This is a genomic window from Pontibacter mangrovi (assembly GCF_006385705.1).
In the GTDB taxonomy this organism is placed as follows: Bacteria; Bacteroidota; Bacteroidia; order Cytophagales; family Hymenobacteraceae; genus Pontibacter; species Pontibacter mangrovi.
Window position 1 is genome coordinate 230,687 of the sequence record NZ_VFRQ01000007.1, and the last position, 57,671, is coordinate 288,357.

Consider the following 57,671-nt stretch of genomic DNA (forward strand, 5'->3'; position numbering starts at 1 on the left):
GTGAACCCGGTAGAGCCGGAGCGCCGCTCAGTGCTGGATTTTTGCAATGTGGCGCAGGGCCAGGGATCAGTGCCGGTAAAAGAGTTTCTCGCGCAGCAGGGCCTCAGGCAGGAGGATTGTGGGCTGACCAACATTCCGCACATGCCCGACCTGTACGCGCTCTTCCACTCCCCCGGCACCAAACCCAAAGGCATTGTGCAGAGCGAGAAGGCTAACGACGTATCCCTGAGCTCTATTCCCAAAGGACTGCAGCCGCTGGCGGTGATGAGCTTTAACAAGAACGCCTACTCCACCTACTGCAAAGAATACAAGGAGTACTGGGAGTGGGTGGAAACGCGTAACGAGGCCCGCTATGAGAACACGCGCTCGCACGGCAAGAACTACGACGCCAAGAACCTGATGCACACCTTCCGCCTGCTTGACATGGCCGAGGAGATCGCCACGAAAAAGCAGGTCATCGTGCGCCGCCCTAACCGGGAGTTTCTGCTGCAGATAAAAGCAGGTGCTTTTGAGTATGCCGAGCTGCTGGCGATGGCCGAGGAACGCATCGCCGGAATGGATGAACTCTATGCGGCCTCAGACCTGCCGGAAGAGCCTGATTTGGAGCGGTTAAATGAGCTGCTGGTACAGGTTCGAAAAAGTTTTTACAAGAAAGTTTAACTGCGCAAAAAGGCTGCGCAATAGACCTATTCCTTTGTATCATCACAAAGAAACAAGACGATGAACACATGTACGCTTACAGGTAAAGACCTGCTTAAAATTGGGTTTAAGCCCGGAAAAGCCATCGGCACGGCCTTGTCCCTTATGGAAACAGCCTATCCGGAAATATCAAAAGAAGCGCAGCTTGCTCTACTTTCAAAGGTGCTTGCCTCGCCCTCCGATCACCTCGAGGATGAGCTGCTGGCACCACTCGCAGAAGCCTTACTACCACCCAGGCAGGAGGAGCTGATTCCGCTGCTCCCCCATGCAAAGGAGTATGTGATTTATGGGGCAGAAGGCATTGAAGCGGGTGCGCTCCGCCAGATGGATACGGCTATGCGCCTGCCTGTAGCGGTTGGTGGGGCCTTGATGCCGGATGCACACCAAGGGTATGGACTTCCGATCGGGGGCGTGCTGGCCACAAAAGATGCCGTGATTCCCTATGCCGTAGGGGTGGATATTGGCTGCCGCATGAGCATGAGCCTGTACGCCATTGATTCAGCTATTCTGACCAACCAGTCGGATCATATGAAGCGTATTTTGCTTGACAACACGCGCTTCGGTACGGCTACCTTCAAAAACCCAAAGGACCACGCCATCATGGACCGCCCTGAGTTTGCGGATATCCCTGTCGTGAAGAGCCTGAAAGACCGGGCGTATAGCCAGCTCGGGTCCTCGGGTGGCGGCAACCACTTTGTGGAGTTCGGCGTGGTGGAGCTGCATGATGCGAAAAACGAGTTCGGGCTACCGACCGGACATTACCTGGCGGCCCTCTCCCACTCCGGCTCCCGTGGTTTGGGTGCCAGCATTGCCGGCCATTATACCAAGCTTGCCATGCAGAATTGCCGCCTGCCACAGGAGGCACGGCACCTGGCCTGGCTGGATCTTAACACAGCGGAAGGACAAGAGTACTGGCTGGCGATGAACCTGGCTGGAGACTACGCATCGGCCTGTCATCACCAGATACATGAGCGGTTGGCACTGGCCTTAGGGGAACAGCCGCTGGCAGTAGTGGAGAACCACCACAACTTTGCCTGGAAAGAGAAAGACGCGGCCGGTAACGAGGTGATCGTACACCGCAAGGGCGCAACGCCGGCAGGTCAGGGCATGTTGGGTATTATACCTGGCTCTATGGCTACGCCGGGCTTTATTGTACGTGGTAAAGGCGAGGCAAACTCCCTGAACTCTGCCTCGCACGGAGCAGGCCGAGTAATGTCCCGGACCAAAGCCAAACAGACACTTTCGCTGCCACAGGTACAACAGTACCTGCAAGAGGCGGGTGTGGAAGTGATTGGATCGGGCATGGACGAAGCGCCTATGGTGTACAAGGACATCCGCCAGGTGATGCAATCACAGCAGGACTTGGTGGATGTGGTGGGAACCTTCACGCCGAAGATCGTCCGCATGTGCGGGGATGAGAAGTATATGGAGAGGGATTAGTGTAGGGAATAGGCTATAAAGTAATAAGCCCTTGCTTAAGGCAGGGGCTTATTACTTTAGAAAATATTGATAATCTCGATGAAATTGATCTATAAAATTGATGAACTCAATAAGACATTGCCTCTGCCTGAGGAGCAGGATATTGAGCACCAAATAAGTAGCTGATAGAGGCGAGAATTTTAGCAGCACTATATATAATAAGTTTTCCAATAGTTTTTTAGATACAAACAACAAATATTATCTTTAATATATATTGTTCCCAACATTTAGGGCGCTTAATAAAGGACATCCAATTATTAAATAAATATGACTGATATACCTGCAGAAAATATACCTATTGAAATCAGAAGTTATCTACTAGAAATAGCTCAAAGGTTATGGTCAGGTCATGCCGCTGTGATGGTAGGAGCGGGATTTAGCAAAAATGGATTGAAGAGCGACCCTACTAAACGAGATATTCCGAATTGGAACCAATTAGGTGATATCTTTTATGAGAAGATATATGGTTGTAAACCAAATATAGATCAACATTACTTAAATGTGATGAAATTGGCTAATGAAGTACAGGCTGCCTTTGGGCGACCTGTTCTAGATCAGATCATGAGAGAGTATATTCCTGACAAAGAGTATGAACCCTCATCTTTACATAGTCAATTACTAGAGTTACCTTGGACAGACATTTTCACAACTAACTATGATACTCTCTTAGAACGAGCTAGTGTAAATGTAATTAATCAGCGCTTTGATGTAGTTGTCAGCAAACAAGATCTCATTTATTCGAAAAAGCCAAGGATTATAAAATTACATGGAAGTTTTCCCTATGAGCGCCCCTTGATTGTCACAGAAGAAGATTATCGTACCTACCCCAATTTTTTTGCTCCCTTTGTCAATACAGTACAACAGTCATTATTAGAAAACACACTTTGCCTACTTGGGTTCTCAGGGGATGATCCTAATTTTTTACAATGGATAGGCTGGATCAATGATAATTTAGGCAGAGAAAACTCTCCTAAAATCTATTTAGTAGGTTTATTAGGATTATCTGATGCCCAGAAAAAACTTTTGGAGTCTAAAAATATTGTACTGGTTGATTTAGCTCTTTGTAAAGAGACAGAAGGTAGCCATAGCAAAGCGCTATCTATATTTTTGAATTTTCTTAAATCTGAGAAAAAAAAGGGTAATAATCTGGAATGGCCGGGTAATATAAAGTTCACGCCAAACCTTAATGATAACTTTGATTTCTTAACAATTATTGAAGAATGGAAGAGCGATAGGCTAAAATACCCTAATTGGTTAATTCTACCTGAAGAACAAAGGGAGGTGTTGTGGAAATCTACAGAGGGCTACATTAAAAAATTGTTCGAATTAGAGAAGGTAGATAATCTTACTGATCTAAACTTTTGTTATGAACTAAATTGGCGCCTTGAAAGATGTTTATGCCCACTCTTTAATGATTTAGTCCCTGTAATCGAGAGGGTTATCAATAAGTATGATCCAAAAATAGGCGAGAATACTACAAATCAAAATACATCTAGAAAAGAAGATTTAGTTTGGGATAATATAAAAAGTAAGTGGCTGGATTTACAGCTTTCATTACTTCGGTTCTACCGTGAAGAAAATATCAAGGAAAAGTGGGACAATACAACTCAATTACTAAATGGGTATTTTCAACATTTTTCTCCGGAACAAATAGCAAGATTTTATTATGAGCAATCGCTGTTTGAAATATTCCAATTAAATATTTATGAATTGCAACAAAAATTAGCCGAGTGGCCTCAAAATGTATCCTTACCCTATTGGGAGGCAAAACGTGCAGCGCTATTTGGTGAAATAGGTAAAGGAGAAGAAGCAGAAAAGGTTTTAGAAACCTCTCTCACTTTTATTCGAGCTCGTTTGAATCTTTCACCAGTTTTGAATGATTACACTTGGGTTTCTCAAGAAGCATATGTAATTGTATTATTAAAATACATTAGATCCTGCCTGAGATTTGCATCCACTGAATATAAATCTGAAAATGAAGAAGTTAAAAAATTAAACCAAGAACGTTTAAGTGATCTCGTTCAGTATAAATGTGATCCGTGGAATGAATTCAAGCTTTTTCGGATAAAGCTTGAGCAGGAACCTGTAAATAGACGCGAACAGAATAAAAAAAGGACTTTCGATATTGGCAGAACAACCACTACTTATAATCTTACTTACAATGAAAACGATACTTTTACAGCTTACTCTTTCTTACGCTTTGTAGAAGAGGCAGGTATTCCTTTTAGAGTGTCAAATGTTACCTATGAAAAGAAAACAGTAGAGGCTGCAGCTAGGAGAATATCTTTACATTCCCCAAACTGGGCATTAGCTGTCTTATTAAGGTTAGGAGACACCAAGGTTGTGGACAATATTTTCACAAGGCTATTTGTCTTCAAGATGAAGCCAGGAGAAGCTGACGAACTAATAGATCATTACATTTTGGCTTTTCATCAAATACAACAAAAGAAACTTTTCAACTTATCTTCTTCAATACCAGAGATACTATCTCGTCTTACTGTGAGATGCTCTGATCAGAGTAAGATCAAAATTCTTGAGTTCTTAAAGCAACTTTATCTATCGGACCAGAAAAGAAACTTTACAGGTATATCTAACTTGCTGAAAAGGGTACTAGCCTCAAGCTCTTCTGAATTACAGTCTAGCATACTTGTTTCTTTATTAGATTTTCCACTTCTGGACCAAGATCATATTGGATTCCCTGAACCCTTCTACTTTATAAATTTTGGTAGTGGAGAAATCGACTCAAGTAAAGTCAGAATAAAAAAAGATATTATAATTTCCCTATTAATAGAAACTTCCGAAGAGGGTTTTAAAAGGAAAATGGCGCTTCTCAGACTAGGCAAACTATATGAGTTAAAATTGCTTGATAAAAATCAGTCAAAATCTTTTGGTAAGGCTTTATGGATGTTTAAAGATGCAGAGTCTGAACTTCCAAGTGATTCACCTTTTTACTTAACTGCCTACCTGCATTTCCCCCATCCTAAAAACAACAATATAATAAACATCATTAAAAATTACATTCTACATCATCCATTCCCTTTAGAAAACACAGAGTCTAAAAAAGGTAAAGGTATTGCCATTACTAATGGTAATATTCAAATCTTAGAGGAAGTTAACAGAGGCTTATCAACGACCGAATTACAATGGTCTGATGAAGAGGTCTTAAGTCTATTTCATAAAATAGTGGAATGGTGGGAGTGCGACAAGAGCTATCTCAAAAAAGAAGACACTAACCCTTTATTCTCAATATCTGATGAATTCGTCGATAGGTTTGAACATATCAATACCATCATTGCGACTATAATTAAACTACACCACAAATCAATTATCAATAGTGGGAATCAAATTAACTTGGTCCAGCTTATTGATGACTTACAACGTCATCAAGTTTCCTACTTACTAGCAAAAACAGCATATACAGCCTTCTTCGGTAAAGACAAGAAAAGATTAATTAATGACATTGAGAGATCATTTGCATCCAAACAAGATCGTCTCCTCAATGATGCTGCAAAAGCTACTCTAAGCGTAGTTGAGTTTTATAAACTTGATTACATTTCTGATGCTGAAACGATAGATGTTCTGAGCATAATAAGCCATCAAATTAAGTGGCGTATATCAAGAACTTTGACTGTTTCACTAGAGATAATGAGCAATATATTAGATAAGTATCCTCAAATAATAAACGAAGGAATTCTGTCTGATTTGCTTGTAGGTCTTGAACATTTATTAAATGAAACTGACCTAAGAAATACCGCTGTAGATGAAAGCTCAGAAGAAAAATTGATCTTTAGGAAATATGGAACCCGTTTAGCTGCAAAGCTACAGAAGCATTATAATAAAGAAAATTTACCGCTCCCTCAAGTAGTTACTGATTGGCAGACAACTTGCCGCAATACTCAGGAGTTTGAGGACATAAAAAGAGAATGGGTACTTCTTTAGATTTTTAACAACATTAAATATACAATTAGCATTCGATAATTTCAGTACATATATAAACTGAAAAACTTTTTTCTCCTGCGCAAAAAGACTGCGCACTAGCCCTTGAACTTTGGTCTATCATTAAAGAAAAAGGCCATGAAGTTCAACTTTCTCACAAGCAAAAAGCACCAGACCACCAACCACGAAGGAGCGATGGCTTGGAAAATAGGACCAGCCGCCGAGCTGTATGCAGCCGTTGTTACGGCTTCGCTGAGCGACAACTTCTACGAGAGCGGCCAGCAGCGCCTGGAGCGCATCCGGGAACTGATCGTGCAGAACGATCCGGTGTTTGTGGCGAAGCTGGCTGTGTACGCCCGCACCCACATGCACCTGCGTAGCGTGCCGCTCGTGCTGGTGGTGGAGTTGGCCAAGGTGCACGCTGGCGACGACTTGGTGAGCCGCACCGTGGCCCGCGTGGTGCAGCGTGCCGATGAGATAACCGAGCTCCTGGCCTACTACAGCCTGAGCAACGGGCGCACCGGCACCAAAATGCTGGGCCGCCTCTCCAAGCAGCTGCAGAAAGGGCTGGCCGTGGCCTTTAACCGCTTCGATGAATACCAGTTTGCCAAGTATAACCGTGCCACCGAGGTGAAGCTGCGCGACGCGCTGTTCCTGGTACACCCCAGGTCCAAAGACGACACGCAGCGGGTGCTCTTCGACAGGATTGCCGCCGACACGCTGGCTATACCTTATACCTGGGAGACTGAGCTGTCGGAGCTGGGGCAGCAGGCTTTTGCAGATGCAGAAGCCAAAGCTACAGCAGTACGAGTTAAGTGGGAAGAGCTGATCGACAGCGGCCGGCTGGGCTACATGGCCCTACTGCGCAACTTGCGCAACATACTGCAGGCAGAAGTGTCGGCTTCTCACATGCAGCAGGTATGCGCTACCCTCTCCGATGCCCGCGCCGTGCAGCAGGCCAAACAGCTGCCCTTCCGCTTCCTGGCCGCTTACCGCGAGCTGCTGCAACTCAAGTCTGGCTATACCGCCATGGTGCTGGAGGCGCTCGAGCAGGCCGTGCAGGTGAGCGTGCAGAACATGCGAGGCTTCGATGAGACGGTGCGCGTAGTGGTTGCCTGCGATGTATCGGGCTCTATGCAACGCCCGATCTCCGCCAGAAGTAAAGTGCTCAACTACGACATCGGATTGATGCTGGGCATGCTGTTGCAGCACCGTTGCCGCAACGTGGTAACAGGAATGTTCGGTAATAGCTGGAAAGTAATAAACCTGCCGCAGCGCCAGGTACTGGCTAACGTGCTGGAGTTCCACCGCCGCGAGGGGGAGGTGGGCTACTCCACAAATGGTTACCTGGTGATCCGCGACCTGATCAATCGCCGGGTGCAGGCCGATAAGGTGATGCTCTTTACCGACTGTCAATTGTGGGACAATACCGGCTATCAACAAAGTCTTAGCGGGGAGTGGAAGAAGTATAAAGCCGTTGCGCCCAATGCCAGGCTATACCTCTTCGACCTGGCCGGCTATGGTAGTTCTCCTATCAACCTGGTGCGGGACGACGTGTTTCTCATCGCCGGCTGGAGCGACAAGGTGTTCGATGTGCTGGAGGCGATCGAGAACGGAGGAACGGCCCTGGAAGCCATCGAGGCAGTAGAACTTTAACATAAGTAAACAGGAGGTGCCGTAGGTGCGTGGTACTTCGGTGAAGTCTTAATCAGACGAGCAGGTTCAAATCCTGCAGGCTGCCAGCAGCCTTGTCACGGGCCGAATTTCGCCCTCCTGTTTTTAAATCAATAACGAGCAGTGCCGTAGGCAGGAATTACTTCGTCAGGGTGCTGGAGTTGCAGGTTCGAGTCCTGCTTCCTTGAAGCCGGCAAAGGCCTTGGAATGGTGAAAGGGTAACACGCCAGCGAGTACAATTAATAAGTCTCCGGCCGCCTGTCGCCCGCTTGTTTTAGCTATGGGAGTGGTGCCGTAGACAAGGGTTACTTCGTGTGTCGCAGGTTCGATTCCTGCCAGAGCCATTGGCTCTGTAGCTCAGCTGGTAGAGCAACGCCCTGCAAAGGGTTTATGTCGCCTGTCGCCCGCTTTTAAACAAATAGAGTGCCGTTAAATGGAGTTACTTCGCCTGTCCCGCAAAACAAAACTCTATTTGCCCATCGCCTCTATACTTACTGGAACAGGTGCCGTAGGCCAGCGTTACTTCGATTGCAATTCGGCAGGTCGTGGGTTCGAATCCCACCACCCGCAAGGGTGTAGCTCAGCTGGTAGAGCAGCATGTCGCTGGCCGCCTGCCGCCCTGTTCCTTTCTTATTACCTGAAGGTGCCCCTGGCCCGTAAGCCAGGGGTATTTCAGGAAAAGTTTTATATTGAGTGTAATCCATATCTCTAAAGAAGAGAAATCACATGATCTTAGAAATCACCACCACCCATACCCCGGCCACAGATTTGGGCTACCTGTTGCACAAGCACCCGGACAAGGTACAGTCCGTGGAACTGGCGGCGGGAAAGGCGCATATATTTTACCCCGAGGCCACAGCCGCGCGCTGCACCGCCTGTTTGATGCTTGACATCAACCCGGTCGACCTGGTGCGGGTGCGTAAAGGCACCTATGCCCTGCAGGACCAGTACGTGAACGACCGGCCCTATACCAGTAACTCTTTTCTGAGCTCGGCCATCTCCAAGGCCTTTGGCTCCGCGCTCAATGGCAGGTGCAACCACAGGCCGGGACTCCCCCAGACACCCATGCCCTTTACGTTGCGGCTCAGTTCGCTGCGCGTGGATGCAGAGCTGGAGGCCGTGGAGCGGCTCTTTGTGCCGCTGGATTATGAGCTGGAGGTAGAGACCATTCCGCTGGACACGGCATTTCCCACCTGGGGCCTGAGCAAGTACATCAACCTGACGCTGCACAAGACCTGCACGCTGCAGGAGCTGCTTTCGCATGTGTATGTGCTTATCCCGGTGCTCGACAACAGCCGGCACAGCTACGTCTCACAGTACGACATCGAGATACTCATGCAGAAAGGGCAGGGCTGGCTGGAGCAGCACCCGGAGCGGGACTGGATCACCCGCCGCTTCCTGCGTAACCTCCGCACCTATGCCAATGAGGCCATCCTACGGCTGGCGGGTGAAGAGGCCCTACCAAAGGATGAAAGCATGTCACCGTTCCAGGAGAGCCTGCACCAGCAGCGCCTGCGCCGTGCCTTTGAGCGCCTGAAAGAGAGCGGGACTGCAAGCGTACTAGACCTGGGCTGTGGTTCCGGTAAACTGCTCAAGCTATTACTCAAAGAAGGGCAGTTCCGCAGGATCGCCGGTATGGACGTTTCCTTCTCCGAGCTGCAGCTGGCTAAGGAACACCTGCACCTGGACGAGGCCTCCCCTGCCCTGCGCGAGCGGCTCTCGCTTTTCCAGGGAACGGTGACTTACCTGGACGAGCGACTGAAAGGCTACGATGCCGTGGCCATGGTTGAAGTGATCGAGCACCTGGATGAGGAGAGACTGCCGGCGATGGAGCGGGTCGTGTTCGGCTATGCTGCCCCCGATACGGTGGTGCTGTCTACGCCGAATGCCGAGTACAACGTGATCTATGAGAAGCTGGACCCGGAGGGCTTCCGCCACGAGGACCACCGCTTTGAGTGGACGCGTCAGGAATTCAATGCCTGGTGCCAGCATGTATGCCGCAGCTTTGGCTATGAGGTCACTACTGAATTGGTCGGCCCGGAAGAATCAGCCGTAGGCGCTCCCTCCCAACTAGCGGTATTTAAAAAGATGAAATTAGCATGAAAGAAATAAAATTACCTGAAATAGCCCTGGTCCTGCTGGTGGGGCCAAGCAGCTCTGGCAAGAGTACCTTTGCCCGAAAGCATTTCCTGGGTACGGAGGTCATTTCCTCCGACTATTGCCGCGCTTTGGTCTCAGACGATGAGAACGACCTGAGTGCCACCAGCGATGCCTTTGAGGTGCTGAACTTCCTGGCCGCCAAACGCCTGAAACTGGGCAAGCTGACGGTGATCGATGCGCTGAACCTGCATAAGGAAGACCGTGCCAAGCTCGTCAGGCTGGCCAAAGACAATTATGCCCTAGCTGCCGCAATCGTGCTGGAGACACCTATCAAGCAATTGTTTGAGCGGCACGAGGGGCGCATCGATCGCAACTTCAGTCGCCAGGTGATCGAGAAGCATTACGACATGTACCGCCGCACGCTCAAATCCATCAAGCGCGAAGGCTTCGGCTATACCTATATCGTGAACCCGGAAGAGGCATTACAAATCGTGCGCCAGCCGCTCTGGAATAATAAAAGGGAAGAAACAGGCCCATTTGACATCATTGGTGACGTGCACGGCTGTTTCGATGAGTTGCAGGAGCTTCTGACAAAGCTCGGCTATACTTTGAGCAACAGTGCTGACGGCCGTTATCATGTACAAGCACCTGCTGGCCGCAAGGCTATCTTCCTGGGCGACTTGACCGATCGCGGGCCCAAATCCCCCGATGTGCTGCGCCTGGTGATGGACATGGTCAGCAGCGGTACTGCCCTTTGTATCCGCGGCAACCACGACGATAAGCTGCTGCGTTACCTGCAGGGCAAGAATGTGAGCCTGGAGCACGGACTGGAGAAAACAGTGCAGCAACTGACTGCCACTTCTGATAATTTCAAAAGTGAAGTCCGGACATTCCTGGACGGCCTGATCGCGCACTATGTGCTGGATGAAGGGAAGCTGGTCGTGGCGCATGCCGGCCTGCCCGAGCAAATGCACGGAAGGGCCTCTTCTGCTGTAAGGGCCTTCTGCCTTTACGGGGAGACAACCGGAGAGGTGGATGAATTCGGATTGCCCGTTCGCCACGACTGGGCTAAGGGCTACCGCGGCAAGGCCAGCGTGGTCTACGGCCATACGCCGGTGCCGGGCATCGACTGGCTCAACAACACGCTCAACATCGACAATGGCTGCGTGTTCGGCGGCAGGCTCACTGCCTTGCGCTATCCGGAGCGGGAAACTTTATCGGTGGAAAGCCAGGCCGTATACGCTGAACCGGTAAGGCCTGTAATACCAGATACTGCAGAAGCAGGCACCACTCAGCAACTGGAGGACGACATGCTCGACATTAGCCTGGTACGGGAGAAGTACATCGTGGAGACAGGCGTGGGCAAGCGGATAATCGTGCGGGAGGAGAACGCCATCGCAGCCCTGGAGGTAATGAGCCGGTTTTCTATCGATCCGAAGTGGCTGGTATATCTCCCTCCCACCATGTCGCCTCCGGAAACCAGTGCATTACCCGAGTACCTGGAGCACCCGCTGGAAGTATTTGCCTATTACCGCAAACACGGCGTAAGGCAGCTCATTTGTGAAGAGAAGCACATGGGTTCCCGCGCAGTAGCCATCGTCTGCAAAGACCCGGAAGTGGCCGTTAGTCGCTTCGGCATGCAGCACCCAGCGCCTGGTATTATCTATACCCGCACGGGCCGTCGGTTCTTTACCGACATGGCCACAGGGGCTGCCTTCATGGAAGTGCTACAAAAAGCATTGACTGCAGCGGATTTCTGGGATGGCTTCGGCACCGACTGGGTGTGCCTGGACGGGGAGTTGTTACCCTGGTCGTCCAAGGCAAAGGACCTGATCGTGAATCAGTATGCGGCAGTTGGTTCCTCAGCCTTCAATAGCCTGGCACGGGCAGGCGAAGTACTGCAAAAGGCATTAGAACGCGGGCTGGAGGTAGACGATATACTGGAAAGTGTCAAGGAGCGGACCGAGGCCATTGACAAGTACATCACCTCCTACCATCACTATACCAGTGAAACAGAAGGGATTGAAGGAATGTCATTTGCTCCCTTCCACATTTTGGCCACAGAGGGAAAGGTGCATACAAACCAGCCGCATACCTGGCACATGGAGCAGATTAGCAACATTTGCGGTCAGGATGAGCGCTTCCTGCTAATGACCAGCCACCGCTTGGTGGACCTGGAGGATGAAGCCAGTGTCAGCGCCACTCTCAAGTGGTGGACGGAGCTCACAGCTGCCGGCGGGGAGGGCATGGTAGTCAAGCCGCTGGACTTTGTGCCTACCTTCCGGGACAGGCTGATTCAGCCGGCGATGAAGTGCCGCGGCAGCGAGTATCTGCGCATCATATACGGGCCGGAGTACGATCTAGGCGGCAACCTGGAGCGGCTCAAGCAGCGCCATGTAAAGGCCAAGCGGGAACTGGCCCTGCAGGAGTTTGCACTGGGACTCGAGTCGCTGGAACGCTTTGTGAAGCGGGAGCCGCTCAGGCGCGTACACGAGTGCGTGTTCGGTGTATTGGCACTAGAGAGCGAAGCAGTGGATCCGAGGCTGTAATTAAAACTCATGGGCTGAGGTATGTCAATGGGTAATTACCCATTGACATACCTCAGCCCATGTTAGACTTTCCTGCTCAAGGGCTATGGCCGACATGCTAAATCTTATTTAAATTTAGAAACAAAGGATTATATACCTGGCCTATGAATAGAAAAGTGATTACCCGGCAGGAACTGTACCAGCAGGTATGGTCCGAGCCGATTTCCTCTCTTTCAAAGAAGTACAACGTTTCAGACTATGAACTGCGGAAGCAATGTCTGGTTTAAGCCAAATTAAGCTTAGAGCAAGCTTATACCTACTACAATTAGTATATACTTATCTTTTAATTCTCGTATAACCCGGTATTGCCCCTAAGGGGACAGCTTTAGCTTTCCCCGGCACAGGTGAAAACTTATGCCTACATACCAGGCGTGACAGACAGTCCTGCCGAAGGAAGATTTGCAAAGGGAAACCAAAACGCCAAACGCGCTATGAAGCACCTAAAGAGGTTCCTGACCCGCCTGCAGACTTTTGCCCCCCGAATCACCCACAGGAAAGTGCGTCAAGGACACCCTGCGGGGACCAGGGAAGTGCAGGCTTACGACATCCGCCATGAGGCAAATTATGACGAGGCTTCCGCCTTCGAGAGCGAGCTCCGGCTGCTCTCCGAGCTGGCTGTCCTGGACCTCATTCCCCTGGACTCCCTCCAGCTGCGCCTGGCCCATGAGCTGCTCCAAACAGTTGAGGAGCGTTTTAAGATCTTCTGGGTAAACTACCACAACTACTCTTATGACCATCACTGGCAGGATCCCCCTTCAGGCTATCTTTTTATGGTCAGTCTGGATAAGCTGTTCGTTGTTCAGAACCTTAGGCCGCTACACGAGCATGTCCTGATCGAGGAGACCTTTGTCGAAGACCTGAGCGAGTCCGTGAGGCTCCGGGAGTCTTTGCTCGCTACCCTGCTGCAGCGCGTCAAAGGTCTGGTGTCCCCTGTGCAGGCCCAAGCTACAAATACGGTGGCTCCGCTGTCGGGAGAGCCGGTGCACAGCGTCCCGCGTTTTGTGGAGGGGATGGCCGAGGAGTTCTTCTACATACTCAAAGGCTACTTCTCCCCGCTGGATCAGGAGCAGCTGCTGCCCCTCCTGCGGGAGAACGCCCCTCCCGCCAGTACGCTTGTTTTCCACGGGAAAAGCAACCAGCTGGCCGACGCCTTCAAGCAGCTTTACGAAGCCAACCTCATCGTGGGCTGCCTCAAGGCGGACCTGGAGGCATGGATCTCCAGGCACTTCGCCTACGTGTTCCGCAAGCAGCAGCGCACACTGCCCCCCAGTTACCTGGCCGCCATCATCTCCTCCAATGCGAAGCCCTGCCAGTCCCCCATTTTAGACGTACGCAAACAACCAGGCGGCACCTACGCCGTTTTCCCGGTGCTCCGCACGCAGAAAAACTATAACTGCCAGTAGGAAAAAGCAAGGTTACAGGTTCTCCTTCTTGTAACCTTGTAAATAAAGCCGCTACCATTGCAGTGTAAACCAAAACAAACGCTGCCATGGAAAACATCACCTTCGACCAACTGCCCCAGGCCATGCGCCTGCTGCACGAGAAAATGGACCGCCTGGAGCTACTGCTCTCTGAGAACCAATCCCCACAGGACAAAGACAGCATCTTCAACGTCACCCAGGCGGCTGCCTTTCTCCACCTTTCCGTCTCGTCCCTCTATGTAAAGGTTTGCAAACGGGAGGTCCCTTTCAACAAGCGGGGCAAGCGCCTCTACTTCTACAAGGCAGAGCTGGATGAGTGGGTGCGCAAAGGCCGCAAGAAGACCCTCGCCGAGATACAGGAGGAGGCGGGGCAACAACTGCTGGGCGTAAAGAGAAAAGCCTAACGCCGCTTTCCCCCACAACCGGTTCTGCAGGCTGCTGCGGGCGGAGAGCGGTCTTCCCAACAGCAAGCCGCTCCGCCCGCCCCACAGGGCCTGCCGCCTCTGATACCGGGCAAGGCATGGTCCCCCTGCTGCATGACGCTACCTGCCGCACCCCACAGCTCCCGCTTAGCTCTTTCTTCCGGATAGAGCTGCCTTCTTAACGATATGTTCCCACGCTTGCAAACGATAAGACAAGATGAACATCCGGCAAATCAACGATGCCTTGGCGATCACCGACCTGCTGGCCAGCCAGGGATTCCAGCCCGCCAGGAAAAGGGGCTCGGACTGGTGGTACATCTCCCCGATCCGCGCCGCCGAGCGTACGCCCTCCTTCAAGGTCAACACGCGGCTCAACCGCTGGTACGACCACGGCACCGGCGAAGGCGGCAAGGCTTTCGACCTGGCCCTGCGTCTGCACCGCACCGCCTCCATCCGGGAGGTGATCGAGCTGCTTGCATCATTTTCTCTCGCTTTACCGGCAATGGCCCTCCAACCTGTGCGGTCATTAGAAAAAACTTCCAGGAGAGAAAGCTCTGCTCCCAGACCCGATCCTCCCACCGGCATCCGGGTGTTGGAGACAAAGCCCCTGGAGGCAGGGAGCCTGCTGGCTGTTTACCTGGAGCAGCGCGGCATCGCGCGGGAGACCGCCGCCCCTTACTGCCGGGAGGTACGCTTCTCCATCGGCGCGAGGCAATACGAGGCCATCGGCTTTGCCAACCGCTCGGGCGGCTATGAGCTGCGCAACGCATGGTTCAAGGGCTCCTCCTCCCCCAAGGACATCACCTTCGTTGATAAGGGTGCCGGCACCCTCTGCCTCCTGGAAGGCTTCATGGACTTCCTCTCCCTGATGGAGATGCGCCCCCACCTCAGACACACAGCAAACTTCCTAATCCTTAACTCCCTGTCTCAGCTGGGCAAGAGCCTGGAGGTGCTCGGCCAACACAGCAAGGTGCTCCTCTTCCTCGACCGGGACCAGACGGGCCGGCGCGTGACTGAGCGGCTCCTGGGCTCGGAGTTCAACTGCAGGGACGCCTCCGCTTTTTACCGGAAGCACAAGGACGTGAACGAGCACCTGGCAGCGCGGAAAGGGCAGGCAAAGCAGCTCCGCCTGGGGCTTGGCCACCGCTAAGGAGGCTGTGGGGAGCGGCTCTTAGGACAGGGAGCAAGTTTGTGTTTTTGTCATACAAAAACCTTTGCCCCGGCCCCCTGGCCTACCCACTGCTCCCGGTGGTCGCAGCAGGGGATTTAGCAAACACATAAATGTAAGCGATACATGGAAACAGCAAAAGCACAGCATCAGGAAAACACCAGGAAGAAAGGGGGACGCCCTGCTAAGCGGATCAAGCGAAGCCACGTGCTGGTCGTGCGCCTGACCGAGACCGAGCGGTTGCTGGTGGAGGGCAAGGCCCGGGAGGCAGGCTTGAGCGCCTCGGCCTGGTTTCGGGCGGCAGCCAAAAAGGCGGTGATCGTGGCGCGGCTCCGCCCCGAGGAAGCCTCCCTCCTGCGCATGCTCTCAGGACTGGCCAACAATTTCAACCAGATCACCCGGCTGGCGCACCGCGAAGGGCTGCTCTCAGTCCAGGGCAGGTGCCGCCAGCTCCTGCAGGACATCCAGCACATACTCCACATGGTCAGCAGAGATGATCGGAAAGGTGATGATCGGTAAGAGCTTCTCGGGCTGCGTGCGCTACGTGGTGCAGAAGCCCGAGGCTGTGCTGCTGGACGCGGAGGGCATCCGCACTGAGACCGCCTCGGCCATGGTGGCCGACTTCAACCTACAGCGCCAACTCAGGCCCGAGCTGGAGAAGGCCGTGGGCCACATCGCCCTGAGCTGGAGCACGCAGGATGCGGCGAAGCTTACCCCCGCAATCATGGCAGCGCGGGCAAAAGAGTACATGGAAAAGATGCAGATCAAGGATACGCAGTACCTGATTGTCCAGCACTGGGATAAGCAACATCCGCACCTCCACATCGTCTACAACCGCGTGGACTATGAAAGCAAGACAATCTCGGACAAGTTCCAGCACCGGCGCAACGCCAAGGTGTGCCGGGAACTCACACAGAAACATGGCTACTACCTGGCACCAGGCAAGGGGCAGGTGAATCGCCAGCGGTTGAAAGGAGCCGATAAAGTAAAGTATGAGCTGCATGACGCGGTGAAAGAGGCGCTGGGCAGGGCCCGCAGCTGGCAGGAACTGGAGCGTCTGCTAACAGCGAAGAGCATCCGCATCGACTACAAGTGCAGACGGGGCACTGATGAGGTACAGGGCGTGAGCTTCCACATGGGGGAGCTGAGTTTTAAGGGCTCTGCCGTGGATAGAAGCTTGAGCTACGGCAACATCACCAGGCGGCTTGAACAGAACAGGCAGCAAAGCCAGCAGGTAGCACCCGCGCCGCGGCCCCGGCAGCCAAGCTACGTGCGCCCGCAGGCCCCAGCCCTTGTCCCCTCGTCGGGAGAAAGCAGCGCCCTGCATTCCCTTTCCGGCACCCTCCTCTCCCCCGAGGCAGCGCAGGCGGAGGGAATGCAGCATCTAAATGACTATACATTCAAAAGAACAAAACGCAAGAAAAGAAAAGGAAGGCACCTATGAAACCAGAGGAACTAGAGGAGCGGCTCGCAGACACCGAGCGCGTCCTGAGCCAGCATGCTAAAAGGCTGAAAAAACTTGAAGAACTGGAGGAGCCGAAGGCGCCGCAGCCAATGTCCCCACCGCAGTCAACGGATTACACCTCCCACTTTGAAGAGCTGAAGGCGCTTTTCAAGGAGCATGATATCAGTAAGCACTCGCTGCAGCTCTACGCCCTAATCACCTCTTTCTGGAAGGCCTACACCAAGCTGCCCAAGGTGCTGCCTGTCCGGCACTACCACCATTTCGAGGACAAGTCAAGGGGCTTTATCATCGGTGGTTTCATCCTTTTACTTGCAACCTCCGTCTCCGTCGGGCTGAGCTTTAGCCTCTTCCGGGAGAATGGCAGGCTGCAGGAAAGCAGCATCAAGTACAGGCTTGTCCGGCAGGAATACCCGGAAGCAGCTTTCTGGGCGGACTCTACATATCTTCTGGCCCCGGAGGAGGCTGAACGGCGCGTGGAGCTGTTAGAGGAAACAGAGGTAATTGAAAAATAATAGGCGGCTTGTAGAGAGGCCGCCTGATGTATCCGATCCTCTGGCGGTTACGCCTGTTGTTGCTGCCGGAGAATCTCCACCTTCTCTCGCTCGCTAGCCAGCAAGCGCTCGTAGAGTTTTTTATTTTCTTCAATAACTTCTAGAAGCTTATCAAGAGGATTGAAAGTACACTGGGAGAAAGTGCCACCTGGTCCTGAGTTACCAACGGAGCTATCATTTAAAGTCTGAATAAACACACCCCCGTCTTCTGTAAAATTCTTTATTGCTTCAGCGGATACACCCAGGGCTTTACCTATCTTCTCTAGCGTCGTGTCATCCACATCCTCCTCCTGCTCTATGCGGGAGATGTTCTGCTGGGTCGTTCCCAGTTCAGTGGCTAATGCAGACTGCTTCACTCCCAAAGCGGTCCGCATTCTTCGCACGTGGTCACCCAGGTGGATTGGTCGTTTTCTTTCTGCTGTTTCCATACATTAATATACTAAAAATTGAGCATTGGGCAAGAGTTTAATCAATGTTAAGAACAATAATATACATGTAAATTACAAACGATTAAACTTACGCTTTATCAAAAGTACTTTAAATATAGGAGTTATTAAGCTTTTCTAAATGAGAAACAATAATGAACACTAAAGAAAAAGCTTAGGTAAGGAGCATCTGCTACAAATGTGAAATTCTATTACATGTTTACGCCACAGCTTGCCTAAACAACAAACACCTGAAACTGAGAGTAACGCCAAATCTATAAAGAATTAATACCGCTTCCTGTAGAGTTTACTAATGCCCCCCAAGCTAATCAACGATCTGACCGACCAGTTAATCGAGTACCATGAGCCGCAATTCATCTTTATCCAGGACTCTGAGTGGGGCAACGCCCGCAGGCCAGACTCAGACATGACCTATAACGAGCAGTTTGCCGAGCGCCTGCGCAAGGCCGGGTGGAGCGTGAAGATCGTGAACATGGGACGCGTACCACCGCACCAGACCAGGTACCACCTGGCCCACGAGTTCCTGGGGGAGAAAGACTCAAGGCTGCCGGCGATCCGCTTCAACAAGTATAACTGCAAAGATATCCTGACGGCCATGAGCCTAGCGCCAGTGAAGCAGGGCCGCGACGGTCAGATCATGAAGGACAAGAGCAGCGAGAAGAAGCTCACGGTACCGGGGCAGGAAGCCACCCACTTCACCGACACCGTGGACCTGCACTTCCTTTCTATCGACAAGCACATCCTCCACATCCAGCCGGACTTCTCAGACTTCATGCTAATATCTGCCTGAGCCAGCCCACCCTACAAACGAAAGCCGCAGTCCTACCAGCTGCGGCTTTTTCTTTTCCATTCATATATCGCCGAGGACGCTCGAGGCAATTGCCAAAACTCAACAGTGCGCCGTCGGGGTGAGCAGTTAGATTTTGAGATTCTAAAAGTGTGTCGGGCACACAAAAAAGCAGTGTATCGACTGGAAACACTCATTCTAGAACAAAATTATGAGATTGGCTCAATTAACTTTTACTCATGACTTTCTTAAAACTCTATAAACTGTTTCCTTGGCGTAGCTTCTTTCTTACAATTAATCTTTTTTACTAGTATCTATTTCATCAATGATAATCTCTTCTTCGTTCACACCTTCAATTATTGGAACTTTCCAAGTCATTATTTTTATTGGCTTATTCTTGACATCTAAATCTATCAAAAGCTTTGGATTAGCGGTATGCTTCATTTCTGGCAGGTATCCTGGAGCACCAGCCCAAGCATTTGAGAAATCCGCCTTTTTCTGGTTAGCTTCTTCCCAATGAGCAATAGTTTCATCTACAAAACCGTGTAGCTTCCAGAACACATCGTTAACATGACTTGAAAACGGAGCACCTAACCAATCGTTCTCGACTGACTCATTCCATGGATCATCTGGTATCTGCTCACTCCAGTGCAGGTGCATCCAGCCATGAATTGTTAATTCCATCTCAGTGCCTACCTCATCCAGTGAATGGCTTTTTAACCACTCTGGATTTCTAAATTCGTTTTCTACCCTATTCTTAAATATCTCTGTGGTAGCAGGAAGTTTTGCCCATTCAAAAACTCTGTCTGCACCTGGCCAGATTGGAGGCATTGGCCACGTTTGATTATCATGTGCATAAGGAATTGGATCCCATCCCTCTACTTTAGTGTAGTTTGGATTTGGCATGTGTTGAAGATGATCATTAACCATTTCGATCATTTCTTGATGCATGAAGAAAAAATCTAGACCGGCTCCGTTTTCCCTCTCAAACCTCGGAGGTTGCCACCCAAGATCTACCAGTTCATTCCTTTGTGCATCAGAAAGGCTTTCCCATTGATTCTTATTTCTTACTAAATGCCAAATGTGGTGATAGGCTCTCACTTCACTAGCAGATAGCATTTGCTTTATCATTGGAGGTAATTTTGTATTCATAGCTCTTATTTAATTTTGATATAATGCTTAATCCTTTATGCGGCTAGTTAACTAATGCAAGACCAAAGCTCAAAGAATTAACTTTATTAAATTTTGGCTCCATTCTACCAGTTTTATATTCAACTATCAGTTTGATGTTTTTAACAAAACGGTATCCAAGAGCTATATTAAAATACCCAATAGACTTATCATTAATAATTCTTTCATCTTGCTGAAAATACCTGTAATGTATATATCTAACATTTAGATCTGCTTTATATTAAAAGTTTTCATCTAGCTCTGGCGGTAGGGTCAAGTCAGATCTTTTACCCCAAAATTGCCATTGAAATGAAGGTCGAATCTTTATTCGATTAACGTTTTCTGTTACATCAGTACTATCTACTTCACTAATTCCTTGATTATAATCTGCGCCTAAGCTACCTTCTATATAACCTAATAAGTCTCTTCTAGAATAATAGTAGATCAAATCGCCACCAATGGTTAAATAACCTTGATAAACTTCAAATTCTTTGTCTGCTGCAAGTTGAGGAGCTAAAATATTAATTTTATATAGTCCTGTCCACATCTTATCATCTCCACCATAAAGCAGATCTTTGATATAGCTGTTTACAGTTAGCAGTATGTTGTTCTCAGAGTTTTCTGTACCATCCCCAAGATGTACTTCTGATGAAGGGCTTAAAAAAAAGGACCGCTTAATACCTTTAATTCATACTTATCCTCAGCCTTAGTAGCTGATTTTCTGTTAAATTGAAAATCAATAGTAGGCTCGTTTTTTATGAAGTTATAACCATACCCAAAAGTGGTTGTTGCATCTTGCCCATACGCTACATTAGTAATAACCATTAGCATAAATAGGATGTAGCGTTTGGTTGCTTTTTTCATAGACGTAATCAATAAGCTTTTCTACAGATTTAACAGAGCTGAATAATTTGTTATAAGTTTCTCGCTGATCTAAGAATAGAAATCTTGAACATAACCTATGAGTTAGAACATCTTTGTGAGTTGCAGACATTAGTGCAATCAGATCAAGATGAGAATCTTCAGAGTAGTCGATAAGCTCAATTATTCTGTGCTGTGGGTAACTAGATAGAATAGCTAATTCTTCTGTCACATCTTGTTTAACATCATTATAATCCATACATTATCCTTTTTATTGTTAGATAAACAACATATCTTAAAATTATTCTATACAGCTTACGCTTTGATTTGTTACATTTTATAATTAAAAATTTTATAATTAAAACTTTTTAATATTTTCCTGTCTTTTCATCCTCTCAATCTACTCCTGAAATTCGCTGTTGATGAGCAAGCATATTATCAGGTTAAAGGAAGCCCTGGAGCTGATGGAGAACGCCACCGAGCCTTTCTCTATCCGCTATGTGGCGTGCAATAAAAAGAAGCGGACCGGCGGCTACTGGGTTAGTATAGACCGCTGCTTTGTCACCGGCGATCAGCCGAAGAAAGGCAAGGCAACCCTAGCTAAAGCCAGCACCTCCCCTGCCCCCACCACCTCCAGAAATCCGCACCACTTCGAAAACTACACCCGCAACCTGAAGGTCGTGCCCGAGGGGCACAGCAAACCGAGCGGACAGATCCGCAAGTGCAGCATCTGGCTCATCAAGGAAGTCAACGGAATGGAAGTGATCATCTGATGAGAACAGTTGTAAACGAGGAGGGCACCTTCGGCTATGTAAGCAGCGGTGCCGGCGCCATTGTAAAGCTTAACCTGCCACGTGCCGCCAGCACAGGCACTGCCGGCAAGGGAGCTGAGGCGCCGGGAGCCGTGGCCACCACGCCGGTGGTAAAAGCCAAGAGTGAGGAAGTAGCGCTGTGGGGCGACGATAACTTTTTCCCGCAAAACGTGATGAAGGACGTGGAGCGCAACGAGGTGCTCTCCGACACCCTGAGCTGGAAAGCCTGCGCCTGGTACGGTTCCGGTGTGATCTATGGTTATGTGGAGCTGGACGAGCAGGGCAACGAGGTCTTCATCCGGAAACAGGATCCGGAGGTGGAGGCTTTCTTCCGCCGCTCCAACGTAAACCGCTATGCCCTGGAGGTGCTCACCGACATCTCCTTTTTCGCCAATGCCTTTCCAGAACATATACTTAGTAAGAACCGCTAGAAAGTAGTGATGCTTACGGCGCAGGATGCCGTGTTCTGCCGCTTCTCCAAGCCCAAGACCGACGGCGTTATTAACTACTGCTACATCAACGCCAACTGGGACAACGGAGGCAATACCTCCGACCACACGACTTTGGCTTTTAACTAACCATCAACCTATATTATTGCTTTACCGCCAAATCCTTCTCCAAAAAAGCAGTTGGGACAAGGAGTATAACTTTTAGCAACTGAGCTCCAGTGCATACGGCTAAGTAGATGCCGGTTATTACGTCTCCAAGCAGGAGGCGATGAAAGCAGTTCCTGGAAAATTGGTGATACCAATTTTAAAGTGTTAAGACCTACTTAAAGTCATACTAAGCCTGAGCCGTTCCCACTTCTGGTTTTATGCAGGACTACTTTTAGCTTAGTCTCATTTTAATATCAAACATTCACACTAAGGCAGCTTTAACATAGACAAAGTACCTTTGTATAATTTTACTATATTGGAGCTGATGCAAAAGATTAAAATCTAACACTAGAAAACAAAAAAACATACAAGATGCTAGAGGTAACACTATCTCCACGGGATGCACAATATTGCACCGGATTACGTGTATGCATCAGTCAGCATCTTGTTGAAGACAAACTTTAATACCTTAAGCCCAACCAATGGAGCACGTTGCATTCTTTGATCTTGAAGTTAGTAAGCAGCCCAAAACACAAATCCAAAGCATTGGAGCATGGTTTAGAGGCAGCACACTTCACAGCACATCTGTTCACGATTTTGAGGTGTTTCAGCAGAGTGCACAATTCCTTTGCGGTCATAACATCTTAGCACATGACTTACCTGTTCTGAAATCTGCTGGGGCACCTGCACCCATTTTTCAGAAGCGGTTTATCGATACGCTCTACCTTTCACCGCTTTTCTTCCCAAACCGACCTTACCACCGGCTGATAAAAGATTACCGCCTGGTAAGCAAACATTTTAATAACCCGGTAGAGGATTCTAAGATAGCGGCAGATCTCCTGCAGGATTGCATCAGTGCTTACTACAATGTGCCGCCGGTGCTAAGAGAGGTTTTAAACAGGCTCCTTCACACAGACACAGCCTTCAGTGCTTTTTTTGAACTTATAGAAGACACTTGGTTAGGTAATGAAGAGAAACCGCCCGAAGAGCAGATTAGAGCATTCTTCCACAACAGGATCTGTGAGAACACGGACCTGGGAACGCTCACAGCTCAGTTACCTGCTCCTTTAGCCTATGCTCTGTCTCTGATCAATGCACCAGATCAAGGCTCTATTATCCCCCCCTGGCTGTTACATCGCTTTCCGGAGATTGTTAATGTGCTGCAACAGCTAAGAGGTACTTCCTGCCAACAACCCTCCTGCCATTATTGCGAAAAGTATCTCTCGCCTATAGCAGGCTTACAGAAGTATTTTGGCTATGAAGGCTTCAGGAAGTTTACTCCTGAGGAAAAGACGCCGTTGCAGCAACAGGTAGTGGAAGCCGGATTGGAGGGAGAATCACTCGTGGCTATTTTCCCGACAGGCGGGGGTAAGTCCCTAACGTTCCAATTGCCTGCCCTCATGAAAGGCGAGGCAAACCGGGGACTAACCGTAGTCATCTCTCCCCTGCAGGCGCTCATGAAAGACCAGGTGGATGTGCTCCGAAACCGCTTCGATATCACCACTGCCGTGGCTATCAATGGACTGCTTTCTCCGTTGGAACGTGCCGATGCCATTCAGACGGTGCAGGAGGGTGGTGCTACGCTGCTGTATATTTCTCCTGAGTCACTGCGCTCCAATACCATTTACCGGCTCCTCAAAGGCAGACAGATCGAACGTTTTGTAATTGATGAGGCGCACTGCTTTTCTTCCTGGGGACAAGACTTCCGGGTTGACTACCTGTATATCGGTCGCTTCTTAAAGGAACTGGCTGAGGCAAAGAACCTGCAACAACCTATACCTGTCTCCTGCTTTACCGCAACGGCTAAGCCTGAGGTAGTGCAAGACATTGTTAAGTATTTCAAGGAGCAGACAAACCTAGACCTGAAGCTATACCAAACCAATGCGTCCCGTAAAAACCTTACCTACAATGCCTCAAAAGCTGAGGGTAAGGAAGCCAAGCTACAGCAGTTAAAAGACCTGTTGCAGGATCTGACGGAACCGGCCATTGTGTATGTGAGCCGAACCAAAACGGCAGAATTCGTTGCCGAAGAGCTTAAAAAGTCAGGCATTCAAGCAGCGGCTTTTCATGGCAGAATGGAGTCTGATCTGAAGATCAGAATTATGGACAGCTTTATGGCTAGCGACATAAACGTGATTGTGGCCACCTCCGCTTTCGGGATGGGCGTTGATAAGGAGAATGTTAAGCTGGTCGTGCACTATGACATCTCGGACTCGCTGGAGAACTACCTCCAAGAGGCTGGTCGTGCCGGCAGAAAACCAGACTTGCAGGCTGACTGCCATTTGCTCTTCGACGAAAACGACCTGAACGACCACTTTGCCCTCTTAAACCAAACCAAGCTTTCCAAAAAAGAAGTTGGCCAGATATGGAAAGCGGTTAAAGACTTTAAGCGGCTAAAGTTCACGAAATCTGCTTTGGAGCTGGCCAAGCAGGCTGGCTGGGACACTGACATGATGAACCTGGAAACTCAGGTAAAGGCCGCCATAGCCGCGCTGGAAGATGTAGGCTATCTAAAGCGGCAAATGAACTCGCCCCGGATATTTGCTCAAAGTATCCTGGTGCGCAATGTAGAGGCTGCCAATAAGATCATTCATGCCAACCCAGACAAATTTCCGGGTGATCAACTACAACAGGCTGTTAGGATTTTTCAGTACCTCATCTCCCGCGAAGACACGATGGTCGACGCACTGTCTGATCATTTGGGTATTGAAAAAGAAGCAGTAGTTAGGATACTGCTTTACTTCAAAGAGCTCGGCCTGCTTGGCGATACCAGAGACCTGACAGCGCTCATAAACCCTGCCCGAAGTGAAAAGAACTCAGAACGGTGTTACCAGCGCTATGCGAAACTGGAGAAGGCGCTATTGGAGGTATTGTTACCGTCTGAGGATTCACCGGCTGTTTTCCAGGTGCACCTGCGGGACATCAACGAAAAGCTGATCGACAAAGGGTGTGATGGCAGCTCCATGGAGGCGATCCGGAACCTGCTGCAATTCTGGGAGCACAAGCATTACATCAAGAAAGAGCGGATGGATGCCCATACCCTGCTTTACCGCATTGGCTTCCGCACAGGAAAGCAAGAGATAAAAAAGGCCATTCAGGATCGCCTTACCCGGGCAGCAAACGTCGTGCAATGGCTCTGCCAACAGAATGCAATCGAGATTGCAAACAAGCAAAAGCAGGATGAGGCTGCCCTCGAGTTCTCGATGGTGGAAATGAAAAAGCAGGTGGAGCGCAACAACATCATGCTGCCGAAAGCCGCGCTCACGGAGTATGAGGCTGACTTGCTATACCTGCACATCATTGGCTCCATTAAACTGGAAGGTGGTTTGTTTGTACTCTATAACCCGATGACCATTGAGCGGCTCATAGAAGATAACCGTAAGCAGTACACCATTGAAGACTACAGCAAGCTGGAGCGGCACTATGAGAAAAAGGTAGAGCAGATCCATATCATAGGTGAGTACGCCAAAAAGCAGCTCCGGAACCACATAGAAGCCCTTAGCTTCGTGGACGACTATTTCCGCCTGGGCTATGAAGCTTTTGTGCAAAGGCATTTCCGAAATGAAAAAGGTAAACTGAAGCAGCCTACCACAGACAAAAAGTACCGGGAAATTTTTGCGGCGCTCTCTCCAGATCAGACACAAGTCATCAAAGACAACAAGAGCCCTCATATATTAGTAGGTGCCGGACCTGGCAGCGGTAAAACACGGGTATTGGTGCACAAGGTGGCCGCTTTACTGATGATGGAGGATATTAAGCCGGAGCAGTTCCTCATGCTTACTTTCTCCCGGCCGGCCGCTACCGAGTTCAAAGAAAGGCTGCACAAGCTGATCGGAAAATCTGCCTATCACATTGACATCTATACCTACCATGGCTTTGCCTTTCAGCTCCTGGGCCGCGTGGGCGATCTGAAAAAATCTGACAATGTGATTAAGCAGGCTACAGAGGGATTGGCAAACGACGATGTGCCAAGCGACCGGCTAAAGTGTAAGAGTGTGATTGTGGTAGATGAGTACCAGGATATCAGCCAACAGGAGTACGACTTCCTGAACAAGATCATCGAGCTGGCCGACGATGTGCGCGTGATTGTGGTAGGAGACGATGATCAGAACATCTATGAGTTCAGAGGTTCTTCTGTGTCTTTTATGCGGGATTTTGTGCGGGACAAGCAGGCAACAAAATACCTGTTCAGCACCAACTACCGGGCATGCTTTAATCTGGTAGATTTCTCTAACCAGTTCCTTGCGCTATTCAAGTCCGACAGGTTAAAAGCTGGACTGCCCCTGATGGCCTATAAGCAGACCTTTGGTGCTATTTGCCTGACCCGTTACGTGCCTGGTTCTGACCTGGTTACTCCTTTGGTGCAGGATGTGGTAAAGCGAAAGCTCACTGGTACTGTAGCCGTGCTGACGCATACCAACGAGGAAGCTTTGCTGGTACAAAACCTGTTGCTTCAACATCATATACCTACCCGCCTGATCATGGCGCAGGATGGTTTCTCTTTGCGGCAGTTGCTGGAGCTGAAGTGTTTCAACTGGTACATTCGCGATAAAGTCAGCAGCGAGCTTGGCTTTATCTCGAAAGAGGACTGGGAGCAAAGTCGCAACCGGATGGAGCAGGAGTTTGCCGGCTCAACTAATTTAAGCCTGAGCTTAGAGGTGATAGCTGAATTTGAGCGAACAAGTGGCGAACGAAAATTTTGGTCAGACTGGCTGGCTTATGTACAGGAGGCACGTGCCGAGGATTTTATTTACCCGGAGGCGAATAAGGTATTGGTTTCTACCATGCACAAGGCCAAAGGAAAGGAGTTTGACCATGTCTTTTTAATACTAAAAAATTACAAGCTGGAGAAAGAGTCGAATAAGCGTGTCGTGTATGTGGCCATTACCCGAGCCAGGCAATCCCTGCATATTCATACCGACCAGTCTTACTTTGACCAGATAAAAGTTGATCAGCTGGCGAGAGCCGAAGACCATACCCTATACCCGGCGCCAAAAGAGCTGCAACTGGAAACGAGCATGAAAGATGTGAAACTAGGTTTTTACAAGCAGCCGCATACTAAAGAAGTAGTCAAACAACTTAAGGCTGGTACTTCTCTAGAGCTGCCAAGAGATTCCGCAGATGGTTTGTTGTTCTCAGCTGCCCCTGTCGTAGCCTTCTCTCAGAAGTTCAAACAAGAGCTCGCGAAATTAATTACGCAGGGTTATACCTTGCAAAGTGCCGAAATAGCGCATGTTGTAGTTTGGTATTGTGAGGATGATGGGAAAGAATATCGGGTAGTTTTGCCGAGGCTCTTTCTTACGAGACAAATTAACAGGTCTAATCTAGACACATACGATATAGAAATTTCTTCCCTTACTAGTTGCGAATATGAATAAAGAAGAGGCTTATATTATTCTGGATGCATTGGCCGAAGGATGCTCCCCTTTCACCGGTGAACTTTTAGAGAATGACTCTATATTGAACGAGCGCAAAGTTATTAGAGCCCTACAGGTGGCACTTGATGCACTAAATGTGAGGCCTATTCCGAATCAGCAGCTTAGCCCTAAATCGGCAACTCTAGTAGATGTGCAAAATGTGATGGCTGTGATAGGAGTTATGAAAGCTGCTAGTTTGGTGCCCACTGTAAGTAAATTAACAAAATATCTATTGGGCAGCAAACAGTTCAAAAACAATGAGATTACACAGCATGAACTTTATGGCTCACTAAGACATGAGTTTACTTACACATCCTTAAAACCAATTATAGCGCAATTGGCAAAAGATAATCATGATATTTCAGCGGCTCTGGTTGTTGCCCCCAAAGCAAAACCGTGGGATGATGTTGATTATTTTGAGCAACCGACATTTTGTACACTCTCGGACAAGGGAATTAATCAATTAAAAGAAAAAATCACTGAATTAGGGATACAAAAGCATCCCCCACTCCTTTCAGACTATATCATCCAGGCACGAACTATTTATGCAAGAGCATATGAACCTTGGTCAGCAAAAGAGTTGGAGTTTTTAAATAAGGCTTTAAAATACACGAATGATTTGCAGCTACTTTCATCATGCTTCCAGCGAGGTGAAAACTCACTTAGAGGAGTAGGTAAACGATTAATATATGAGGGCAAAGTAAATAAGGCGTAGTTTGAGTTAATGAGTAGTTGAGATTGAGGCGGCTAATTGTAGTTAGAAAGATCAGCCATCGGGAAAGAACTAAATTCAATAAACTACTTCTTAAGAGCCCTCTAATAAATAAAATTCATTGTTCCATATACCAGCCCCGCTACTAGCTCATGCAAGCTAAAGAACCTGAAAACAAAAAGCCCATCATCAACTGCCATACCCACATTTTTACCGGTGATCATGTGCCTCCATACCTGGCGAAAACTTTTGTGCCCTGGCCTATTTACTATTTATTCTCCCTCTCCTTTTTCATAAAGGTCTTTCGGTTCTGGTACAGAGGTCCCTATACCTGGCAATTCAAGCCCTGGTACCGGAATATGCGGAAGAACATCTATGAAATAAAGATGGCGATTAAACGTAGTGCAGTGCTGCCAGTCGTTCGCACCTTTATTGAGGTACTTGTTTCTATTCAGGTTTTATTTATCCTCATAGACTGGCTATCATCGCTAGCTAACTCATCCAATTCCACTACTGGAAAGCCCTTTGAAAGTACAAGATTATGGCTATCACAACATGGGCTACTTTTTATACCTGCCTCTACCATAGGTAAACTGCTGCTGATATTGCTGCTGTTTATCTTTTTCAGCACAGGCAGAAACGTAGTGCTCTTTATTCTGAGAAAGTTTACCTCCTTGCTGGGTGTGCTGCCAGGTCCAAAGACGAAGGAATTGTTCAGGCGCTATCTAAACATTGGAAGGTTCTCGTTTTACAATAATCAACTCAGAATATACGGTCGCTTGAGAAACCAATATCCCGCTGATACCGGGTTTGTGGTGCTGCCTATGGACATGGAATACATGGGAGCCGGAAAGCTTAAAGAAGAGCATAAATACCACCAGCAAATGGATATGCTGAGGCGCATAAAGCAAAAGGATAAATATAAGAACACGTTCTTCCCCTTTGTTTTTGCAGACCCCAGAAGAATGCTCGACGAAGGTTCCAAGCATTTTGATTATGTAATTGACAATGGGAAGGTTATCCTGCAAGATTGCTTTATCAAAGACTACATCGAGACCTACCAGTTCAGTGGATTTAAGATCTACCCTGCTCTCGGCTATTATCCATTTGATGATACCTTACTGCCTCTTTGGAAATACGCAGCAGATAATGGCCTGCCCATCACCACGCATTGCATTAGAGGCACAATCTATTACAGAGGTCCTAAGCAAAAGGCTTGGGATCATCACCCCATTTTTGAACAAGCCAGCGGAAAGGATACATATGAGCCGCTTCTCCTGATGGAGATCAGGAACAGGGATTTTACAACCAATTTTACACATCCGCTTAACTACCTCTGCTTACTGGAGGAAGAACTTCTGAGGAAATTAGTAGCTCAATCCCGAAATAGAAAAGTACAGGAGTTGTTCGGCTACTATGATGAAAACACCAAATTAAAGTACGACCTCAGTCATCTAAAACTGTGCTTCGGGCATTTTGGAGGGGATGATGAATGGAACCGCTTTATGGAACTGGACAGAGACAACTATTCGGCGCAGTTAGTTAAGAATCCTGAGCGGGGAGTGCAGTTTCTTTCCAATAGTTATGGCAAACCAAGCGTATCCGCCCGACGAACTACAGGTTTGATTTTTCCTTGAAGTTCTGGGGGTAGAGGTCTTTTAGATTTTTGTGGTTGATGGACATGATGTTCTCCAGGGTGTACTTGAGCCACTGATATGGATTCACCTCATGCTTCTTGCAGATGGCCAGGAAGGAGTAGATCATGCCGGCCCGCTTTGCCGCCTCGTGGCTTCCGGCAAAGAGATAGTTTTTGCGCCCCAGGGCCAGCGGCCGGATGGCATTTTCCACCAGATTGTTATCTATCTGAAGCTCCCCGTCATACAGGTAGGCGGAGAGGGCGTCCCAGCGGGCGTAGGCGTAGGCCATGGCCTTGCCGATCTGACTCTTGGGCAGCGTGTTTTTGATCTCTTTGAAGATCCACTTGCCCAGCTCGTTTAGCACCGGAAGCGATTCAGAGAGCCGCAGCTCCTTTATTTGCCGGGCATCCAGCCCTTCTTCCCGGGCTTTCCTTTCCGTGGCGTATAAGAGCTGGATGAGGGTGAGCGCCCTTTCGGCCCTGGCCCGGTCATTGTCCAGAGCCCGCTCGAACTCTCTGCGGGCGTGGGCCCAGCAGGCCAGGTGGGTGACCTCCTTTTTCCTGCCGTACTTCTCGTACACTGCGTAGCCATCGGTTTGCAGGTAGCCCTGGAAACTGTCGAGCATGGCCTTTACCCCCACCGCAGCGCGCGTGGGTTGGTAGTCAAAGAGCACGGTCTTGTCTAAAGGGGAGTGGTAGACCCAGTAGTAGCCCTGGTGGGTGGCCCCCTTTTTGTCCGAGTCGAGCACCTTGATCGGGCTCTCGTCGACCTGCAAATAGCCTTTGGCCTTGGTGTCGAAGAGGAGCTGCTCATAGAGCGGCTCCAGTTTTAAGAGGGCTTCTTTGGTCCAGCCCTCGATGGTGGAGGAGGCCAGGGAGATGCCCTCCCTGGAGAAGCGCTGCTTCTGGCGATACAGCGGCAGGTGATCAGCATATTTATCGACCAGTATAGAGGCCAAAAGGCCGGCTCCCGGGATGCCCTTGTCGATTACTCTTTCCGGCAGAGTTCCGATCACCACGCCCGCTTTGTCTTTGGGAGCGTACTTATAGCGGACGTAGCGGCGGATGAAAAAGCGGGCCGGCTCAGAGTCCAGCTCTTCGGTGACTTCCCTGCCGATGCACACCATCTCCGAGAGGTCCCCCTCGGGGTGGATCTCCACTTCCACCACGGGCAGGTGCCCGGGCAGTTTGGCCCGTCCCTGGTGGCGGGGGCGCTGGCGCACGTATTCTATTTTCTGCTTTATCTCCTGCTGCTGCTCTTCTACCTCTTGTTCTGCAGCTTCGAAGGGAAGTGCGGTCTGGTGGGCGTCGCCTTCGAAGCGTTCCCGCTTCTGGCCAAACTGCATCCGGCGGAACATGGCCAGCTGGGCCTTGAGGTAACTCACCTCGTCTTCCAGCTGGACGACCTTTTCATCCCGCTGCTCCTGTTGCTGTTTGAACAGGGCGATGAGTTGGTCTTTGGAGAGGTCTTCCAGCTGCTTTTTCATTACCTAAAGGTAGGCACAAAAGTGCGCTTATCCTACTCAAAAGGCTGTTTTTGCCGCTTTTTCAGCTACTTATTTTATAGCGTTTTTTGCGCGTGATCTTCTCTGCCTGCAGCCCCTCGATCATAAGCACCAGCTCCGCCCAGGAGAGGCTTGTGCCAGCAGTGGGCACGGCGAAGGTGCCCTGCTCCAGGCGCTTGTAGTAGAGCACAAAGCCGCCCCGCTCCCAGTGCAGGAGCTTGAGGTGGGTGCGGGAGCGGTTGAGGAAGACGAACACCTCGCCGCTGGTCGGCTCGCGTGCCAGCTCCCGGCTCACCAGCCCGCAGAGGCCGTCGAAGGATTTGCGCATGTCGCAGCTGCCCTGGTAGAGGAAGTAGCGGTGCTCGGAGGTGAGGCTCAGCATTAGTAGAGGTGCAGCAGGCGGCTTACCAGCTGCAGGTCCCGTGCCGGCAGGCGTACCTTCACCCCGTTGGGGTAGATCACTTCCAGTTGGGCAGCTGGCTCAGGCGGGCTTAGCTGCACGAAACCCGAAGTGGCTTGCTTTTCCTTCCTGACCTTGTGGATCCAGTAAGTGAACTGGGAGAGTTTCAGGCCCTGCTCCTGGCAGAAGGCCCGCTGGCTCAGCCCGCTCTCTTCATAGAGCTCCACTAGCTGGAGCATTTTCTCTTGATGGGTCATCTTGCTTTTTTTGCCAGCAAAACTAACCCCTAAGCCTCAGGCAGGAAAGATGCATTTGGTCGGGCGGATACGTCACTTCAATGTTTCTATTTACTGGCCCTGTTGGTGTACTTAAATGTTTTAAACCTATGTCTGGGTTTGATGTTGCATTTACGATACATGAATACTGGGCTTAGATTGTGCGCTAGTTTTGCTAATTCTCAAACATTCTTCATAAAAAGCTTTCTTAAGAAAGTTCAGCTCTACTAAAGGGTACTCATTACATTCATCAACTAATTCTTTAGCCCATTCATCGTAGGTTAAGTCTTTATTTTGCTTAATTCTCGCATTATGAATTCCACTACTAAATTTATCGTACCACTTTTGGCCTGAGAACTGCCCCAAAAGCTTTGCCTTATATCTTTCTTCAATACCGAAAGTTTCCATCCAACTTTTTACTTCATCCTCTCTTTTGCTACAGGTCGCTTTTATTGATATCTCACTGTTTTTAAGCTTTTTAGAAAAAGGCTTTGTTAATGAAATCTCTAGTCCAATTTGCCATTTGCTTTTAGAATAAGGGTAAAAAGCCTTTCGCCTTACAGCTGCTACACGTTTACTAGACTTTGTTAATATTATTATTCTTTCATGTTTATAAGTTGAATTACACTCATCACACATGATTGCTAGATTCTGAAAGTTAATTGAGCTGAATGGGTACTTTCCTTTAGGGATTAGATGATCATATGCTTCAAGTTTGGAATGGTCATTACCCTTTATTGGATTCATGCCACAGAATGGGCATAAGCCTTCATGACCGCCAAAATTAATATTAAAGAACTCCTTGTAATGGCTCTTTTTAATTTTATTAAAATCTCCGAAATCCTTTAAAAGGAAAGGAGAATTATTACCATAGAGTCTTTTATAAAATTTTTTAAGCTCTATAGATAAAGATGGATATAAAAGATCTAATGTTTTGTAAGAAATTGGCAGCTTATTAGTGTTTACAAATAAGCTATGTATATTATTATTTAATTTATACCAATGCCGTAACTGCTTTTTCTGAGCTTTACTAAGCTTTAAAAATTCGGCATAAATTTTTTCAATACTAAGATTAAACTGATATCCCCATTTTTCAGGATCCGTTAAATAATCAAAAGATTCATATATGTCTTTTAAATCCTGGCAACGGTCCAACTTCGTGCTATCAAATGGAGTCCTAGCTCTTGACCAAACTTTTAAGAAAAGGAAATTAGAGTACCTTTGAAATTTTAGTATCTCATGATTATGAACATACTTATATGTAAATAGCATCAGTTCTTTTCTCTCTTATCTATTAATTGGTTAATTAGGATAGTGCGTTCAACAGAGTCTCCGAGTGTTGTAAAAATTTCCTCTTTCAACCCTTCTAGATCCTCTCCATTTGCAATCCTCTTCTCGAACTCAATTACTTTTTCATTAGCCAAATCGCCAATTGTATCAACTCTATTAAATAACTCAATAGTGATTAAATTTACTGAAGCTCCAAATGTGTTAAAGTTAGGTCTCTCTACTGTAGCAACTTTAGTGTGTTCATTCTTTTTGAATAATAAAACATTTTCTTGATGGCAATCAGATACAATGAATGGAGAGTGAGAGGTAATAAGTAACTCACAAACATTTGTTTTGTTAGGCTGTGCCAAGCAATCTCTTAAGGTGGAAATAAACTTCGCTCGCCAATCTGGATTAAAATGTGTTTCAGGTTCATCTAAGAGGAAGAGAGAATTTGTATTTCTAAAAAGTAAACAGATACCCAATGCGTGTAAGTACTGATGCTCTCCATCTGATAATGATTTGCTCAATATATGCTCGCTTGTACCTTCCTTTTCAATAGTAAAATCTTTGAAACGCATGATACGTTTCTCAGATGCTAGTACAGGAACAGTCTCATTAACATAAAGACTACTAGAAAGGTATAGATCTTCTTTAGTTTTTCGATCTACATCATAAAGATTAAGCGTTAACAGAGTTTGAAAAGCTCTAAAAAGCTCAAATGGATCTTCATTAAAATGGGCTTGGAAAGCCTTCTTCATCTCACTATGACCGATCAATTCACCCAAGTCATTTTTAAGAATTTCTCCTCTTGAGTCACGTTTGTCAAGGTCGATAAAGTAATCAAGATAAAGTGTTTTGGTTGTAGCATCAAAGAACTGACTAGTTGCGCAACTAATCAATTTATCTATGACCTTATAATCTTTTGAAGTCTCATCTTTACGTTTTAGCTGTTCAGTCAATTCATAAAAGTCATTATACTGGTCTCCTAATGATTGTTCTTCAACTAAATTGCTTTCTTCAAAGCGATATTTTGGAATACTCTGGTTTTGATTGATAATTATTCTAAACTGCCTAATTGCTTTTATTCCTATAGCATCATAAATAGGTTTAAGTATCTTTTCATCCTGCATCAGGTAGTTAGTAAGAAAAACAGCTTGGCTATGTTGATTATCTAAATAGGTAAGCCGCCCTTCTGGTTGGGCGTAACCTGTCTCGTTTCTTAATGCATCCTCATATTCATCATATTGAATGAATCGCATTTTGAAAAAAGGAAGGCTTAGTATTTCATTTTCACCTGATGAATACGCAATTATGAACTGAGGTAAAAGTGCTTTTATAGTACTTCGTCCAGGAGGATTTTGAGCGCCAGGCTCATATAGATGTCTATTCACCCACTCAAAATTAGGTGACATGCCCACGACTTTGGTGATCTTAACATGTACCATGGCAGTAGTAGGCAAAGTACTACCAAAATATTTAGAGTTTTTTAAAGTGATATCACTTGTTAAAGGAATTAGATATTCAAGCTCAAAAGCGTCAGGTGTGCATTTCTCAGGAAAGAATCCATCTGTATGAAGTCCATTAAAGTTACCCTCTCCTTCAAAGCCCTCAGGTTTATAATCAAGATAGATGCATTCGATATGATAGAAGATAGCTGCTAAAGCTTCAAGTATGTTAGATTTGCCACTACCGTTTCTGCCTACTAGACAGTATGGCATAAAATCCTTCATTACTGCTTGGTCATCATAACGAAGAAAGTTTACTTCAAAACCTGCCTGCAGGCTTCTGAAATTGGTATTCAGTTTAAGCCTCAGCAGTTTCATTTACTATCAATTCCATTTTTTTAGTAGATGCATTAAATTGCTGGCGGATAAAAGCATCTTTTTCTGCCAGCCATTTGAAGACCATATTTGACACCTTATCATAACTCGGTATTGTCTCAAAAGGGAAACTAGTAATTTCCTCCCAAAGCTGATCAAAAGTAAAAGGCTCCTTAAACTTACCTTTTACTAAACGATACTTCACATACTCTTCCCAAAAAGGGATCTCTCCTCTTATTTTAAGCTCGACTTCTAGTTTCCCGATTTTATTTTCAATTTCTTTAGGGGCTCCTATTGCCCCCTGAAGTTTATGAAAATCTGCTAAGCTTTTATTTTTTTTATCAATGGCTATGTCTGTACTGCTTCTTTTAGATTCATTATTGGCTGTGCTTTCAATTGAATCCCTTTTAATGACTTCCAAATCTCCTCTAAGAGCTTTTGTGCTAAGAGAGTCAGATAACTCAATTAGAACTCTTCTATTATTTTTGTAAAGACTTTTTAATTTGTCAATTTTCTCTCCAATCTGTTCAAATTCATACTGTAGTTTTTGATCAGGAACAATCATCTGTATTCTACCAACAATGTTCAGATTTAAATTTTCCTGATTACCACCTCGTGCCAATGAACGAAGATGTGAATACGAATTTTTCAGGGCATGAAATAGAAAAAATTGGTTTATATTATTAGAAGGCAATATAGCAGCGCAAGCTTGATTTGTTGCAGAACTAATTTTTAAAATTCCTACATTACCACGTGTTTTGCCTTGCCCATACATGGCTAGCAAAACAGTATTTTCTGGATATACTTTACAGTTTGAATCTTTTATTGCTAATTCAGTTATTTTTTCTTGAGTATCATATATATATGAACCATCAACTTCAGTTGTTTTTGCCCAAGGAATTAATCCATTATAGTAGTCCAGTTCTCTTTTTCTGCTAGGCGTTCCTCCAGTACCTACCTTTGTTATTTTATTGATAGGCTTCTGAGGCCACCCCTTCTCATTTCTAACAGGATCACCGAACATCTCTAGAAATTTCATTCTTAAGAATTCATCAATCAGATCAATACTTTTTTCTCGCTTTTTTATAAGATACTGGGCTCTTTCTAAAACGTCAGCGATTCTTTCTTGATCAACCAAGGACGTTGGAACATGAAGCTTAAAAAGAGATAAATCATTCTTATTAAAACCAGCCTGAGCAGCCCTTGCGCCAATATTTAAAATAAAATGTTGAAAATTTTTACCACTTAAAACATAGTATAAAAAGCGCTTAGAAAGGAGCTTTTCATTTGGAATAGTCTTTATGATTGCAACATTATAAGCACCAGCTAATCCAGTTAAGATTTTCCCTACAGAGGCTCCATAACGACCAATTAATATATCATTCTTGTTACATTTATTAAGCTTCTTAGTATCCTTTACATATGCAATATGCTCTTCTTTCCCTTGAGTAAAGTCTCGAATTTGGAGCATACGCACGAAACCTTCTCTTGGCTCATCTATCCACTCTTCCTTTGGCGGTTGTGTTCCACCCTGAAAGTCACATATATCTGTTAAACGGTATTCTTTAGTTTCCATCATACAATCATGTCTTTCAAAGCTTTCAACTCAACCTGAATATTTTCTTCTAGTTTCTCAAGTTCTTCAAAGATCAAGACTGGCTCTATATAATTAATTTCGTCAAATACTTGATCACGGTATTTGCTCATACTTAAGTCGAAATTATTTTCTTCAATTTCCTTTTTGGGAACAAAGAAGTATTGTGCTGTTCTGTCAGTGTCAGTTTCAGGATTACGCTTTCTGTATTTTGCAACAATATCCTGTAAATCACCATAATCCCTTACTCCACCATTTTTAAATTTCTCAGTACGTCTATCATTAAGTTCGTAACCGTCATCCTTCATTTCGTAGAACCAAGTGTTCTCTGTTACACCTCCCTTGGTAAATATGAGTATAGATGTACTAACACCTGCATATGGTTTAAATACACCACTTGGCATCGTAATTACGGCATTCAAATCCGCTTCTTTAACTAACTTTTCTCGAAGTTGTACAAAGGCTTTACCTGCACCAAAAAGTACTCCTTGAGGTACAATAATAGCAGCCACACCACCCATTTTTAGCATGGTATAAATACGCTCAACAAAAAGCAATTCAGTTTTTGTGGTCTGAAGTTTTAAGCTTTCATTTATATCGCCTTTATCAATACTACCCGTAAATGGAGGATTCGCCAAGACAATATCAAACTGTGCCTCCTCATTATAAGATTTGCTAAGGGTGTCTTTATAATTAATATGCGGATTATCAATACCATGCATCATCAAGTTCATTAGACCTAGACGAACCATGGTAATATCTATATCATAGCCATAAAAGCTATCTTCCAGAATCTTCTTTACATCTTCTGTTAAAACAGCAGACAAAGTTCCTCTCTCAAACCCATCATTATCCTTAACCAACTTAGAAGGGTCTTTTTGACGTACTAAATTGGTTAAAACATATTGATATGCTCCTAATAAAAAGCCCCCCGTACCACAAGCTGGATCTGCTACTCGTTTTCCCAGTTTAGGCTCTACTAAATCAGCTATAAGCTTAATAATATGTCTTGGGGTTCTGAATTGACCATTTTTACCTGCAGTAGCAATCTCACTAAGCAACATTTCATAAACATCACCTTGAATATCCTGGAAAGAATGGCCTCCTTCATTAGCGTCTTTCTCTATCTCAAGAAAAATCTCTTCAATTTTCTTTATAGCCTCAACTAATAAAGATGGCTTTTCGATAATGAACACAGCATTAGCCATGTGCTGTGTAAATGGGGAAACGCTACCATTCAGTAATTTCAGGAAAGGAAAAACGTTATACCTGATATGTTCCAGCATTTTATCAGCTGGCATATATTTAAAAAAGCTCCAACGTAATTCTTCCTTAGATCTAGGTTTTTTAGCTTCTTCTAAAGCTTCTCTTAACTGATCAACTTCATGTTCCCAGAATGTTCCTGCTTTCTTTTTGTCAAATTCAAATTTAGTCTCATCAACATAAGGTATATATGTTCCACTAAAACGTGACTCATAGGCCTCTCCTGTCCATTCAGCATCACGAATTCTTTTGGAATCCATATCATCTAATCGCTTCATGAAAAGCAAATAGGTAATTTGCTCTATCGCCGTCAAAGGATTACTGATACCCCCGCTCCAAAATGTATTCCAAAGACTGTTTATGTGTGATTTAAGTGTAGCGTTATTCTGTAACATTATGCTGCTAAAAGTTTATGCGTTATATTAAGTATTTCATCAATTTCATTTGGATTGAAAATCCCTCTGATACCTTCAGGATGAATCATAGTGAAAGGTGCTTCAATTAGATTGCGTTTTTGCAGTTCACCTCTTTCAATGATATAGTTTTTGAGCAAGTCCAAAAATTGGAGTTGCCGACTACTTAAATAGCTGTGTGTAGTAATAAAATCAGTAAATACTTTAGCAACTGTTTCAGGAAAAGATTCCAGAATTTCAATTCCCAAAATGTGCTTAATAAACTGCACTAGTTGAGCTTTTCGATGATTATACACTCTCCTCAAAAGGTCAACAGTAATATTTGGATGTTCTTCGTAAAGCTCTACTGCTAATTGCTGAGCTTCTTCTTCAGTAATTTGATCACCACTTCTAATCTTAATCAAAAGCGGGTTAATTTCTTTGAGCTCATTAATTTTTTCTTCAACTAACTCTTTGTATCGGCTAATACTAACGGATTCATGCTGTGGACCAAATTCAATATATTCTTTCTGTGTGATAATATCCTGTAGGTTAAACCTTGCCATTCCTAGCGGAGCTACAGTTGATTCAATGTATCGCATCAGAGGAGCAAGCCTTTCAATTAGGATATCATACTTCTGCTCATCATTTGCCGCCCAATATTGATTCGTTTGAGCTATCCGGATTAGGTCGGCTTCTTTAGCTACAATGTTAATGGAAGTAGGTAGCTCGGCTATTATTTCAACTATACTATCTTTTAATGTCTCAAACTTGTCAGTTTCCTGACTTAGACGAGCCAAGGATACTTCTACAATATCCTTTTCAAAACGCATAGCTTTAAAATCCTTGTCAGAAATTGTTCTTAAAAGGGGCTTCACAACCGTTCTTAAAAAAACAATTTTATCACCACCTAAGTTATTCCAAAAGTTATCATCTTCTAGCCGCTGCAAATCACTTTTGGCATCCATTATCACAACAGAGTTTTGTGGTAGCTCTGCAATTTGCTTTCTTAGCTTGGTTATTTCTTTTTTAGAAATTTCAGATTCATTTAGTTCAATTGCCTTTTCAATCTTATCAAGCCGTAAACCAAAGAGCTTTACCGGAAGTGGAATCTGAGGCTTCAACTCTTTCCCTTTTGGATTTAATTTGAAGTACTCAAAGTTATCCCAACAATCCATAATGAGGAAAGCATCCTTCTCTGTACACCAAGGTTTTATTTTGGAGGGCTCTAATAAACGAGTGCCACGTCCGATCATCTGCCAAAACTTTGTGTATGAAAAAACAGGTTTGGCAAAAACGAGATTGACTATTTCTCTGACATCTATACCAGTGTCCAGCATGTCAACACTTATAGCGACTCTAGGCATATTATTGTGAGTGAATTGGTCAAGCAAGCCGCCCTTTCCATAAGCCCTGGGATCATCAGAAACGATGACTTTGGCTAATTCACCTTTATATTCTGGATAAAGGTTGTCAAAGATTTGCTCAATTTCTCTAGCATGCTTCTTCCCAACACAAAAGAAGATTGTTTTACCAGGAAGTACCCCGTTAGGATCCTTAATACAATCTTCCATGAAGGTTTTTACAATAAGGGCATTAGTCCCTCTATTGCTAACTGTTTTCTCTAATTCAGTTCCTTCATAATTAATCTCTTCAATTTCTTTTCCTTCTAGTATTAACTTCTTTTGGTCCTCTAAAGAAATAGTTCGCTTATTAATCCCTTCATCTTGGAATTTTGTTTTGATTTTCATTACCTGGAAATTACACAGGTAAGGAGGAATATTATTTACAGCTTCTTCGTATGAATAGGCATAGGTTGGCACCCCATCCTCACACTCAAAAAGCTCAAATGTATTATGATCAATAACATCCGTTGGGGTGGCTGTTAATCCTAGTGTGATAGTATTAAAGTAGTTTAGAATTTCTTGATATGTGTTGTAGATGCTTCTATGGCTCTCGTCTACCACAACTAAATCAAAAAAGTGAGGAGACAGAGTATTTTCTTTATCACGAATGATGTTCAACATGGTTGGGTATGTTGAGACATAAATTCGCCTGTCTCTCGCTATAGATTTCTCTCCAACTTTAGGCCACGTTGGTTCATTTGGTAAATGTTCCTTGAATGCATCCAACGTTTGGTCTCGTAATGCAACTCTGTCGACAAGAAAGAGTACTTTCTCAGCCCAACCAGCTCTCATCAAAGATTCAACCAAAGAAATACAAGTTCTTGTCTTTCCTGTTCCTGTCGCCATAACTAGGAGAAACTTACGCTTCCTTTTTTCAATAGCTTCTAATACCGAACGAATTGCACGTTGTTGATAGTCCCGTCCAGCAATTTTAGTATTGATAAATTCATTGGCTAAGGCTTTCCTGGATAGGCGAAGATTTTTGTATCGCTGTAAATCATCCTTTGTAGGAAAACCATGTACTTTCCTAGGTGGATAATTTTCTAAATCCCAAAAGAAGATTTCATGCCCATTTGTATAAAAACAGAAAGGCAAGTCACTTCCATGCTGATTCTTAATGTTATAGCAATATTGTTTAGCCTGCTCTCGCCCAATAGCTGCATCAACTGATGTTTTTTTAGCCTCAACTACTGCGAGTGGTTTGCCATTTTTTCCTAAAAGGACGTAGTCACTGAATTGATGTCCATTGTAAGGTGTCAAAGGTTCATTAACCTCATGTGGTAAACCAACATTTATATCATACTCAAGAATAACCTGGGTATAGTCATTGACATTCCAGCCGGCTTGTTTTAAGCGTTTGTCAATTATTTCTTTTCTGGTTTTTGCCTCATTCATAAAAAGCACACCTAAAGTATTAAGATCGTTCTTGAGTTATCATTAAATCTTAAGAGAAGCTATCTCTGGTAATGGCTTAACTTTCTTTTCTTTGATTAAAGTAGTTTATCAAGTACTCTTTTAAGTTCTTCTAACTTAGGCTTTATAATAGTCTCATGCTTTAGATAGTAATCATGTATAGCCTTTAACTTATTTCCATCTACAACTTGCTCATTTAAATTTGAGAGTGGTGCTTTTACCCCATTACTAGCTAAAAGAGAAGCTACAAAAAGAGTCGCAAGATCTATAGATCTATGAATTGGCATTTCTTCGCTTTGTCTACTCCACTTGTTACCTGTATGTCTCCAAACTTTCCCAGAAATATGGTTACCGTCATACTGAGCTTGACCAATTGATAAAGCTCTTGTATCGGTATGATGTGCGTGAGGCCCATCAATTTTGTCATAGTCATTGACAGCAACTATAGGTTTGTGTTGTAAGTGCTCAGGTGCATTCATTTTAGCTATACTAACAAAGAAAAGATCGTTAATTTGGAATTATCAAAATAATGAGGCTAAGGGCAGTTCATATTTCTTACAAGATAAAATATAGCATTTAGAATATTAAATAAAATATTGGATATTGTGAAGTTGTTGCAGTTATAACTTTGAAACAGAGCAACTAATTTTTTCTTAAGTCTCTCAACACAATTATAGATGCAAATTAGCCTTAGTGAGTTAGACTGATATAAAAGGGTTTTACACTCTACAAATATTATAAGAACTAGGACTGTATAGAACCATCATCAAAGATCAATGGAAATAAATCTTATACCAGGCAATTTAAATAATGCCAACATTAAAAACAGACTTAAACAAACTATTAGGGTAGCAGAGTCGATCCGAGGGTGCGTAGCATATTGGGTTATAAGACCTGATTTCTTAGGGCCTGCGTTTCACACTCTTTTAGGAAAAGAAGATTCCTTTTACTGTATTGATATACACAAGCCTACAGACATAATTAGCATTGATGATCATTACCATTTAGGTGCTACTACCTGTATTTACATCTTCGAAAAGCTAAGAGATCAAAAGACCACCCTCTGCTGCCTAAGACTCTGCTGCATGCTAAAATCATGCTATTTGATCTTCCTGATCAGAAGGCTGAAATCTGGATCGGAAGCCATAACTTAACCAACCGTGCCCTGAATGGAGGTAACATGGAGGCAAGCACTGTTATTAACTGTGATAGAGACTCACAATTATATAATCAGGTTAATGATTACTTGTATGAGATAAAGAATAAATATGAAGCTTATGATCCTAGTTTATTAGAGATATACCAATCTATTCAAAACGATAAAACTGAAGCTAATCAAGAAAGCGAATTAGTCTATACTATTCCCTTTATAGGAAATAACATAACAGAGTTACCCAATCAGACTGTTATGCTGCTGGGTGAGAATGCAGCTGATTTACAAAGTTTAGGATTAGGAAGAGTGAATCAAGATGTCTATATCAGAGCAGTAGACATCAAAAGTAATGAGGAAGTAGACTTTAAAGCCACTGTTATAAATAGTGGTCGGATCATCAATGCAGAGCCTAAGTCCTATAAGATGAGTTTCAGTGATCGCTTATATGCAATTCGAAAGGGGCCCTTTTTCCCATACCAGAGTAGAAGAAGCAAAGAACTTACAGCTACTGATCTTATAAAATTCTCCTATTATGCAAATATTGTTGTAGAGGCTCCATTGAAAGGGCATGAATTAAAACCTGTTAACTCACAGGGAAATAAACTTTGGCATTGGGAGAAAGAGGAGCCAGTACGTAGAAAAACGCATGGTTCATCTAGAAACTGGTGGGAATTACCTGAAGAAACTGAAGATGAGATAGTAGTTTATAGGGCAGTTATCAATAGCCAAGCAAAGCCTGACAATAATAAACAACAACCGGAGGAAACAAAGTATTCTTTGAAGGCAGCATTTAGCCGTCCAGAACGCGAAGAAATACTAAGCTTTTTCAATAAACACTTTGAGCTGCCATTCTTCGACACTGAACAAATTGGCCGTTTTCCTGAGCTTAAATTACCTGAAAAGGGATCTTATGAATTTGATGTCCTACTAAAAGACTTCAGAAGAGAGAGATTAGGCAGGAAAATGCGGCTTGTTAAAATAAAAAGGAGTCGGATATAAGTGCGTTAATACATTGCCTTTGTTATAGTAACAAGTCTAGCTATGATAAATAAAATAGAAGTAGAACCTGATGGTATCTGGAAAGCAGTTTGGAAGATTAATACTTATGAGGAATATTTATCTAAGATAGTACCTGAACTATTCATCAATGATAATGCTCCCCAGCAGGTAAAAGACGGCTTTGCACTAGCTTGGAAACTACTAAGGCAGGCCTACTTCGAATATCAGTTTATTGATGTTGCGCTAACACAATCTATTATTACGCTAGAGAGAGCTCTTAGGCTGAAGTATGACGAGCTAAACAATAAGCCAAAAAAGAATATAACTCTCCAGAAACTACTCAAGTGGTTTTTGCACAATGGCTACTTTGAGCCGACAAACCCTCAAATATATGATCAACTTCGACTTATCAGAAATGGTAAAGTTCATGACACAAATCACTCATTTGGAGGCATTGCTTTCTTATCCAAAGTGCTAACACCTTTGCAGCTTATAAATGATCTTTATGAGGACAAAGAACTTAGGAAAAAGAGGCAAGAAGAAAGAAAACAATTAACTCATCACTTCCAAGAGCAGCTAATTGATGGAGGTATACTACACTTCGGTAATCAAAAGCTAATTATCATGGGAGCTTGGGTAGCTTTTGTGAACAACAAAAGTTACCCAATAACTTTGACCGTTGTGGTTTTGCCTATTTTTGACCCTACCCCCTATCTAACAAATAAAACAAGTTCTTTCCTTCCAATTAAACTAACGCTTTATAATTATTATGTTGGCGGAGGAGACATACTTTTGGAAGGCATCAATATTGAAACTAACGAGTCTGTTAAACTGACAAGAATCATAGAGCAAATAAATATGGAGAAGTTTAACAGCTGGAAAGCAACTGCTGAGCCAATCATCAAAGAACCTTTCCACCTTGGACTCTCTGTAGACTCTGCAATTAGTGATCTATTTTTAAAGAGAAGGGAGTGTAATTTAAACTGTGTCATTTCCTTCTTCCCATTTACTGGCCCTGTTGGTGTACTGGTGTGAATCCTTACAGCAACAGGGCCAAACTTTTGAAGTGCGTCTCACTTCAAGTCCAGCTGCATCCTGTCCCCAAACCAGATCGAGAGCTGCTGGGCCGTCTGGCTCCAGTTGGCAAGTGGCATCACCCACTTTTTGCTGATGTTCTGGTGCGAGAGGTAAATCAGCTTCAGCAGGGCCATATCTGATGGGAAACCCCCCTTCGTTTTGGTCACCTTGCGCACCTGGCGGTGAAAGCCCTCGATGGTGTTGGTGGTATAGATCAGCTTTCTGATCGGCTCGGTGTACTTAAAGTACGTGCTCAGCTTGTCCCAGTTCCGTTGCCAGCTCTCGAGCACCTTGGGGTACTTTCTGCCCCACTTCTCCTCCAGTTCCAGCAGCCGGAGCTCAGCCAGTTCTTTTGACTCAGCCCGGTAGACCGGCTTTAGGTCCCGCATGAACTCTTTCTGATCCTTTGAGCCTACATACTTGATGCTATTGCGGATCTGGTGGACAATGCAGCTCTGCACCTCGGCCTGAGGGAAAACACTGCTGATGGCTTCGGCAAAGCCCTTGAGGTTATCGATGCAGGCGATGAGCATGTCGGCAACGCCCCGCTGCTGCAGGTCCGTGAGCACTGAGAGCCAGAAGGTAGCCCCCTCGCTTTCGGAGACGTACACGCCCAGCAGCTCCTTGTGGCCGTGGCGGTCAATGCCCAGGATGTTGTAGACGGCCTTGGAGACGGTGCGCCCTTCCTGCCGCACCTTGTAGTGCATGGCGTCCAGCCAGACGATGCAGTAGAGCCTATCCAGCGGCCGTGCCTGCCACTCCTTTACCTGGGGCACTATCTTCTCGGTGAGAGCGGCGAGCGTGTCGTGGGAAATGTCCATATCGTACATATCCTTAAGATGGGCCGAGATGTCGCGCAGGCTCATCCCCAAGCCGTACATGCTCAGGATGCGGGGCTCGAGGTTCTCGGCCAGCACCGTCTCCCTTTTTTTGATGATCTGCGGCTCGAAGCTGGCCGAGCGGTCGCGGGACGAGGCCACCTCAATGGTGCTGTCCGAGGTGCGGACCTGTTTGCTGACTTTGCCGTTGCGGCGGTTGCCTTGTTGGCGCTGCTCTTGCGACAGGTGCAGGTCCATCTCCGCGTCCAGGGCGGCCTCTAAGAAGTGTTTCAGCAAAGGACCAAGTGCTCCGTCTTTGCCGAAGGTGGGTTTGCCGCTCCGGAACTCCTCCAGGAACTGGCGCTTGATCTTGTCCAGATCCAGCTCGTTTTTCTCTTCCATGTTGACTGTGTTAAAGGTAATACTGCTAATCCTTTGACACATTTTATCTTACAGCCTCGCAGAGAAATCTACTCCATAAAGTTTAAGAGGTGTCTTGAACTTGGTGTTTTACCTATCGCAGATTATTAGCGATTTTCTGATACTGCTAATTAAATCATCTTTAACAGCGTCAAATAAAAGTGACAGTGCAACGTCTTTTCTATCTTCGTGGAAAGAAAGATTTTCAGTAATAATAGGTAGCTGAAAAGCCTTTACTTTTATTCTCCTCCCTCCCGCTAATTCATCCACAATTAGTAGTTCTGCTACCTTCTCCTGGTAACCTTCAATGGTTTTTGGATAGAAGAGTATGACCTCATCAACATTGAAACGCACGGCGTAGGCTAGCATCTGGTACAGGTCCGCCTGCAATACTCCCTTCTTGGGGTCCTTTTCGTCTGAGTAGACAATCTTGTACTTGGTGTCCGCAATGACGCTCCTGTCGCCAATCTGCAGCAGCAGGTCCGGGCGAAGTGCGAATGCCTGCCCATGGTCCAGGTACTGCGACGTCACCTGCGCCTTGGCCTGCACCTCTTTCACTTCTTTTTCGATAAAGCCGAAGACGAAATCCTCGAAGACGTATTCCATGGGCAGCAGGAAGGCAAACAGCTTCAGGTCGTTCTTGTAGCTAAAGGACACGCTGCTGCTCAGAAAGAGATAGCAGTAATCGCGCACCGTTTCAAACTCACTGAACATGGGGTTGAACTTGAGGCAGGCGCATTCCTCGGCCGTGGCCCTCACCTCGCTCACCTCATCGAGGATAAAGAGGATCTCGCGCAGGTATTTTTTGTTCTCTGAGCTTGTGGTGACGGTGAAGAGCAGGCTTGTTACGTACTTGATGATGCGGTTGAACCTGTTGTCCACCACAAAGGCATCGTACGTACAGCTGAGCCTGTGCCAACGGCCCCTAGAGATATTCTCGTTAACGTAGGCATTGGTATCTAATCGTCCTTTGATATAGGGCAGCTCCCGGCTCACCTCCTCGTACTGCTGGTAAATGGAGCTTGATAGCAGCTCCCGGGTGTACTTAGAGAACAGGTAGATCAGCACCTCAAAGAAGTCGCTCTTCAGGCTGCCCAAGGCGGTCTGGTAGCTGGGGAATTTGATTTTGCGGCAGTAGCTGAGCCACCAGAGGATATGCTGCTGCATGCCCTGCACCTCACCCTCCGAAGGCTCAACGCCTGGACGGTAGAAGATCTTGGGCAAGAGGTTAACGCGCCGGCCCCCAAAGTGGATCACACCCACGTACTTGTTGGACTTGATCTCCCTGGTCCTGTGCAGGAACTGGATAAACTGCTGCACCTCTACCCTGTCCGAATCGCCGTTCAGGTAAAAGTCCGACTTGTCCCGTTTCTTCCACACCTCATCCAGGAAATCCTCCAGCCCCTCTAGCTCGCATGGAAGCTCGGCCTTGTTCTGGTACTCAAAGAGGTTAATCACGCCGTCCCCTTATCTTGAGTGGCCAAGCGTTATCTTCTATATCCAGGCCGGCATTAGCCAGGATACCTTTCACCTCCTTCTCATCGTTCATGAAGTACTCCAAAAGCAGCGGGATCACCTTCTTGTTCATGCGCTCCACCAGGTTTCTGTTCTCCCCCATGAAGTAGGCATGCCCGATCTGGAAGTCATATCCCTTCAGTTCCACCACTTTCTTATTGATTCTTTCCAGCACGTCAGCATCATATACTTCTTGCCCCTCCAGCTGATACTGCGGGTACATGGCCTCGAACTCAAAGCGCCTTCTAAGCGCAATATCCAGCAGCGCAATGGATTTATCGGCCGTATTCATCGTGCCGATGATATAGAGGTTAGAGGGCACGGTGAACTCCTCACCCGAGGGCAGCGTGCACCTGAGCGGAATGGCCCCGTGGGAGCGCTTGTCCGGCTCCAGCAGCGTGATCAATTCACCGAACACCCTGGAAATATTGGCGCGGTTAATCTCGTCGATGATGAGCACGTAGTTCTGCCGCTCCACTTTCGCCGGCGCCTCCATACTGTCAGCGACATGCTTTAGGATGTGCTGGTAGACTAAAAAGTAATAGGTTATATCGTGATAGGCTGGGCGCGAGATCGTCTTTAGCTCCTTTGCCTCCTTCCTGCTTGTGACACTATGCCTGTACATCTCTCGCAGGTCGCTGAACTTCATCCTAAGCCCATTGGTATGCCTCCACTTATCGCCGGTGTAGCGGAAGGCATCCTCCTCCACCTCGGAGATGTGGGCAGCTTCCGTGATCTTAAACTTTTCCCCACTTTCCTGCACCTGCTCAATGAACCTGTTCAGGGCATCTTCAAAAAGCAATTCTCTGGACACCTCCTCCGGCTCCTTCTCCGACAGCCTCAGGTTGTGCAGGGCCCTGTCTGCGATGCACTTGAACACGCCATCCACCCTGCTGAAGGAAAGCTCCGTGCTGCCCTCCATGTCTGGCCTCAGCCCCTGAATGAAGTCTTCGTAGCTATAGTTCTGGTGGAAGGTGATAAACTCGATTCTGTCCCCAAGGTTATCATTGAAGACCCTCATGGCCTCGTCGTAGCTTTCTATCTTCCTTTCTTCAATAATCTCTGCGGCGCGCAAAAGCGTGGTGTAGGTCTTGCCGGTGCCGGGAGGACCGTAGAAGATGGTATTAAGCGGGTAATTCATGTTCTCTTTTTTTACTTCTCTCTTGCCCCAAATCGCTTTGATGTGCTCTGCCTTCTCGACCGTGCTGATAGTGGACCAGTAGCCGCCGTTGAAGTCTACCTCAAACGGAACAAAGCCTTTCTCCCAGGCCACCTGCAGACGCTTTCCGTCCTTCGGGTTCGCTGTTACCTTTCCCCTGGCCTTGATCGCCATAACGGGCTTTGTCTTCTCTCTTGTGAAAACGGACTTGATGGCGATGAGGCTGCCCACGGGGACGGCGCTCACTTCGTTTAGGAACTTATCGTCATAGCCGTTTTCCCAGATACCCTGCTCTACGAACCTGCCGGTCTGGTCCTCCGGGTTATGCCCGTCCCAGTAGGCACCCATCAGGTAATGCGCTGTGGTCTCGAAAAGGCGGCTCCTTACCTCCGGGTTCTTGGCCGCCTCGATGATCCATTTGTTGTGCAGGTGAGCGAACTGCGCCCTGAACTGTGACACTCTTTGTTTCCTCCTGCTGTCTTCAGCAGGCACAGTGATCGCCTCAAAAAAGTCATTAACATTAACTGCCGCTGCTTCTAATGACACCCACCTTAACGGATTGTGTTTACTGCCGCCACCTTCCTCACCTACGCCTAGGCTCGGGTACTTTTGGCGCAGCTCACCTACTTGTGAAGAGGGCACGTAGAAGCCCAAGATGACATTCCGTCCACTCCTTTGGAGACTAGTCACGTACTTACCACCAATCGTTAGCTGCATCCTGTTAGGCTTAGCTAAGGCAGCGGCATAGACGAGCTGATCTTCGCTGGAAAGGTTAAGCTTGGTGAGCACATGCCCGGCAGCGTCAAAGAACTTCTCCACCGCCTCACGGTCGTCAATCCGCTTCACCGCACCTTTAAGCTCCTCCCACTTGTCTGGATCGGCGCCAACCGAGTATCGGTTTTGAGACTGTAGCAAGCCATCTATGTACGGCAGGTCCTGGCCCGCTTGAGTGCAGTAGATAGAGTTAATCAGCCTAGTCAGTTCAGCCGGTGATTCGGTGAGATAGGCGCCCTGGTTCAACTCCAGCTTTTTGTTGTAGAACACTTTGCCCTGCTTCCTGATGCTATCCAGCAGCTCCCTATTCTCCTCCCGCAGCAGCTCGTCCCTGGTGACCACTGGGTCCAGGGTCTGAAACTCCTTCAGTGGCACCATATAAGCCGGGCCTTCCCCATTGGAATGTTCCGTACCGTCCGCCTCCTTAAATTTGTCTGCGGCACGCGAGACGCCGGTGATGCCGTAGTTGTCCGTTAGGTGCAGGATGACGTCGTCTGGCGCCACCGCCCGCATGGTGCTGTAGATGTCGACGCCACTGCTGCTCTTCGTACCCGACCACAGGGCCTTACCCAAGATAGGCTCACCTTGCAGCCTGTCGTCTCTGCCCTTTACGAGCTTTTTCTCAATCCAAACCTTCATACATTTGTCTGTTTTCCTTACAGTTAATTAGCAGTAGCTAATTGTTCTAATTATTAAGCACATCGATTAGCTTCACAAGTATAAATATAGTTATATATTATATCGTAAAGAAACATCATACTTATCTTTTCGAAATGAAAGTCGATGGCGGGGTGGCATCATTATGATAACAAATTTTCATATCTCGCTAGGTAGAGGATAAAGTTTGAACACTTCTTCCTACAAAAACTATCAAGCTTCAGAAACTCATTATGAAGTCCGTTTCATTTAATGAAAATCTTGCTGCCATACGTTAAATGTAATAAGAGCAGAGGTGTTTTTTTTGGATGAGTAAAAACGTATGTAAACCAAAAAAGCACTTACCAGATTTCTCTTCGTAAGTGCTTTTTTCCGGTAGGTCCGCCTGATATAGGTAAGGCTAACTCCATCTCATGTATAGAGCAGTTGTTTCACATTTGTAAGAAGCTCTACACCTCATAATCTACTTCACAGCCGGCGGCTTTTACAGAAGGTTGTGGAGAGCATGTGTAGGTGCTTTCTTAGAAGTAAGAAAACATAAAGTGGTTGGTTCTGTGTGTACTGATTCTGACCTAAGGACAAGCTCCATAGAAACTGTGTGCAAATTGTGTGCACATAAAAAAAGCACTTACAAGTTTTAGCTTATAAGTGCTTGATTTTCAAGTGATCCCGTTTGGATTCGAACCAAAGACCTACTGCTTAGAAGGCAGTTGCTCTATCCAGCTGAGCTACGAGACCAGCGTTTGTAGGCAAGTATACACTTTACCCGTAAACAAAAAATTTCGGAATCTCTTCCGAAATTTTTAAGTCGGGGTGGCAGGATTCGAACCTACGACCTCCACATCCCAAATGTGGCGCGATACCGGGCTACGCTACACCCCGAACTAATTTCGCTTTCCGATTCTTGAGCCTTAAACCCCTTCACAGATTGCGATGCAAAAGTAAACAAAATTTCAGAATTACAAAAAGCTTCACAACTTTTTCATCTTCAATTTTCAGCGGAGAAGGGGGGATTCGAACCCCCGGTACCCTTACGAGTACGGCAGTTTAGCAAACTGCTGGTTTAAGCCACTCACCCACCTCTCCGTGAGTTCCCTTACTGCTTAAGAGACTGCAAACATACTACATCAATCTGTACAACGCAATAGCTTACTCTAAAAAATCACTGCTGCATTTCCGCTATTTTGCGGGAACAAAACCTAACTACTTGATCCTTCAAAACTTGCTCCTAAAACTATTTTTGTAAAAAAACAGCGGCTAGAGCAACTATACTTATACTTTACCGGCTACCGTTGTACATTCGAACCGGTTTCTGCTCTTTTTACCTGTTTTACGTGGCACCAGGAGTGGAAGCCGTTTAGTATATTTGTAGCCAGCAGGCACTGTATTGCCTTTGCCATACCATGAACTGGAGTCAAACCCTCACATTACTGGAGTTCCTGTTTGGAGCAACGTTTGTCTTGCTCTACATCGGATACCTGATGCGGGTGCGCCGGGTGGCACTGTTTTTTAAGCAGCGTCCGCACGGGGTGTGGTTCAAAGTATTGCTGCGGCTTGTTTACCTGGTGCTGATCGTGATAGCCATACTTGGCCCCTCCTTCGGTGCCATGAAAAAAGAGATCCGGACGATCGGCAAAGACCTATACATCGCTATCGACCTGTCGCAGTCGATGAACGCTACAGACGTGCAGCCTTCGCGCCTGGAAAAGGCAAAGCATGAAATGCTGCGGTTAATCGGGCGCTTTAACTCCGACCGTATCGGGCTCATGGTGTTTTCGGAGGATGCTTACGTGCAAAGTCCGCTTACCTATGACCAAAACGCGCTGCAGCTCTACATCCAGACACTCAGCAGCAACCTCCTCCCCTACTCCGGCACCAACTATGCCCCTGTGCTGCAGCTGGCTCTCGACAAGCTAAAGCAGCGCTCAAAAATGCCTGAGGAAGAGCAGAAAGCCCGTGTTCTTGTGCTTATCAGCGATGGTGAGAACTTCGGTGCGGATGTAGCGCAGCTGGCAAACGAACTGCAGCAACAGAACATCAGGGTTTATACCTTGGGAGTGGGCACCCTGGAGGGCAGCCGTATTCCGGAAGCAACCGGTTATGTAAAAGATGCGGAAGGACACGAAGTGATTTCCAAACTGAAACCAGAGCCCCTGGCAACGTTGGCTGACATGACGGGAGGCGCCTATTTTGAGATGAATGACCGGGTGAGCGAAGTCAGCCGCCTGATCAGCGCCATCAACAAGATTGAAGGCGAGCTGCGCGAAAGCAAAACCGTGGACGTTACCTCCAACAAGTATGTTTACCCGCTCGCGCTCGCGCTACTGCTCATTCTACTCGATATCCTGATAACCGTTAAGATTATAAGAATATGAAGGGTTCTGTGATCGCTATCTGGCTTGTGAGCTTCTTCAGTGGAGGCATTTCGGTGGTGACGCGTATGAACCAACATACCGAAGAGGCTGCAGACGCATACGCCCGCAAAGATTATGCAGAAGCTATTGCCTCTTACAGATACCTGCTTAACGACCTGGAAGTAGATGACGACCACCTGCGCCTGAACCTGGCCCATGCCTATTACGAGGCTGGCCTGCTACAGCAGGCCACTACGGCCTACCAGTACCTTGCCGACAACCCGGTTGGGCATATACGATCGCTGGCACACCTGCAGTTGGGCAACATCAGCACCCATACGCAGAAGTATAAAAGAGCCTTGGCGCTGTACAAACTGGCGCTGAAAGCCGATCCTGCAAACGACCTGGCGCGCTATAACTATGAACTCCTGAAAAAGTACCTCCAACTGCACCCCAAAGAAGCGCTTGGAGAGGAAGAGGCCGAAAATGGGCAGGAAGACAGCCAGCAGGCGCCGCCGCCGCCAGACGAACAGGTGGAGCCGCAGCCTAAGCAAAACCCCGATGCGCAGGGAAACCAGGAGGCGGAGACTGAGACACAAGCTGAAGCAGATAACGGCGAGAGCGGTGCGGCCGGAGAGATGAAACCAAGCGAGCGGGAACAGCAGCAGTCGGGTGGCAGGGAAGCTGGCAGTGAGCAGGGCCTGCAGCTTGACAGCCCTTTTGACTCTAATGAGAAGGAACTGCGCCAGGAGCCGGAGGCAATATCCGAAGAGGACCAGATGGCCCAGACGAGGCGGGCACGGCTGCGCCAGGCTAACATGAGCCCTGAAAAGGCAAAGCTGCTGCTCGATGCCATGCGCAACGCTGAGCTGCAGTACATACAGCAGCTGCCCAAAAAACCATCGCATACTCCCAAGCCCAATACCCCTAACTGGTAACACACAAAAACCCGGCGTTGCCATCACCCTTACTTCACGCGTTTTTGCTTCCCTTGGTAAGGATGCGTGCAGGCGTCGGAGCCAAAAAGGGAGGCCTAAAATAAGTTAACGCTCAGCTCCTTACCCCCAACCGCCAGAAACAGGCCACTGTTTACCGAAGAAATACGGCTGTTTGTTGAGCTCAAGCCTCTGTTTGTATAAACTACCCTTTCCGCGCAGGGCTCCCCCGCCAGATTAGGCTGTATTTTAAGTACATTTGCAGCTGACACTCACCATAACCACACAACCTACTACCAAGTCAAAATAAAGTTATGAAGAAGCAACTAAAAGACGTTCTGGAGGTACTGCATCTTGCCGAGAGGCTGAAGTATGAACTGCGCCACAGCTGGCTATCGAATGGCAGGCGGGAGAGCGTGGCCGAGCATACCTGGCGCATGTCGTTGATGGTCGTATTGCTGGAGCCTTACCTGGACTATGAGATAGATGTAGCCCGTACTCTTAAAATGGTGATCGTGCACGACCTGGTTGAGGCAGAGGCCGGCGATGTGCCAGCATTTGAAATCAAAACGCCGGCCCAAAAGGAAGCGAAAAGGGTGCGCGAGCTTCAGGCGGTAGATAACCTGCGAGAGGCACTCGGAAGCGGGCTGGGCTACCACGTACATGAACTCTGGCATGAGTTTGAGGATAAACTGACCTACGAGGCCCGCGTAGCCAATGCCCTGGACAAGCTGGAAGTGCAGATACAGCACAACGAAGCGAATATCAGCACCTGGTTGGAGGTGGAGCAGGAAATGGCACTTTTAATGGGGCAGCACACCGAGTTCGACAGCTGCCTGCAGCAGCTAAAAGAGCTGATTGAGGAAGAGGCCATACAAAAGATGGAAGCGGCCGGCATCAAGGTTAATGCCGTGAAGCAACGCCTGATTTCAAGCAGTAAGGTAACTGCGTAAACCGGCACCTCCCAGCCTGTTCATACGTGCTTTTTACGAGCTTCATTCACGCAAAAGCTGTACCTTTGCAGGGTAACCTACAAACATAAAATCATGTTTAGCAAAGGATCAAAACTGTACAGCATTTTAAACTATAAGTGCCCCCGTTGCCACCAGGGAGATCTGTTTTCGCATAAAGGCTGGAGCTATACCAAGTTTAGCCAGATGCCTGAAAGGTGCCCTTGCTGCCACCAGAGCTACGAGCCGGAGCCCGGTTTTTACTATGGCGCCATGTATGTGAGCTACGGCATTACCACGGCCATCCTGGTTGCGGTACTTGTCGCGCTTAACGTTTTTCTGGAAGAGGTAACTATGGCTTGGTTTCTGGGGGCTCTGAGCGCCACGCTCTTATTGTTCTACCCTTTCATCTTCAGGATGTCGAGGGCGGTATGGATCAACTTCTTCGTACACTATAACAAACAGGTCGCGGAGAAAACCGAGTGCTGAGCTAACTTGCTCATACTTCACAAATCCCCTGGCCGCTAAAGCCTGGGGATTTTTTATAGCTCGATATCGGGCATATAGGCCACCTCCAGCACAAAGCCGTTCGGGTCCCGGAAATCAACGGTATAGTACTGCTCGGTGTAGTGCGGCATCGCCTGAGGCCCGCGAATAATGTCAGCGCGAATCCCGCGGAGCCACTCCCCCACTTTGTCCACCACCGCGCGGCTGGGCGCATGGAAACAAATGTGGCGCACCCCTACGGTATCGTGCCGTTGCACGGGCATCTCCTTAAAGTATAGTTCGTGTATGCCGCAGCTAAACGATGTGCTGGTAAGCGCGTACCAGCCGATCAGGGGGAACAGTGCACCGTAGAAAGCCAGTGACTCCTCCAGGTCTTTCACCCAGAACTCCAGGTGGCTGATGCCCACCCCGTATTTATACTTCATCTTAAACTTGTAAAGATTTATCAGCCTAAAGTATGGATTAATCCGCCTTAACCAAAACGTGGCAGCTCAAGCTTTAGGCAAGTATGGGCCGGTGCTCATTACAAAATATTCTCCTGATTTAGACTTATACTTGCTTTATGCAAAAAGACGAACATTACCAGCGGCTGGAGCGGCTCTACCACAAAGCCAAGGTGCAGGAGCTATTTAACGGCAGCACCATACAGGTGGGCCACAGCCGCGCCGAGATTACGTTACCGGTTCAAGAGAAGTACTTCCATGGGGCCAACGCCATACACGGTGCCGTATACTTTAAGCTACTGGACGATGCCTCCTACTTTGCCGTAGCCTCTGTCGTGCGCGATGTGTTTATGGTAACTACCTCGTTTCAGCTAAACCTGGTGCGCCCCGTAACCGGAGGCCAGTTGAAAGCGGTGGGTACTCTTCGCTCCCAAAGCAAAAGCCTGTTTATAGCGGAAGCTACCCTCTACAACGAGCGCGGCAAAGAAGTAGCTTTCGGTACCGGCCAGTTTATGCGCACCGCCCAACCGCTAGAGAGTTTGGAGGGATACAGTTGAGTTGGGGAGTTTGGGAGTTGTAGAGACGCAATACCTTGCGTCTTTATACTTTATACTTCAGATAGTAAAAAAAGAAAACGGGAGCAAGTCTACACCTGCTCCCGTTTCTGCTTTATCGAAAGTATAAGCTATTCCTGCAACTCTCCGGCTACTTCCGGCTCGGTTACCAGTTCCAGGCCGTAGTCTTTGCCTTTCACCACCGATGGCACACCCTGCTCCATCCATTTCGGTGCCGGGGCTCCTTTTAGAAAGTGGTCGAAATACTGCGACATGCGCACCGACAGGTCCTTGCGGTTCTTGCGCTGCATCAGGTTATGGTCTTCGCCGTTGTACACCAGCATCCAAACTGGCTTTTGCAGGCGGCGCAGGGCCATAAAGTACTCAATACCCTGGTACCACGGCACGGCACCGTCCTGGTCGTTGTGCATGATCAGGAGCGGCGTTTGCACGCGGTCGGCAAAGAAAAGCGGCGAGTTCTCGATAAACTGCATCGGCTTCTCCCACAGCGTGCCGCCAATGCGGCTCTGCGTGCGCTCATATTGGAATTGGCGGCTCAGGCCGGTGCCCCATCGGATGCCGCCGTAAGCGCTCGTCATGTTAGATACCGGTGCGCCGGCCATGGCGGCCTTAAACAGGTTGGTGCGCGTCACCATGTAGGCAATTTGGTAGCCTCCCCAGCTCTGGCCCTGCAGCGCCATGTTCTTGTCGTCCACAAAGCCCTGCTGCACCAGCATCTGCACGCCAGGTATAATGCAGTCCATGGCACTCTCGCCCGGGTACCCGTCCTTGTACACGATGTCCGGCACAAACACCAGGTAATCGTTGCTCACAAACAGCGGAATATTGATGACAGAGGCGCTAGGAGCCGGCACGCGGTGGTTGTGCAGGCCGTCAGAAGAACGCTCGTAGAAGTATACCATCATCGGGTACTTCTTGCTCGCATCAAAGTTCTCGGGCTTGTAGAGCAGGCCCTGCAGCGGAATTCCGTCCGTCGATTTCCACTCCACCAGCTCCACCGTGCCCCACTTATACGCTGCTGCCTGCGGGTTGGCGTCCGTTAAGCGCTGCACGTTGGCAAAGCTTAAATCAGAAGTATAAAGGTCGTTGTAGTTCCTGAAATCGCCGCGGCGGAAGGTAACCAGGTTATCATTTTTAGCTTTACTCAACGAAGTATAGGCATGGTCGGAGCCGATCAGTTTTTCCGGCTTTGCCTCTTTGCCCACGTAGTCTTTATAGTAGCCGTCCGCTTTGGTGCGGATGTTGAAGCCGCTGAGGTAAAGCGCGGCATCGGCAGGTATAAACTTCTGCTCCGGATCCAGCTTTTCGTAGCGCAGGCGCAGACTGTTCTGGCGGCCATACTTGTCGGTCAGGTTCACGGCGGCCTTTTTGCCCGATGGGTCCAGCTTCCAGATGTCGTGCTGGTCGTACACCAACAGGTAGCTGTCATCCTCTACCCAGCCGGCAAAGCCGTAGTCGTCGGGCAGCATCGGCATGTCAAATTCCACATCGTAGAATGGCACGTTGAGCTTTTTGGTAAGATTGACGTTTACGCCGTTTTTAGTGCTCATGGCATGCCAGCTGCTGTCCATCGGCTCGTACCAGTATACATACTTGCCCATCGGCGAGAGGCGCGGGTTGCCACGGGATTCGGAAAGAAACTGTTTCGTCGTTCCTTTCTTCAGGTCGATCAGGTAAGCGTCCTTGCGGGTGGGTGTGTCGTACCCGATGGTGATCTTATACTTCTCATCGCTCACGCCAAGCGCCACACTGCCCGTTTTGTAGGCATCCAGGTATACGTCCGGCATCTCCAGCGTCGCCAACTGCTGCATTTTGCCAGCCTTCACATCGTACATGGCCAGGAAGGAGCGCTTGAGTTCACGGTCGTTCTGCTTGAGCTGCATCGGCTGGATGAGCGGGTCTTTGTAGGTCCAGATATCGAGGCTTACCTTGTCCTCCTCCAGTTGGGTGGTGTCTTTTTCGTAGCGCACCGGCCGCGGAAACGTGCCGAAGAACAGCCGCTTGCCATCCTCGGAAAACACCAGGTTCCCGTGCTCGCTCACCATCCAGTCCTGC

Annotated in this window: 45 protein-coding genes, 3 tRNA genes and 1 pseudogene (2 of these 49 running past the window's edge); 28 read left to right on the forward strand and 21 right to left on the reverse strand. The window is 47.1% G+C overall.

Translation table 11 applies throughout. The features are described 5' to 3' along the window. The 14 genes and pseudogenes from FJM65_RS14490 to FJM65_RS14545 form a co-directional block, all read left to right on the forward strand. Positions 1–660, forward strand: partial view of a nucleotidyltransferase domain-containing protein gene (locus FJM65_RS14490; RefSeq protein WP_140622262.1) — the 3' portion only. Its footprint begins 405 nt before the window's first position; the window shows 660 of its 1,065 coding nt (coding positions 406–1,065); its start codon lies off the left edge, out of view; its stop codon occupies positions 658–660. Positions 661–720: 60 nt separating this feature from the next. After that, the gene (locus tag FJM65_RS14495; protein WP_140622263.1) at positions 721–2,139 is read left to right on the forward strand and encodes an RtcB family protein; all 1,419 of its coding nucleotides are present in this window, start codon (positions 721–723) and stop codon (positions 2,137–2,139) included. A gap of 306 nt (positions 2,140–2,445) precedes the next feature. Next, positions 2,446–6,117 carry an anti-phage defense-associated sirtuin Dsr2 gene (gene dsr2, locus FJM65_RS14500; protein WP_140622264.1) on the forward strand — a complete coding sequence of 1,224 codons (3,672 nt, stop codon included), beginning with the start codon at positions 2,446–2,448 and terminating at the stop codon, positions 6,115–6,117. A 135-nt stretch (positions 6,118–6,252) separates the two neighbouring features. Continuing rightward, a complete protein-coding gene (locus FJM65_RS14505) occupies positions 6,253–7,770 on the forward strand; it encodes a TROVE domain-containing protein (RefSeq protein ID WP_140622265.1) in 1,518 nt (505 codons plus the stop codon). Positions 7,771–8,514: 744 nt separating this feature from the next. Further along, positions 8,515–9,891, forward strand: coding sequence for a 3' terminal RNA ribose 2'-O-methyltransferase Hen1 (locus FJM65_RS14510; protein WP_140622266.1), 1,377 nt, complete (start codon positions 8,515–8,517; stop codon positions 9,889–9,891). Beyond that, positions 9,888–12,437 (forward strand): polynucleotide kinase-phosphatase, encoded by a 2,550-nt coding sequence (locus FJM65_RS14515; protein WP_140622267.1) that lies wholly within the window; start codon positions 9,888–9,890, stop codon positions 12,435–12,437. Before FJM65_RS14510 ends, FJM65_RS14515 begins: the two co-directional genes overlap by 4 nt. A 143-nt stretch (positions 12,438–12,580) precedes the next feature. Beyond that, the gene (locus FJM65_RS21650) at positions 12,581–12,703 is read left to right on the forward strand and encodes a hypothetical protein (protein ID WP_262710944.1); all 123 of its coding nucleotides are present in this window, start codon (positions 12,581–12,583) and stop codon (positions 12,701–12,703) included. Positions 12,704–12,907: 204 nt separating this feature from the next. After that, positions 12,908–13,879 carry a hypothetical protein gene (locus FJM65_RS14520; RefSeq protein WP_140622268.1) on the forward strand — a complete coding sequence of 324 codons (972 nt, stop codon included), beginning with the start codon at positions 12,908–12,910 and terminating at the stop codon, positions 13,877–13,879. A gap of 86 nt (positions 13,880–13,965) precedes the next feature. Continuing rightward, entirely contained in the window at positions 13,966–14,301 is a 336-nt protein-coding gene (locus tag FJM65_RS14525) for a helix-turn-helix domain-containing protein (RefSeq protein WP_140622269.1), read from the forward strand. A gap of 235 nt (positions 14,302–14,536) precedes the next feature. Continuing rightward, positions 14,537–14,740 (forward strand): annotated as a pseudogene (locus tag FJM65_RS21745) (CHC2 zinc finger domain-containing protein); the annotation flags it as partial. 96 nt (positions 14,741–14,836) lie between these two features. After that, the gene (locus FJM65_RS14530; RefSeq protein ID WP_239022969.1) at positions 14,837–15,469 is read left to right on the forward strand and encodes a toprim domain-containing protein; all 633 of its coding nucleotides are present in this window, start codon (positions 14,837–14,839) and stop codon (positions 15,467–15,469) included. 144 nt (positions 15,470–15,613) lie between these two features. Then, positions 15,614–16,006 (forward strand): plasmid mobilization protein, encoded by a 393-nt coding sequence (locus FJM65_RS14535; protein WP_140622271.1) that lies wholly within the window; start codon positions 15,614–15,616, stop codon positions 16,004–16,006. Next, positions 15,981–16,931, forward strand: coding sequence for a relaxase/mobilization nuclease domain-containing protein (locus FJM65_RS14540; protein WP_140622272.1), 951 nt, complete (start codon positions 15,981–15,983; stop codon positions 16,929–16,931). The genes FJM65_RS14535 and FJM65_RS14540 overlap by 26 nt, the downstream gene beginning before the upstream one ends. Next, positions 16,928–17,464, forward strand: coding sequence for a hypothetical protein (locus tag FJM65_RS14545; RefSeq protein ID WP_140622273.1), 537 nt, complete (start codon positions 16,928–16,930; stop codon positions 17,462–17,464). The genes FJM65_RS14540 and FJM65_RS14545 overlap by 4 nt, the downstream gene beginning before the upstream one ends. Positions 17,465–17,511: 47 nt before the next feature. Here FJM65_RS14545 and FJM65_RS14550 read toward each other — a convergent pair whose 3' ends face one another. Further along, positions 17,512–17,931, reverse strand: coding sequence for a helix-turn-helix domain-containing protein (locus tag FJM65_RS14550; RefSeq protein WP_140622274.1), 420 nt, complete (start codon positions 17,929–17,931; stop codon positions 17,512–17,514). 310 nt (positions 17,932–18,241) lie between these two features. Here FJM65_RS14550 and FJM65_RS14555 point away from each other — a divergent pair, with 310 nt between their 5' ends. Beyond that, positions 18,242–18,739: a hypothetical protein gene (locus FJM65_RS14555; RefSeq protein ID WP_140622275.1), complete on the forward strand. Its 498-nt coding sequence runs from the start codon at positions 18,242–18,244 to the stop codon at positions 18,737–18,739. A 291-nt stretch (positions 18,740–19,030) separates the two neighbouring features. Here the strand turns inward: FJM65_RS14555 and FJM65_RS14560 are convergent, their stop codons facing one another. The 3 genes from FJM65_RS14560 to FJM65_RS14570 form a co-directional block, all read right to left on the reverse strand. Further along, positions 19,031–19,888: a hypothetical protein gene (locus tag FJM65_RS14560; RefSeq protein WP_140622276.1), complete on the reverse strand. Its 858-nt coding sequence runs from the start codon at positions 19,886–19,888 to the stop codon at positions 19,031–19,033. Positions 19,889–20,147: 259 nt separating this feature from the next. Beyond that, complete coding sequence (locus FJM65_RS14565) at positions 20,148–20,453, reverse strand: hypothetical protein (RefSeq protein WP_140622277.1); 306 nt, start codon at positions 20,451–20,453, stop codon at positions 20,148–20,150. A gap of 110 nt (positions 20,454–20,563) precedes the next feature. Then, the gene (locus FJM65_RS14570) at positions 20,564–20,770 is read right to left on the reverse strand and encodes a hypothetical protein (RefSeq protein ID WP_140622278.1); all 207 of its coding nucleotides are present in this window, start codon (positions 20,768–20,770) and stop codon (positions 20,564–20,566) included. Positions 20,771–21,189: 419 nt separating this feature from the next. Here FJM65_RS14570 and FJM65_RS14580 point away from each other — a divergent pair, with 419 nt between their 5' ends. The 6 genes from FJM65_RS14580 (at position 21,190) to FJM65_RS14600 (ending at position 29,941) form a co-directional block, all read left to right on the forward strand. Beyond that, positions 21,190–21,540, forward strand: a complete 351-nt coding sequence (locus tag FJM65_RS14580; RefSeq protein ID WP_140622280.1) for a hypothetical protein — start codon at positions 21,190–21,192, stop codon at positions 21,538–21,540. Further along, positions 21,540–22,010 carry an iron-containing alcohol dehydrogenase gene (locus FJM65_RS14585; RefSeq protein ID WP_140622281.1) on the forward strand — a complete coding sequence of 157 codons (471 nt, stop codon included), beginning with the start codon at positions 21,540–21,542 and terminating at the stop codon, positions 22,008–22,010. Before FJM65_RS14580 ends, FJM65_RS14585 begins: the two co-directional genes overlap by 1 nt. A 9-nt stretch (positions 22,011–22,019) precedes the next feature. Continuing rightward, a complete protein-coding gene (locus FJM65_RS21310; RefSeq protein WP_181163730.1) occupies positions 22,020–22,157 on the forward strand; it encodes a hypothetical protein in 138 nt (45 codons plus the stop codon). A 1,175-nt stretch (positions 22,158–23,332) separates the two neighbouring features. Then, positions 23,333–27,553, forward strand: a complete 4,221-nt coding sequence (locus tag FJM65_RS14590) for a RecQ family ATP-dependent DNA helicase (RefSeq protein ID WP_181163731.1) — start codon at positions 23,333–23,335, stop codon at positions 27,551–27,553. Then, positions 27,546–28,307, forward strand: a complete 762-nt coding sequence (locus FJM65_RS14595) for a hypothetical protein (RefSeq protein WP_140622283.1) — start codon at positions 27,546–27,548, stop codon at positions 28,305–28,307. The genes FJM65_RS14590 and FJM65_RS14595 overlap by 8 nt, the downstream gene beginning before the upstream one ends. Positions 28,308–28,456: 149 nt before the next feature. Then, positions 28,457–29,941, forward strand: a complete 1,485-nt coding sequence (locus FJM65_RS14600; protein ID WP_140622284.1) for a hypothetical protein — start codon at positions 28,457–28,459, stop codon at positions 29,939–29,941. On the opposite strand, the gene tnpC is transcribed toward FJM65_RS14600, so the two are convergent. The 9 genes from tnpC to FJM65_RS14645 all read right to left on the reverse strand — a co-directional run bounded on the left by tnpC (position 29,919) and on the right by FJM65_RS14645 (position 41,759). After that, positions 29,919–31,427: an IS66 family transposase gene (gene tnpC / locus FJM65_RS14605; RefSeq protein ID WP_140622285.1), complete on the reverse strand. Its 1,509-nt coding sequence runs from the start codon at positions 31,425–31,427 to the stop codon at positions 29,919–29,921. The two genes, FJM65_RS14600 and tnpC, sit on opposite strands and share 23 nt — an antisense overlap. Positions 31,428–31,488: 61 nt before the next feature. Beyond that, positions 31,489–31,827, reverse strand: a complete 339-nt coding sequence (gene tnpB, locus FJM65_RS14610; RefSeq protein WP_140622286.1) for an IS66 family insertion sequence element accessory protein TnpB — start codon at positions 31,825–31,827, stop codon at positions 31,489–31,491. Beyond that, positions 31,827–32,102 (reverse strand): IS66 family insertion sequence element accessory protein TnpA, encoded by a 276-nt coding sequence (gene tnpA, locus FJM65_RS14615; protein ID WP_140622287.1) that lies wholly within the window; start codon positions 32,100–32,102, stop codon positions 31,827–31,829. Before tnpA ends, tnpB begins: the two co-directional genes overlap by 1 nt. A gap of 150 nt (positions 32,103–32,252) precedes the next feature. Continuing rightward, positions 32,253–33,392: a hypothetical protein gene (locus tag FJM65_RS14620; protein WP_140622288.1), complete on the reverse strand. Its 1,140-nt coding sequence runs from the start codon at positions 33,390–33,392 to the stop codon at positions 32,253–32,255. Beyond that, complete coding sequence (locus FJM65_RS14625; protein WP_140622289.1) at positions 33,392–35,215, reverse strand: restriction system-associated AAA family ATPase; 1,824 nt, start codon at positions 35,213–35,215, stop codon at positions 33,392–33,394. Before FJM65_RS14625 ends, FJM65_RS14620 begins: the two co-directional genes overlap by 1 nt. Next, the gene (locus FJM65_RS14630) at positions 35,196–36,791 is read right to left on the reverse strand and encodes a restriction endonuclease subunit S (protein WP_140622290.1); all 1,596 of its coding nucleotides are present in this window, start codon (positions 36,789–36,791) and stop codon (positions 35,196–35,198) included. The genes FJM65_RS14625 and FJM65_RS14630 overlap by 20 nt, the downstream gene beginning before the upstream one ends. Beyond that, on the reverse strand, positions 36,788–38,464 hold the full coding sequence (locus FJM65_RS14635) for a class I SAM-dependent DNA methyltransferase (RefSeq protein ID WP_140622291.1): 1,677 nt from the start codon (positions 38,462–38,464) through the stop codon (positions 36,788–36,790). The genes FJM65_RS14630 and FJM65_RS14635 overlap by 4 nt, the downstream gene beginning before the upstream one ends. Then, complete coding sequence (locus tag FJM65_RS14640; protein WP_140622292.1) at positions 38,464–41,262, reverse strand: type I restriction endonuclease subunit R; 2,799 nt, start codon at positions 41,260–41,262, stop codon at positions 38,464–38,466. The genes FJM65_RS14635 and FJM65_RS14640 overlap by 1 nt, the downstream gene beginning before the upstream one ends. A 95-nt stretch (positions 41,263–41,357) precedes the next feature. Next, positions 41,358–41,759 carry a DUF6530 family protein gene (locus FJM65_RS14645; RefSeq protein ID WP_140622293.1) on the reverse strand — a complete coding sequence of 134 codons (402 nt, stop codon included), beginning with the start codon at positions 41,757–41,759 and terminating at the stop codon, positions 41,358–41,360. A gap of 617 nt (positions 41,760–42,376) precedes the next feature. Here FJM65_RS14645 and FJM65_RS14650 point away from each other — a divergent pair. Both FJM65_RS14650 and FJM65_RS14655 read left to right on the forward strand, forming a co-directional pair. Continuing rightward, positions 42,377–43,432 (forward strand): phospholipase D-like domain-containing protein, encoded by a 1,056-nt coding sequence (locus tag FJM65_RS14650; RefSeq protein ID WP_140622294.1) that lies wholly within the window; start codon positions 42,377–42,379, stop codon positions 43,430–43,432. 42 nt (positions 43,433–43,474) lie between these two features. Further along, entirely contained in the window at positions 43,475–44,467 is a 993-nt protein-coding gene (locus tag FJM65_RS14655; RefSeq protein ID WP_140622295.1) for a hypothetical protein, read from the forward strand. Positions 44,468–44,505: 38 nt separating this feature from the next. Here FJM65_RS14655 and FJM65_RS14660 read toward each other — a convergent pair whose 3' ends face one another. From FJM65_RS14660 to FJM65_RS14685, 6 genes are all read right to left on the reverse strand, one after another. Then, positions 44,506–45,729, reverse strand: coding sequence for an IS256 family transposase (locus FJM65_RS14660; RefSeq protein ID WP_140622296.1), 1,224 nt, complete (start codon positions 45,727–45,729; stop codon positions 44,506–44,508). A 108-nt stretch (positions 45,730–45,837) separates the two neighbouring features. After that, positions 45,838–47,205 (reverse strand): McrC family protein, encoded by a 1,368-nt coding sequence (locus FJM65_RS14665; RefSeq protein ID WP_140622297.1) that lies wholly within the window; start codon positions 47,203–47,205, stop codon positions 45,838–45,840. Further along, positions 47,198–49,834: an McrB family protein gene (locus FJM65_RS14670; protein ID WP_140622298.1), complete on the reverse strand. Its 2,637-nt coding sequence runs from the start codon at positions 49,832–49,834 to the stop codon at positions 47,198–47,200. Before FJM65_RS14670 ends, FJM65_RS14665 begins: the two co-directional genes overlap by 8 nt. A 682-nt stretch (positions 49,835–50,516) precedes the next feature. Next, a tRNA-Arg gene (locus FJM65_RS14675) sits at positions 50,517–50,590 on the reverse strand. A gap of 70 nt (positions 50,591–50,660) precedes the next feature. Further along, positions 50,661–50,734: transfer RNA gene (locus tag FJM65_RS14680), tRNA-Pro, on the reverse strand. Positions 50,735–50,851: 117 nt separating this feature from the next. Further along, positions 50,852–50,938, reverse strand: a tRNA-Ser gene (locus FJM65_RS14685). A gap of 317 nt (positions 50,939–51,255) precedes the next feature. Here FJM65_RS14685 and FJM65_RS14690 point away from each other — a divergent pair. From FJM65_RS14690 to FJM65_RS14705, 4 genes are all read left to right on the forward strand, one after another. Continuing rightward, positions 51,256–52,227, forward strand: a complete 972-nt coding sequence (locus FJM65_RS14690; RefSeq protein ID WP_140622299.1) for a VWA domain-containing protein — start codon at positions 51,256–51,258, stop codon at positions 52,225–52,227. Beyond that, a complete protein-coding gene (locus FJM65_RS14695; protein WP_140622300.1) occupies positions 52,224–53,144 on the forward strand; it encodes a tetratricopeptide repeat protein in 921 nt (306 codons plus the stop codon). The genes FJM65_RS14690 and FJM65_RS14695 overlap by 4 nt, the downstream gene beginning before the upstream one ends. 311 nt (positions 53,145–53,455) lie before the next feature. Then, on the forward strand, positions 53,456–54,094 hold the full coding sequence (locus FJM65_RS14700; protein ID WP_140622301.1) for an HD domain-containing protein: 639 nt from the start codon (positions 53,456–53,458) through the stop codon (positions 54,092–54,094). 162 nt (positions 54,095–54,256) lie between these two features. Continuing rightward, on the forward strand, positions 54,257–54,580 hold the full coding sequence (locus FJM65_RS14705; RefSeq protein ID WP_262710945.1) for a DUF983 domain-containing protein: 324 nt from the start codon (positions 54,257–54,259) through the stop codon (positions 54,578–54,580). A gap of 53 nt (positions 54,581–54,633) precedes the next feature. On the opposite strand, the gene FJM65_RS14710 is transcribed toward FJM65_RS14705, so the two are convergent. Then, positions 54,634–55,023: a VOC family protein gene (locus tag FJM65_RS14710; RefSeq protein ID WP_140622303.1), complete on the reverse strand. Its 390-nt coding sequence runs from the start codon at positions 55,021–55,023 to the stop codon at positions 54,634–54,636. Between the two features lie 137 nt (positions 55,024–55,160). Between FJM65_RS14710 and FJM65_RS14715 the strand changes: the two genes are divergently transcribed. Beyond that, positions 55,161–55,598: a PaaI family thioesterase gene (locus tag FJM65_RS14715; protein WP_140622304.1), complete on the forward strand. Its 438-nt coding sequence runs from the start codon at positions 55,161–55,163 to the stop codon at positions 55,596–55,598. Positions 55,599–55,726: 128 nt separating this feature from the next. Here FJM65_RS14715 and FJM65_RS14720 read toward each other — a convergent pair whose 3' ends face one another. Continuing rightward, positions 55,727–57,671, reverse strand: partial view of an alpha/beta hydrolase family protein gene (locus tag FJM65_RS14720; RefSeq protein ID WP_140622305.1) — the 3' portion only. Its footprint extends 929 nt past the window's final position; only the last 1,945 of its 2,874 coding nucleotides appear in the window; the start codon falls outside the window, past its right edge; the stop codon is at positions 55,727–55,729.

Bases quoted from the DNA above. Each gene is read 5' to 3' on its own strand.
- FJM65_RS14495 (WP_140622263.1), top strand. From the start codon at position 721: ATGAACACATGTACGCTTACAGGTAAAGACCTGCTTAAAATTGGGTTT.
- dsr2 (WP_140622264.1), top strand. From the start codon at position 2,446: ATGACTGATATACCTGCAGAAAATATACCTATTGAAATCAGAAGTTAT.
- FJM65_RS14505 (WP_140622265.1), top strand. From the start codon at position 6,253: ATGAAGTTCAACTTTCTCACAAGCAAAAAGCACCAGACCACCAACCAC.
- FJM65_RS14510 (WP_140622266.1), top strand. From the start codon at position 8,515: ATGATCTTAGAAATCACCACCACCCATACCCCGGCCACAGATTTGGGC.
- FJM65_RS14515 (WP_140622267.1), top strand. From the start codon at position 9,888: ATGAAAGAAATAAAATTACCTGAAATAGCCCTGGTCCTGCTGGTGGGG.
- FJM65_RS21650 (WP_262710944.1), top strand. From the start codon at position 12,581: ATGAATAGAAAAGTGATTACCCGGCAGGAACTGTACCAGCAGGTATGG.
- FJM65_RS14520 (WP_140622268.1), top strand. From the start codon at position 12,908: ATGAAGCACCTAAAGAGGTTCCTGACCCGCCTGCAGACTTTTGCCCCC.
- FJM65_RS14525 (WP_140622269.1), top strand. From the start codon at position 13,966: ATGGAAAACATCACCTTCGACCAACTGCCCCAGGCCATGCGCCTGCTG.
- FJM65_RS14535 (WP_140622271.1), top strand. From the start codon at position 15,614: ATGGAAACAGCAAAAGCACAGCATCAGGAAAACACCAGGAAGAAAGGG.
- FJM65_RS14540 (WP_140622272.1), top strand. From the start codon at position 15,981: ATGATCGGAAAGGTGATGATCGGTAAGAGCTTCTCGGGCTGCGTGCGC.
- FJM65_RS14545 (WP_140622273.1), top strand. From the start codon at position 16,928: ATGAAACCAGAGGAACTAGAGGAGCGGCTCGCAGACACCGAGCGCGTC.
- FJM65_RS14550 (WP_140622274.1), bottom strand. From the start codon at position 17,931: ATGGAAACAGCAGAAAGAAAACGACCAATCCACCTGGGTGACCACGTG.
- FJM65_RS14555 (WP_140622275.1), top strand. From the start codon at position 18,242: ATGCCCCCCAAGCTAATCAACGATCTGACCGACCAGTTAATCGAGTAC.
- FJM65_RS14560 (WP_140622276.1), bottom strand. From the start codon at position 19,888: ATGAATACAAAATTACCTCCAATGATAAAGCAAATGCTATCTGCTAGT.
- FJM65_RS14565 (WP_140622277.1), bottom strand. From the start codon at position 20,453: ATGTGGACAGGACTATATAAAATTAATATTTTAGCTCCTCAACTTGCA.
- FJM65_RS14570 (WP_140622278.1), bottom strand. From the start codon at position 20,770: ATGAAAAAAGCAACCAAACGCTACATCCTATTTATGCTAATGGTTATT.
- FJM65_RS14580 (WP_140622280.1), top strand. From the start codon at position 21,190: ATGAGCAAGCATATTATCAGGTTAAAGGAAGCCCTGGAGCTGATGGAG.
- FJM65_RS14585 (WP_140622281.1), top strand. From the start codon at position 21,540: ATGAGAACAGTTGTAAACGAGGAGGGCACCTTCGGCTATGTAAGCAGC.
- FJM65_RS21310 (WP_181163730.1), top strand. From the start codon at position 22,020: ATGCTTACGGCGCAGGATGCCGTGTTCTGCCGCTTCTCCAAGCCCAAG.
- FJM65_RS14595 (WP_140622283.1), top strand. From the start codon at position 27,546: ATGAATAAAGAAGAGGCTTATATTATTCTGGATGCATTGGCCGAAGGA.
- FJM65_RS14600 (WP_140622284.1), top strand. From the start codon at position 28,457: ATGCAAGCTAAAGAACCTGAAAACAAAAAGCCCATCATCAACTGCCAT.
- tnpC (WP_140622285.1), bottom strand. From the start codon at position 31,427: ATGAAAAAGCAGCTGGAAGACCTCTCCAAAGACCAACTCATCGCCCTG.
- tnpB (WP_140622286.1), bottom strand. From the start codon at position 31,827: ATGCTGAGCCTCACCTCCGAGCACCGCTACTTCCTCTACCAGGGCAGC.
- tnpA (WP_140622287.1), bottom strand. From the start codon at position 32,102: ATGACCCATCAAGAGAAAATGCTCCAGCTAGTGGAGCTCTATGAAGAG.
- FJM65_RS14620 (WP_140622288.1), bottom strand. From the start codon at position 33,392: ATGCTATTTACATATAAGTATGTTCATAATCATGAGATACTAAAATTT.
- FJM65_RS14625 (WP_140622289.1), bottom strand. From the start codon at position 35,215: ATGAAACTGCTGAGGCTTAAACTGAATACCAATTTCAGAAGCCTGCAG.
- FJM65_RS14630 (WP_140622290.1), bottom strand. From the start codon at position 36,791: ATGATGGAAACTAAAGAATACCGTTTAACAGATATATGTGACTTTCAG.
- FJM65_RS14635 (WP_140622291.1), bottom strand. From the start codon at position 38,464: ATGTTACAGAATAACGCTACACTTAAATCACACATAAACAGTCTTTGG.
- FJM65_RS14640 (WP_140622292.1), bottom strand. From the start codon at position 41,262: ATGAATGAGGCAAAAACCAGAAAAGAAATAATTGACAAACGCTTAAAA.
- FJM65_RS14645 (WP_140622293.1), bottom strand. From the start codon at position 41,759: ATGAATGCACCTGAGCACTTACAACACAAACCTATAGTTGCTGTCAAT.
- FJM65_RS14650 (WP_140622294.1), top strand. From the start codon at position 42,377: ATGCTATTTGATCTTCCTGATCAGAAGGCTGAAATCTGGATCGGAAGC.
- FJM65_RS14655 (WP_140622295.1), top strand. From the start codon at position 43,475: ATGATAAATAAAATAGAAGTAGAACCTGATGGTATCTGGAAAGCAGTT.
- FJM65_RS14660 (WP_140622296.1), bottom strand. From the start codon at position 45,729: ATGGAAGAGAAAAACGAGCTGGATCTGGACAAGATCAAGCGCCAGTTC.
- FJM65_RS14670 (WP_140622298.1), bottom strand. From the start codon at position 49,834: ATGAAGGTTTGGATTGAGAAAAAGCTCGTAAAGGGCAGAGACGACAGG.
- FJM65_RS14690 (WP_140622299.1), top strand. From the start codon at position 51,256: ATGAACTGGAGTCAAACCCTCACATTACTGGAGTTCCTGTTTGGAGCA.
- FJM65_RS14695 (WP_140622300.1), top strand. From the start codon at position 52,224: ATGAAGGGTTCTGTGATCGCTATCTGGCTTGTGAGCTTCTTCAGTGGA.
- FJM65_RS14700 (WP_140622301.1), top strand. From the start codon at position 53,456: ATGAAGAAGCAACTAAAAGACGTTCTGGAGGTACTGCATCTTGCCGAG.
- FJM65_RS14710 (WP_140622303.1), bottom strand. From the start codon at position 55,023: ATGAAGTATAAATACGGGGTGGGCATCAGCCACCTGGAGTTCTGGGTG.
- FJM65_RS14715 (WP_140622304.1), top strand. From the start codon at position 55,161: ATGCAAAAAGACGAACATTACCAGCGGCTGGAGCGGCTCTACCACAAA.